The following is a 57,671-nucleotide window of genomic DNA, read 5'->3' on the forward strand; positions in this document are numbered from 1 at the left end:
TCGGTCGCCCGGGGCCTGGTGACCAACCGCACCAACGCCGTGGCCCTGGTGATCCCGGAATCGGAGAGCCGGCTGGGATCGGAACCGTTCTTCGCCGCGCTGATCCGCGGTGTCAGCGGCGCCCTCGCCGAGAGCCGGACCCAGCTGCAGCTCATGCTGGTGCGTGACCAGGCCGAACGGGACCAGCTCACCGAGTCGGTGGCGACGCGGCGGGTGGACGGCGTGCTCCTGGTCTCCGTCCACAGCGACGACCGGCTGCCCGGCATGCTGGACGACATGGGCCTGCCCACCGTGCTCGCCGGCCGCCGTGACGCGGGCGAGCAGCTGAGTTACGTCGACTCGGACAACGCCGGCGGGGCCACCGAGGCGGTCCGGCATCTGCTGGGGAGCGGCCGGACACGGGTCGCGACGATCGCCGGCCCGCAGGACATGGACGTCGGCCGCAGCCGGCTCGCCGGGTGGCGCGTCGCCCACCAGGAGGCGGGCCGGCCGGCGGACGAACTGCTCATCGAGGCGGGCGACTTCAGCGAGGAGAGCGGCATCCGTGCGATGCGTTTGCTTCTTGAACGCGCGCCGGACCTGGACGCCGTCTTCGCCGCGTCCGACCTGATGGCGCTCGGCGCCCTGGCCGAACTGCGCCGCCAGAAGCGGCGGGTGCCCGGTGACGTCGCCGTGGTGGGCTTCGAGGACTCCGTGCTCGCCCGGCACACCAACCCGCCCCTGACGACGGTGCGTCAGCCGGTGGAGGAACTGGGCCGGACCATGGCCCGGATCCTCACCGACATCACCCAGCACGGCGCGCCTCGGCAGCAGTTGACACTGCCGACGGAGCTGGTGGTCCGGGAGTCGTCATGAGCCGGCTCCTCGGCAGCCCGGAACCGCCGTGAGGCGGGGCCTGGTACTGCCGGCGGTGCTGGTGGTCTGTGGCGCGGTCGCCGCCACGGCTCCACTGCTCGACGGATCGTACGGCGCGGGGGCTGCGCTGCTCGCGGCATCCGCGCTCTTCGCATGTGTGAACTCGCCGCTGGTTTTCCCGCGTTCGACCAGCGCGCGGGAGGCACAGCGGCGCAGCGCGCTCGACGGCCGGCCGGTCGTCTACTGGCGGCCGGGCTGCACGTACTGCCTGCGGCTGCGCCTCCGTCTGGGCCACCGTGCCCGGCGACTGCACTGGGTGGACATCTGGCGCGACCCGGAGGGAGCGGCCGTCGTGAGGGCGGCCAACGACGGTGACGAGACGGTGCCGACCGTCGTCGTGGCGGGCCGGGCACAGGTCAACCCCGATGCCACATGGGTGCGCGAACAGCTCTGACACCGCTTTGCTGCGAACGGGGTGGGGAGTGGTCAGCTCCTGCTCCACGGCTTCCGGCAGGACGTCACCCTACGGCGGGATGACTGTTCGCGGCAGCGGGCCTGCCGGGTGCCGCGCCACCCGGTCCGGCCGGCCGGCCACGCCCAACGCTGCCTGCTCCCGGCAATCGGGCGGCCCGCAAGGTTGCCGACCTGCCGACCGGTCACGGCCCGGAGGAACTGCCTATGGTCATCCCTGTGTGCCGGGAATCCTGGCCGGCGTCCGGTGCCGTCCGGAAGCTCCAGGTGAACCTGCGCAGACCGATCGCCCGACGAGTACGCCGTGTCCCCCGCCTGCGCGGCGCACTCGGCCCTGTCCCCTCTCCCCCGGAATGACCGCCATGCCGCGCCAGCACGAGTCCCGTGAACCCCCTTACCGACCGCAGGACCTGATCGACGAAGTCGTCGTCCGCTTCGACGCCTACGCCCGGGCGCGCGCGGCGAGCGAGAGCGTCTTCTCGACGGCGCGGGCGACTCCGCGCCAGGAGCAGCGGGCCTTCGACGACCTGCAGGCCGCCGTCACCCGGCTGCGCAACAGCCTGCGCTGAGCGGCATACGGCACGGGTCCGCGCGACGAGCGCTTCGCGCGGTGTCTCCGGTGGCCCCGCAGTCCGCCGCTCGCGGCCGGTCGCGTGGTCGAATACCGGTAGGGAGCCGGCGGACGGACTGGGAGAGCTTACGTGAACACACCGCGGATCGACTACGGGATGGTGTTCGCCGCGACGCCCAGCCCTTACCTGGTGCTGGCCCCCGATCTGCTGATCGTCGCGGTCAACGACGCGTACCTCCAGGTCACCGACCGGACGGAGGAAGAACTCGTCGGCCGGTACCTCTTCGAGGCCTACCCCGGCAATGCGGCGGATCCGGCCGCCAGCGGCGTGCGCGACCTGGCCGCCTCCCTGGACCGGGTTCTGCGCTCCAAACAGCCGGACACGATGGCGGTGCAGAAGTACGACCTGCCCGTCACCGGGCGTCCCGGGGTGTTCCAGGAGAGGTGGTGGTCACCCGTCAACACCCCTGTTCTCGGGCCCGGCGGAGAGGTCCAGTGGATCATCCACCGGGTGGAGGACATGACGGAGTACATGCTGTCCCGTCAGCCTCGGAACGAGCGGGAGATCATGGGCGCGGAACAGGGTGCCGTCGTGGCCGAGCTGTTCACCCGCGCGCAGGACCTCCAGGTCCTCAACGAGGAACTGCGCGACGCCCACGACTGGGAACGCCGAACCGCCCTCGGCCTGCAGGAGGTCATGCTGCACTCTCCGGACCTGGCCGGGCACCGCGAGATCGCCGTGCGCTACATGCCCGCCACCCGGTCACTCAACGTCTGTGGTGACTGGTACGACGTGGTCGATCTGCCCGACGACAAGTTCACCGTCGCGGTCGGTGACGTGGTCGGTCACGGACTGGAGGCCGCCGCCGTGATGGGTATGCTGCGCAGCGCCCTGTCCGCCGCCGTCCGTGCCATCTCCGAACCCGGCAAGGCCATGGACGTCCTCAGCGGGTACGCCCGTACGTTCGAGAGCGCTCTGGCCACGACCGCGGTCAAGGCGGTCGTCGACCGCCGCAACCGCCGCATCACCTACACCAGCGCCGGTCACCTCCCGCCGGTTCTGTGCCGTCCGGACGGCACGGCCGTCCTGCTCGACCAGGCGACCGACCCGCCCCTCGGTGTGGTGACCGATCAGAGGCCGCGCCCCCAGGCCACGGTGCACTACAGGCCGGGTGACACCCTGGTGCTGTACACCGACGGTCTCGTCGAGCGCCGCGGCGAGGACATCGACGCCGGGCTGTTCCGCCTCTCCGACGCCGTGGGCCGCCACGCCCGGCTGAGTCCCGAGGATCTGGCCGACACGCTGCTCACCCACCTGGGCGTGGCCGACGGTGGCCCCGACGACATCGCGCTGGTCATCGTCCGCCTCTGACCCACCGTCCTGTGCCGCCCGCCCCGTCGCCCCCGGTGCGGCGGGTGACGGGGCGGCCGTGGGCGGTACCGGCTGCGGTGCCCGCGGTGGTGGCGGCGGTGCGGTGGGTGTCCAGTGGGGCATGAACGCCCGCCGGGTTCAGGCGCTGCGGCGATGACATCGACCCGCTCCGTCCCGGCAACCGGGAGTCAGCCGCCTGTGCGGTCCTCACGCTCACCTGCGCCGGGGTGCGATGCGCTGATCCGGTCCAGCACCAGTGCGGTGGCGGCTCGGACGGTGTACGCGTACTCCGCGGCGCGGTCGAACCGTGCGAGATGCGGGGCCGCTTCGGTCACATGGGGAAGACCGGAGTTCTCCAGCATCGTTCGCCGTGCGGCGATGCTGTCCTTGTCCGACGTGCCCAGAGTGGGGCCCGCCTGGACTTCTCGGAGCAGGGTGCCGATCAGCAAGGCGAGGAGGACACGCATCAGCTGCACGGATTCCCCGTTCGGGACCCCTGCTGATCTCAGGACGCTCAGGAGCGCTTCGACCGGTGCGAGTCCTTCGAAGGATGCCATCTGACGCGTGAGGACCAGGGGTGCGGCTTCGGGGTGGAGGAGCGCACGCTCACGGAAGGCACCGGCGATCGCGGGCAGGTCGGTGCGCAGGTCGCCGGTCGCCGCCGGGATGCGCACCCCGCCGAGCACATGCTCGGCGACGGCGTCGAGGAGCCCGTCCTTGCCGTCGACGTGGTTGTAGAGGCTCTTGGCGTCGACTCCCAGGACTCGCGCGACGGAACGCATGCCGACGCCGGAGACCCCCTCGGCGTCGATGACCTCGAGGGTGGCGTGGACGATCACGTCCTTGGAGAGCTGCGCGGTGCCCTTGGGGGGCCTGCCACGGCGAGCCCCGGCGTGGGCGTCCACTGATCGGGTCATGCCGTTCATTGTGCCGCAGCCCATTGTTCGTATCCACGGCGTGGGTATAACCTCCCCCGCAGATATCCACGGCGTGGGTAAATCTGTGTGAGGAGTGGCGATGCACTTCCCCTGGACCAGTACAGCGGTGACCGACCTGCCCACGGTCGGCACAGCGGTCGACACGGTGACCGACCTCTCCCGCTCCGGGGAGCCACCCGGAACGCGGCTGCGGATCGCACAGCGGCAGGCTGCGGCGTTCCGCGACGAGTTGGCGTCGACCGGAACGCCGGACAGCATCGTGACGTGCGACCTGGTGACGTTGCCCTATCCGACGAGGTTCGGGCTGTTCCGGGCCTCGATGGCGCCGGCGCCGTTCCTGTCGATCACGAACCGGATGCAGGTCATCCGCTGGACCGAGTCCGACGGACGCAAGCGGGTGCTGCTGTTCGAGCCGAGCGACCACGAACTGGGGCGGTACACGCCGTACTTCGACACGCTCGCCCAGCGCACACCGCGCATCCTGGAGCGGCAGTTCGTCACCGTGCACGGCACGGTGCCCGGCCACCTGGCCCGGCTGGGGATCGAGCCGGCGGAGGTGGACTACCTGATGTTCGATCACCTCCACACCCAGGACCTGCGGCGCTGGGTGGGGACCACCGCCTTCCAGGACGATCTCGGGCAGACACCGAAAGCGGCGTTCCCCCACGCGAAGGTGATCGTGCAGCGCGACGAACTGGTCGCGATGGCGGACCTTCACCCGTTGCAGAAGCCCTGGTACCAGCCCGGCGCCTACGCGGACGTCCCCGCCGCGGCGTTCCTGCCGGTGAACGGCTCGGTGGTGCTGGGTCCGGGCGTGGCGGTGGTGAAGACGCCCGGACACGTGTTCGGCAACCAGTCCTTGGTCGTCAACACCGACACCGGGATCTGGGTGTCGAGCGAGAACGTGATCGCCACCGAGGCGATGGTCCCGGAGCACTCCCGGCTGCCCGGCCTGGCGAGGTGGGCCCGCGCGTGGCAGCAGGAGGTCGTGCTGAACGCGAACACGATCGAGACGACGGCTGATCAGTACAACTCGGCCGTCATGGAGAAGGCCCTGGCCGACCGCAGCCAGGTCGATCCGCGGTTCCCGCAGTTCTTCCCGTCCAGTGAGCTGACCGGCGCCTGGACCAATCCCGGCACGAGACCGACCTTCACGCACGGTGCCATCCGCCACGGCGCCCAGCCCGTCTGAGACAGGAGACGCAGATGCCCGCCACACCCGACGCCCCAATGCCTCCCGCCCGGTTCACACTGCCCGCCGAAGCCGTCCTGCGTGCCCGGGAGCGGCTCGTGCTCGACCACTTCCGGGACGAGGTCCGCCAGGACTGGGACGCGACGCTCTCCACGTTCCCCCACCCGCACTACGAGCTGATCGCGCAGATGCTGGTGCACGACGGCGACCGTGAGGTCCGCGGCTACTACCAGGACACCCGGGTCGCGTTCCCCGACCAGGCCCACGAGCTGATCGCCTTCAGGCACAGCGCCGACGCGGTGATCGTGGAGTTCTGGCTCATGGGCACCCACAAGGGCTTCCTCGGCAGGATCCCGCCGACCGGTTCGAAGCACCGCACCCGGATGACCGCGTACTTCATCTTCGACGAGAACGAGAACCTGGTCACCGAGCGCGTCTACTTCGACCAGCTCACGGTCCTCAAGCAGCTGACAGCGGGCCTCGACAAGCGCCGTCCCGCCGGACTGCTCAGGCTGCTCCGCGTCCTGCGCGGCGCACTCTCCTCGGCCAGGTCGAACCCCGATCCGCGACTGTCGAACACCACCCCGCCGGACCTCGACAACTGAGACCGCCCTCCACCGCACAAGGACCGTGGCTGCCGACGCCCCCCGAGCCCGCGAGCCGCGCGCTTCGCGCAGGTCCACGCCGTCGGCCCCCGCCGCGCCGACCCGTACGCACGCTACGGCGCTCCCGCAGGTCACCGACGAGAACTGAGACAGCCATGAAGGTCCACCACCTCAACTGCGGCACCATGCGCCCCTGGCGAACCCCGGACGGACTGGTCTGCCACGTCCTGCTCGTCGAGACCGACGACGCTCTGGTACTCGTCGACAGCGGCATCGGGCTCCAGGACGCGGCCGACCCGGCAGGACGCTTCGGACCGGCACGCTTCTGCGTCCGCCCCGCCTTCGACACCAGCGAGTCAGCCATCCGCCAGGTGGCCGCGCTCGGCTACGACCCGCACGAGGTCCGCCACATCGTCCTCACCCATTTCGACGCGGACCACACCGGCGGACTCAGCGACTTCCCCTGGGCCGAGGTCCACCTCACGGCCACCGAGAACCAGGCTTCCCTGCACCCCAGGGGAGTGGTGGAGCGGGGCCGCTACCTCCCGTCCCACCGCGCCCACGATCCGCGGATCGTCCCGCACACCCCCGGTCGCGGCGAGCCGTGGCGGGGGTTCCCCCACGCCACGGAACTCGCAGACGTCGCCGCCGGGATCGTCATGATCAGCTTGCCCGGCCACACCCGGGGTCACGCCGCCGTCGCCGTCGACGCAGGCACCCACTGGGTTCTCCACGTCGGTGACAGCTTCTACCACCGCGGACAGATCGACGGTACCGGCCGCGCCCCGAAGTCCCTCACCGCCATGGAGCGACTGATGGCCTCCGACCGGTCCGGAGTCAGAGGCAACCACCGTCGTCTGAGCCGGCTCTGGGCCGACGACCCTGCCGACCTGCTGCTCGTCAATTCCCACGACCCCGTCCTGCTGCACCGGGCCCACAGCAGAACCACACCGTGAGGACCCGATGCGGCGGCGGTGCGCTCAGGTCGGTGTCGTCCGACCGGGCCGGAGCGAACCGGGGCCCCGCACCGTGACGCGCGCGTCACGGTGCGGGGCCTTCCGGCCGGTCGCGTGGATCACGGTCCCCGGGACCGTCGCTACGGCGCCACGCAGCCGATCGTTCCCGCCGGGAAGTCATTGCCCGACGAGGTGGCCGTGAAGCCGAACGTCACGCTCCCGTCGGGCGGGATCACCCGGTTGTGGTCGACGTTCCCGACTCTCACCGTGCCGTCGGAGCCGGTGGACAGGGAACCGTTCCAGGCACTGCCGATCCTGGTTCCGTCACCGGGCTTCCACTGCACGGCCCAGCCGTTGAGCGGCGACGTTCCGTGGTTCATCACCTCGACCGAGCCCTGGAACCCGCCGCCCCAGGAGTTCACCACGTTGTACACGGCCATGCAGGAGCCGGTGTGCTCGTCCGGGTCCGTGGGAGTCGGGTCCGGGTCCGGGTCCGGGTCGCCGCCCGCGTCCCCGATACCGGTGACCTCGCCGTTGCCGCCGTCGAAGACGACGTCGGAGCAGGAGAAGAAGTTCTCCTGGCTGTCCGAACGCACCCACTGCATGAAGATCAGCGCGTCCCCGGAGCGGCCGGAGGGCAGGTTGAGATTCCAGTGGTAGTGACCGCCGTTGGTGCCCGGTGAACCTTGCTGGGCCGGATCGGTGACGGTCTGGATGAGCTGCAGGTCGTTCCAGCCGAGCTGCGAGGTGGGCGACCAGCCGGGCTTGGTGATGTACACCCGGAAGTCACCGGGGTGGGCGGCCCAGTTGCTGTACTTGACCTTGATCGTGGAACCGGAGGTGAGGTGCGTCCGGGGCCAGTCGGAGCGGGCCGCGTTGTACGCGGAGAAGTCGTACGGGGACCGGTCGCCGGCGCTGCAGAGCGTTCCGTCCGGGACGTAACCGGCGCCACGGCCGCCCGCGTTGGAGTCCAGCACGGCGAACCAGTTGTACAGCGCCGTGGCACCGCTCCGGTTCAGGGCGTCCCGGCACGCCGGGTTGGACGGGTCCAGCGCTCCGGTGCCGGTGACGGCGTCGAGCTGGCAGAGGTAGGTGCGCGAGCCGGGCATCATCGACACGCCGTGCGCCTGCGCGTCGTTCTGCCACAGGAAGCTCAGGCCGAGCCCTCCTAGGAGGGTGGCCAGTACCGCTGCCAGGGAGAGCAATCTGTTGCGTAGGGCCATGGGATCTCCTGTGCCTGTTGTGGGGTGGAAGGAGCAGCCAGCGGGGTCGGATCGGGTGGCGGGAGTGGAACCCTGCCCGTCCGGGGAGGGGCGTCGTCCGGACGGGCGGGGGGCGCGGGGGGCGGATGGCCGGGGCTGGTGCGCGGGAGTCGGGCCCGCGCTGACGGCGAGGGAGGAAGAGCGGGCCCCGGAGCGGGCGGTCACGGCCGACGCGCGCACTGCCCGCCGTAGGGACCGGGGGCCGCATACGTGAACCGGCAGCCGGGCCGGTCACCTGGTCGAGCAGACGGAGCCGTTCAGGCGGAACGCGTCCGGCTGTGCGAAGGAGCCGCTGTAGGTTCCCTGGAAGCCGAAGCTCTGGCTCTCACCGGGCGCGATCCGCGCGTTGCTTCCCGTCGCACTGGCGGTGACCGCTCCGGAGGAGGGGGTGACGGACGCGTTCCAGGCGTTGGTGACGCGCTGCCCGGAGGGCAGGGTGAAGGCGAGCGACCAGCTGTCGAGGGGAGCCGGGCCGGCGTTGTTCACCGTGACGTTCGCGGTGAAGCCGCCCGGCCAGACGTTGGTGGCGTACGACACCGTGCACACCGCCGGGTCACCGGGGTTGCCCGGGTCGCCGCCGCCGGTCTCGATGCTGGAGGAGAAGGAGTTCACCGTGAGCCCCGCCCCGTTCTGCCAGGGCTCGAATCCCGCCTGGATACTCGTCAGGTACCAGTCGTTCTGGGCCATTCCGCGTGCGACGGTCTCCCGGACGAAGTCCATGACGTCGAAGCTCCAGCTGCCGATCGCCGACGGCGCGACGAACGACAGCACGTCGTTGGTCCCGTTGCCGCCCGACCAGACCTGCCAGCTGCGTCCGCCCACGGTGGCCGTGCCGACCTGGGAGCCGATCGGCTGGACCGGGCCCACCTTGGCGAACCAGATCATGATCTCGGTCCGGTTGACGCCGTCGGTCCGCGGCGTCGGGTCCAGCCAGATGTCGTACGAGGCGTTGTACACGGCGTCGCCGACATAGCCGTAGGAAATGCTGCTGGGCGCGCGGGAGATGTCACCGACCCGGGCGGGGAGCTCGGTTCCCGGCGAGCAGTTGGTGTAGTGACAGCCGTTGAAGACCGACGGGTACGACTTCGGGGCACCGTTGGTGGGAACCGAGCCGTCGGCCCGGGTGACGCGGAAGCCGGTGTCCGTGGTGGTGACGCACTGGGGGTCGCTGGTGCCCCAGCGGTTGTTCTGGACGACGTAGCGTCCCTGGATGGTGGTCGATCCGAACTGCTCGCAGACCGTGGTGTCGGCCTGGGCCGGAGCCGTCGCGGTCACCAGCGCCGCGACCACGGCGAAAACGGTGAGAAGCGTCGCGAACAGGCCGCGTGGGGCGCGGGTCAGGTGCCGTAACCGTCGCATGCGGGGGGCCTCTCCAGGAGGGTGCGGGGGCGATCGGCGGGAGCGCTCCCGCCTCCCCATGTGATGGGAGCGCTCCCATTTGTGGTTCGGGACGGGACTGTAGAAGGCTCACATGTCCCTGACAAGGGTGCGGGCAGAGACGCGTCGCACCTTTTTCGAAACCGCAGGTCGGCAGGGTGATCCATCGGGGCGCCGCACGCCGGGAGCGCTCCCGAAACATTCGGTGCGTGCGGTCCCGCGCACGGAGGCGGCGGCAGGACGGGCCAGGGTCAGGGTCAGGCGGAACCTCGGCGTACCAGTTCCGTACGGAGGATGACGTGCCGCCAGGCCACCGCCGAGTCCTCCATCTCCTCCAGGAGCAACCGCACCATGGTGCGGCCGATGTCCTCCAGGGGCTGGCGTACGGTGGTCAGTTTCGGGTCGGTGTGCTGGGCGAGCGGGAAGTCGTCGAAGCCGATCACCGCGACGTCCTCCGGCACCCGGCGGCCGGCCGCGCGCAGGGCACTCAGCGCTCCCGCGGCCATGGTGTCCGAGGCGGCGAACACGGCGTCGATCTCCGGGGCCCGCTCGAGGAGTCCGGCGGTCGCACGGCGTCCGCTGTCCTCCGAGAAGTCGCCCTCGGCGATCCAGGAGGGCCTGCCCTCGATCCCGGCCCGCCGCAACGCCTCGCGGTATCCGCGCAGCCGGCACTGGGCCACGTACATGTCGAGCGGCCCGGTGACGGTGGCGACCGAGCGGCGGCCGGAGTCCAGCAGATGCGTCACCGCGCTGCGGGCGCCGCCGGCGTTGTCCGCGTCGACGTAGGTCACGCCCTCGTCGCCCGAGCGCCGTCCCAGCAGGACCGTGGGCAGTCCCACGTCGGCGAGCATGTCGGGGAGCGCGTCCTCGGCGTGTACGGACATCAGCATGACGCCGTCGACCCGGCCGCCGCGCGCGTACTCCACGAAGCGCCGGCGTTCGGCGTCCGTGCGGACCAGGGTCAGCAGCAACTGCACCTTGGTGTCGGTCAGCGCGTCGCCGACGGACCTGACGATCTCGGAGAAGAACGGCTCACCGAACATCCGCCAGTCCGGCTCCGTCATGACCAGCGCGACGGCGTCGGCACGCCGCCCGGCCAGCGAGCGGGCGGCGAGATTGGGGACGTAGCCCAGTTCGGCGACGGCCCGCTGCACGGCACGGCGCGTCGATTCCTTCACGCCCGCCGCGTTGTTGATGACACGGGAGACGGTGCCCCGTCCCACACCGGCGAGCGCGGCCACCTCCTCGAGCGTCGGTGTGCCGGGACGCTGCCTGACCATGACCACCCCCACGAGATCACCTGATCCTACGGGGCCCGGGGCCCGGTGCGGCCGCTCTCCTCGCACGGCGCCATGCTGTCCGGCGACCGGGGACGGCGCACGGCCGGCCCCCCGGCGGACGTTTCCCTCAGGTCGACGGAGGATCACCCACCGGTCCGGGCGGGCCTCTCCGTACCCGCTTCGAGACGCACCCTCGAGACTTCGTACCGCACATTCCCGCTCGCCCCGGCTCCACAGTCAGCGGTGCGCCCCGCCCGGGCGCCGAGAGGCACCTGGCGACGGCGACGGTGCGCCGGCTGGACCCCGACAGCCGTACCCCGCACGAGGAGGCGGGCGATCCGGAGGCCGACGGTCTCGCCGGCTCCGTCTGGCAGGCGCGGCGCGGTCCGGCGGTCACCGCGACCGCGGCCTGGTCACCGACGCGCCGCGCTCCCCCGGCCACCGTCACGGCGCACTGCCCGGTGCCCCGGGGCTCGGTGAACTCTCCGAGCGGGCCGGGTCCCCTGGCGGAGCGGACCGGGGACGGCGACATCCGCGCGAACTGGCCGAGGCGATCCGCGCCCCGCCGACCGTCTCGGCCGACCCCGGCCCATTGACTCGTCGTTACGCACGGGTAAGTTGACTCCTGAGTAAGTAAGCACGGCAGCAACCAGCACGAGAGCATCAGCCGCGACCAGGAGCCGTCATGGGCGTACGCAAGGATCTGAAACGGGCGAAGGGACGCACCGACCTGGCGGGTCGGGGCGGAGTGGAGACCGTCAGGGACGAACGGGGCATCGTCCGTGAGGCCCGTACGGCGGTCCTCGCCGGGCGGCAGATCACCGGCAGCACCGCCGACATCCCGTTCACCAACGCGGCCGAGGCCCCCGACGCTGTGGTCCTGCGCCGCGAGCGGGCCGGTGCCTGGCACCCGGTCACGGCGGCGGCCTTCGCCCAGGAGGTCACGGCCGTGGCGAAGGGGCTGATCGCCGCCGGGCTGGAACCGGGCGACCGGGTCGCGGTGATGTCGCGCACCCGCTACGAGTGGGCGGTGCTGGACTTCGCGATCTGGTCGGCCGGCGGCCTGACCGTGCCGGTCTACGCGACATCCTCGCCGGAGCAGGTGGAGTGGATCGTCCGTGACTCCGGGGCCCGGCACATCGTCACGGAGACCGCCGGGAACACCGCCACCGTGAAAGCGGGCACCGCCGCCCACAGCACGCCGCCGCGCGTGTGGGAACTGGACGCGGACGCCCTCGCCGACCTCACCGCACTCGGCGGTGGTGTGCCCGACGAAGAGGTCACCGAGCGGCGTACCGCCCTGACGCCCGACACCGTGGCGACCGTCTGCTACACCTCCGGCACCACCGGCCGCCCCAAGGGCTGCGTCCTCACCCACGCCAACCTGTACGCGGAAGCGGCCAACACCGTCGAGCTGCTGCACCCCGTCTTCAAGGAGGTCACGGACCAGGTCGCCTCGACCCTGCTGTTCCTGCCGCTCGCCCACATCCTCGGCCGCACCCTGCAGATCTCCTGCCTGATGGCCCGGATCGAGGTCGGCCACTGCCCGAGCATCAAGCCGGACGAACTGCGGCCCAAGCTCAAGGCGTTCCGGCCGACGTTCCTGGTGGGCGTGCCCTATCTGTTCGAGAAGATCCACGACACCGGCCGCGCCACCGCCGAGAAGCTGGGCCGTGGGGCCTCCTTCGAGCGGGCCCACCGCGTCGCGGTCCGTTTCGGCCAGGCACACCTCGACCGGTTCCTGGGCCGCGGCAAGGGCCCCGGACCCGGTCTGTACGCCGCGCGGGCGCTCTACGACCTGCTGGTCTACCGCAGGGTCCGCAAGGAGCTCGGCGGGCGTGTGCGGTACGCCATCAGCGGCGGCTCCCCGCTGGAGCGCGACCTCAATCTCTTCTTCTACGCGGCCGGGATCATGATCTACGAGGGGTACGGCCTGACCGAGACCACCGCGGCCGCCACCATCGTCCCTCCGCTGGCCCCCCGTCCCGGCACGGTCGGCCTCCCGGTCCCCGGTACCGCGGTCCGGATCGCGGACGACGGTGAGGTGTGCGTCAGGGGCGACATCGTCTTCGGGTCGTACCGCAACAACCCGGCCGCCACGGACGAGGTGCTGAAGGACGGCTGGTTCACCACCGGTGACCTGGGCTCCCTGGACGAGGACGGTTATCTGACCATCACCGGGCGCAAGAAGGACATCATCGTCACCTCCGGCGGCAAGAACGTCTCCCCCGCCGTCCTGGAGGACCGGCTGCGCAGCCGCCCGCCCGTGGGCCAGTGCCTCGTCGTCGGCGACAACCGGCCGTTCGTGGCGGCGCTGATCGCCCTCGACCCGGAGGCGGTCGCCCACTGGCTCTCGGTGCGCGGGCTGCCCGCCGGCACCCCGGTGTCCGAACTCGTCCGCGATCCCCGGATGCGGGCCGAGGTGCAGAAGGCAGTGGACCACGCCAACGAGGCGGTCTCCCGTGCGGAGTCCATCCGTGCCTTCACCCTGATCGAGGGCGAGTTCACCGAGGAGAACGGACTGCTGACCCCGTCGCTCAAGGTCAGGCGGCAGCAGGCGCAGGAGGCGTACGCGGCGGAGATCGCCGCGCTGTACTCCTGAGACCCGGGCCCCGCCCGGGGTCCGTCAGCGCAGGTCGAGCCGCATCAGCACACGGGGATGTCCGGACAGGACCGAGGTGGTGTCGGCGGCATGGGTGAAGCCGGCCCGCTCGAAGTTCTTCCGCAGGCCGGGGTATGCCATCGTCTGGTCGACGCGCGCGTCGCCGTTGTCGAGGGGGTACGCCTCGATCGCGGGGGCGCCCCGGTCGCGGGCGAGCGCGACCGCGCCGGCGATGAGGGCGTGCGAGAGGCCCTTCCGCCGGTGCCCCGGACGCACCCTGATGCACCACAGCGACCAGACCGGCAGGTTGTCGACGTGCGGGATCTTGCGGTTGCGCGCGAAGGACGTGTCCGCGCGGGGTGCGACGGCCGCCCAGCCGACCGGCTCCTCGCCGTCGTAGGCGAGCACGCCGATGGGTACGCCGGTCCGGCACAGTTCGGCGACGTACTCGCCCCTGGCCGGGCCGCGGAGCTCCTTGTCGAGCCTGGAGGGGATGCGGTAGCTCAGGCACCAGCAGACGTTCGCCCCGGGCGACTTGGGGCCGAGCAGGGCCCGTACATCCTCGAGGACGGAGGCGGGGCGGACGTCGATGGCCATACCTCCACGATGTCACGCCACCTCGGGAGGCGCCCCGCCGTCGGCCGTCAGCGCGCGGAGGTAACGGGCTCGGGCGCCGCGCTGGGCGAGGAGCAGGACGGGGAAGAGGAATCACCAGGGACCCGCCGGCGCCGCCCGGGTCAGTGAGCGCAGGGTCAGCAGGACACGGCCGTCCCCGTCCCGGTGCACGATGAAAGCCTCCTCCCCGCTGACCGGATGTCCCCGCCGGGTGCCGTAGGCGAAGCCGCACCGGTCGCCCGTCTCCACCACGGCGACGACCTCGACCGGCTCACGGACGGTGAACCGGCCGGGTCCCGCCGTGATGGTGTACCGCCCGCCCTCCCGCACCCTGAGACCGCCTCCGTCGGCCGGGATGACGGAGAAGCCGCTGCGGCGTTTGACCTCCCAGCGCACGACGGCGTCCCCGGCCGCCGCCCAGGTGTCCGCTCCGTACCCGATCGTCACGGTTCGCTCGTACCGGCGGAACCCGGACGGCGACGCGGGCCGGATCGGGGCGGCCGGGGCGGTCGCCCCGCGGGCGGGACAGGTCAGGCCGGTGTCGTCACTCATGCGCCGGCTGCTCCAGGAAGGCCGCGAGGCCGGCCAGCAGCCGGTCGACGTCCTCGGTGCCGGTGTACGGGGCCAGGCCGATCCGCAGGCCGCCGGTGTCCCCGAGGCCGAGGTGGCGGGACGCCTCCAGGGCGTAGAAGCTGCCGGAGGGCGCGTGGACGCCGCGCTCCGCGAGGAAGCGGTAGGCGTCCTCGGTGCGACGGCCGTCGAGGGTGACCAGCAGGGTCGGGGTGCGCCGGGCGGCACGGGAGCGGACGGTGACCCCGTCGAGGGCCGTCAGACCCTTCTCGAGCCGCTCCCGGAGCACCGCCTCGTGCTCCTCGAGCAGTTCGTAGGTCCTGGCCAGCCGTTCCCGGCGGCCGCCGGCCGGCAGCCCGGAGAGGCCGGCCAGGAAATCGACGGCGGCACGGGTGCCCGCGAGGAACTCGTAAGGCAGCGTACCGAGCTCGAAGCGCTCGGGCACGGCGTCCGTGGAGGGCAGCAGCTTGTCCGGGCGGAGGGTCTCCAGCAGCTCGGGGCGGGCGGCGAGGACCCCGTGGTGCGGGCCGAGGAACTTGTAGGGGGAGCAGACGAAGAAGTCCGCGCCGAGCGCCTCGGTGTCGACCAGCTTGTGCGCGGTGTAGTGCACGCCGTCGACGTACAGCAGGGCGCCCGCCTCGTGCACGGCACGGGCGATCTCGGCGATCGGCGGGATGGTGCCGATGAGGTTCGAGGCGGCGGTGACGGCGACCAGCCGGGTGCGCCCGGAGAGCCGGGCCCGGATGTCGTCGGCGGTCAGTTCACCCGTGTCCGGGTCGAAGTCCGCGTGGCGGACGGTGACGCCGGCCCGTTCGGCCGCCTGGACCCAGGGGCGGATGTTGGCGTCGTGGTCCAGGCGCGTGACGACCACCTCGTCACCGGGTGACCAGCCGGCGGCGAGGGTGCGGGCGAAGTCGTAGGTGAGCTGGGTGGCGCTGCGCCCGAAGACGATGCCGGCCGGGTCGGCGCCTAGGAGGTCGGCCATGGCGCGGCGGGCCTCGTCGACGACGGAGTCGGCGTTGCGTTCGCCGGGCAGCAGGGCGCCGCGGTTGGAGAGGGGCCGGGACAGCGCGGCGCCGATCGCCTCGATGACGGGCAGCGGCGTCTGGGTGCCGCCGGGGCCGTCGAAGTGTGCGGTGCCGGAGGCCAGCGCGGGCACCTGGGCGCGCAGCGCGGTGAGGTCGTACGTCATGGAGGGCTTTTCCTCTCGGTGCGGTGCCGGCGTGCCGGTCAGGTGGGCGAGCCGTCGCCCGGCGCGGGTTCCCGCGGCGGGTCGGTGAGCTGCTCGCGCAGATAGTTCCAGACGACCGCGACCAGCGCGGCGACGGGTACGGCGAGCAGGCTGCCGACGATGCCGGCCAGGCTGCCGCCGAGGGTCACCGCGAGCAGGACGACGGCCGCGTGCAGTCCGAGGCCCCGGCTCTGGATCATGGGCTGGAACACGTTGCCCTCGAGTTGCTGCACCACGACGATGAGGGCGAGCACGAGCAGCGCGTCCGTCAGTCCGTTGGACACCAGGGCGATCAGTACGGCGACCAGTCCGGCGAACAGGGCGCCGATGATGGGCACGAAGGCGGACACGAAGGTCAGCACCGCCAGTGGAAGCACCAGCGGGACGTCGAGGATCCACAGGCCCAGACCGATGAGGACGGCGTCGAACAGGCCGACCAGCGCCTGGGACCGCACGAACGACCCCAGGGTGAGCCAGCAGCGCTTGGCCACGACCGGTACGTCGGTGGCGAGCCGGCCGGGGAGCTGGCGGCGCAGCCAGGGCAGGAACCGCGGACCGTCCTTGAGGAAGAAGAACATCAGGAAGAGCGCCAGTACGGCCGTGACCACACCGCTGACGACGGTGCTCACGCCGGTGACGGCGGTGGTGGCGATGGCCCCGGCGCTGTCCTGGAGGCGGGCGGTCGCGGAGTCGAAGGCGCCCGCGATCTGCGCGTCGTCGATGTTCAGCGGCGGCCCGGCGGCCCATTCGCGCAGCCGCTCGACACCTTCGACGACACCCTCGCCCAGCTCGCCCGACTCCGAGGCCACGGGAACCGCGATCAGCGCGACGGTGCCCGCCGCCACCCCCAGGAACAGCACCGTCACCACGGAGGCGGCCAGCGCGGGGGCCATACCGCGCCTGCGCAGGTAGCGGGCCGGAGGCCAGGTGAGCGTGGTGAGCAGCAGACCGACCACGAGGGGCCAGACCACCGGCCACATGCGGCCCAGTAGCCACAGCACCACCGCGGCCGCCACCAGGACCAGCAGCAGTTCACCGGAGACACGCGCCGAGGTGCGCAGTGCGGAACGGGTTTTCCCCGCATTCAACGTGGCAGACATGGAGGCACCTTACGGGGCCCCCGGACCCCTGCGATCACCCGGGACCGCGGGAAGTACCACCGGTTCCGGGCCTCCGGTGCGGACCCCGCGGCCCGTACGGAGGCGGAGGCGGAGGCGCGCCTGCCGCGCGCCGTCGCCTCCGCCGGTACCCGCCGTACGAGAGCGGTCAGTTGAAGGGGGCCAGCGTCAGGGAGGCCTGGCGCGGGTTGCCGTCGTGGACGAGTGACTCGTGGGCGCCGACGTCGTCGAAGGCGAAGCCGTAGGCCTTCCCGTCCGCCATGTGCGCGTGGATGATCCGGGAGTAGTGGTTGGTGACGGGCTCCCGGTAGAAGCCGGCCGCGCTCGCATCGGGCTGGTGGGGGTTGTCGAGGAGGGTGGTGCGGTTGAAGCCGGCGCACAGGGTGCGCGAAATGGGCCCGCGTACCTGATCGTTGGGGGCGTCGAGATGGCGGTGGCAGCCGAAGACGGACGAGGCGTCGGGCTTCTGGAAGCTGGTGACGACGGCGCCCGAGCTGTTGGTGAAGTTCATGACGCCGCCGGACACCCGTCCGGTGTACCTGATGTCGGGGCGGTCGCCGAAGGGGGTGACCGTCAGTGTCGTGCCGGAGTACTTCTGCCAGACACGGTTGATGTAGTCGTTCATGATCGACGCGGGCAGGGCGCCCGTCTCCACTCCGTACAGCGGGGACAGCGCACGCAACACGGTGCCGTCGGGACGGGTCTGGATCAGGCCGGCCCAGCCCCCGGACTGACCCCTCAGGGCGTTGAAGACCCCGTTGTATCCACCGGGCTTGAGGCTGCCCGCGCTCAGTGAGCTGCCGTCGGCGCGCTGCACGCCCACGGTGTAGGGCGCGGAGAACATGTCGACCTGGGTGCTGTTGATCCACAGGCCGTCGTCGTTGAGCGTGTACTCCGACCAGTTGAACAGGATGTTCCGGTTGGGGTCCGTGGGGTTCTGCACGGCGGGCTGCACCAGGCCGCCGGTGGTCAGCCTGAAGGCCATCTTCTGGCCGTAGGAGAAGTAGACGCGGCCGGAGAACTTCGGCATGCGGATGGTCTTGGTCTGTCCTGCCGCCGGGCCCGGTATCGAGGCGTCGGGGGCCGGCGTGGGCGGGTTGCCGCCCGCGGGCCAGGCGTGGAACGTGCCGTTGGCGTCGGCCCAGCCCTGCCGGCCGGTGGACAGCTGGGTGCCGAGGTTGTAGACGTACACCTGCTCACCGCGGGCCGAGTTGTTGGTGATCGTGAGGGGGATGGTGTCGGGGACCGCGGCGTGGGCGGGGGACGACACCCCGGTGGCGAGCAATGAGCCGCCGAGCGCTGTTGCAAGGCTCAACACCATCGCCGTGAGGCGGCGTTTGAGTGTGGGCAGCATGCTCCTACTCCGTTCGACTGTGGCCGAGAACCGTCCTGAGAGCGCTCTCAGAGCGTCCCGCCCTGGTATGGACCTGTCAACGGTCTGGGAGTCACTGATTCCGGATTCATCCATCCCGGCGCGACGGCCGGTCAGTCCCCGCTCTGCACCACGCCACGGGTCGAGAAGGTGACGGGGGCGCCGGAGGTGAGGTCTCCCGGAGGGATGCCCGGATGGTGCCCCTCGGGCGGCCTCGGCCGTGCGGCGGTCGGGCCGAGCGTGAGCCGGGAGACGATGCGGTAGCGGTCACCCCGGTAGAGGGAGTGGACGTACTCGACCGGGCGGCCGCCGGTGTCGGTGGTGAGCCGTTCGAACAGCAGGGCAGGCGAAAGCTCCGGCACATCCAGCAGATCCGCCTCGGCCCGGGTCACCACGGTGGGCTCGATGGACTGCACGGCCTCACTGACCCGTACTCCGTGCCGGTCCCCGAAGTGCTCGTACAGGTCGCCCTGTTCCAGTTCCTCGCTGGTGAGGCCGGGCACGAGGTCCGCCGGGACATGCAGGTGCTCGATGGCCATCGGCGCGCCGTCGACCAGCCGGAGCCGGGCTATGTAACGGATCCTGGCCGCGGGCGACATGCGCAGTCTGCGGCCCACCCGGGCCCCCGCCGGCAGGGTGCGGGACTCCAGGACCCTGCTGGTCCACACGCCCCCGGCCGGGGGCAGGGCGAAGGAGTCCCGCTCCGGGAGCAGTTCCTGGGTGATCTTCTCGGCGGCGACGAACATGCCCCGCCCGTGCTCGCGCACCAGCAGCCCCGCGACGACGAGTTCGTCCACCGCGGCGCGCAGCGTCGGGCGGGACACACCGAGGCGGGCACACAGGCGGCGCTCCGAGGGGATGGCATCGCCGGGACTCCGCGTCTCGATGAGCTCGAGGATGGCGTCGCGGACCCGTTCCCGCTTGAGCATGGCGCCCGAGGCGGCGGGGTCGATCTCCATACGGGACTTTCGTTCGTCGTCGGTCACGGACGGACCGCCGGGGCCACTGGTACGGCATCGACCTTAACTGGTCCGCTCACCGGATATCCCGCACCCGCAGCGCCGAATACCGGTGGTGCGGGGAGGGTTGACGCACACATTGGTCTATGCCACCTTCTGTCGACATCAACTGGTAAAGCTACGGCGGCAACTGGTCAACCCGGAGGGCCGGGCCGCTCCCGTGCGCCCCCTGCTGTGCGGCAGCCCCACGCGAGCCACAGCCGGTCCACCACGCACCGCGCGCACCGCGTACACGATCCACCGTGCCCCGCACACCGCACAGCCCATCCACCCGTGCGCCACCCCCACCACGAAAGGATCACGGATGAGTACTCGTCCCACCGGCCGCCGCGTCCGCGCGGCACTCGCGCTGACCGCCCTGCTGGGCAGCGCCGCACTGACCGGCCTTCCGGCGACCTCCGCGGCTGCCGCGGACGGCGCCGTCTCGGTGCAGTACCGCACCAGCTCCGGCGGGGCCACCGCGGACCAGAGCGAGCCCTGGTTCAAGGTCCGCAACAGCGGTTCCTCACCCGTGCAGCTGAGCCAGGTGAAGGTCCGGTACTACTTCAAAGCCGATACGCCGGGCGCCACTTACCGCTTCGCCTGTTCCTGGGCGGTCAAGGGCTGCGCCGCCGTCACCGGCACGTTCGGGACACTCGCCCGCCCCACCGCCACGGCCGACCGCTATCTGGAGATCGGGTTCACCCCGTCCGCCGGATCGCTGGCTCCGGGCGCCGACACCGGCGACATGCAGCTGCGCTTCCACCGGTCCGACTGGCAGACCCTGCGGCAGAGCGACGACTACTCCTTCGGCGGCACCCAGGCCTCGTACGCCGACTGGAGCAGGGTCACCGCACAGCTGGCCGGCACCACGGTGTGGGGCACCGCCCCGGAGGGGAACGACCCGACGGATCCCACCGACCCGACCGACCCTCCCGGTGACGGCGGCCAGACCCTGTTCGACGACTTCGACTACACCTCGCACACCGACCCCGCGATCTCCGCGCACGGCTGGAGCGTGCGCTCCAACCCGGGTGGCCCGGGGGTACCCGGCGCGGCCTGGGACCCGTCGAAGGTCACCTTCGCCTCCTCGGGCGGCAACTCGGTGATGAATCTGGAGACCTCCACCGCGGGAACCGGAGCCTCCACGACACACACCGAAGTCCTCACCAGGAGCACGAAGTTCAGATACGGCACCTACGCCGCCCGGGTCAGGTTCTCCGACGCCCCCAAGTACGGCCCCGACGGGGACCGCGTCGTCCAGACCTTCTTCACCATCAACGACCTGAAGGCACCGATGGCCGACGACTACGCCGAGTACGACTTCGAGTACCTGCCCAACGGCGGCTGGGGCGAGCCGGCCAACATCCTCTACACGACCTCCTGGGAAACCTACAACCCCGACCCCTGGCAGGCCGTCAACCAGCACAGCGAGAGCCGGCGGAGCTTCGCGGGCTGGCACGACCTGGTGGTGACCATCGACGACCACGCCATCACCTACTACGTCGACGGTCAGCACTTCGGCACCCACGACGCCGCGTATCTGCCCGAACGCCCGATGTCGATCAACTTCAACCAGTGGCTGATCGACCTCGACGGCCAGACGTCGACCACGCCCCGCGCCTACGACCAGCAGGTCGACTACGTGCTGCACGTCAAGGACCAGGTCCTCACCCCGGCCCAGGCCGCTGCGAAGGTCGGCGAACTCCGCGGCGCCGGCACCTCCTTCGTGGACGAGGTCCCGGCGCCGTGACGGCCTGACCGCCGCACCCCTCGTACCGCTTGCCCGACTCACCGGCCGGGGCCCAGCCGGGGCCCCGGCCGCCGTGCGCGACCCCGCGCGTCCCTTCCCGCAAAGTTCACCCGATCTTTCCCCGGGTCTTCCGCCCGCGAGCCGGAGACGCTGAACTGTAGGCTGCGGCCCGCAGGACGGCCGCAGGACGACAACGTTGTCACTTTGTGGAAAGCAGGGATACCGACGCGATGTGGAACGCCACGGAGTTCTCTCCACCCAAGCCCCCGCCGGGCCGCCGCAGACTCCTCACCGCCGCGCTGATCCTCGGCACGCTGATCGCCGGGATGACGCCCGCGGCCGGCGCGGCCGCCGAGAAGCACCGTGACATCACGGCGTTCGACGCGGTCGACCCGTTCATCGGCACCCGTCTGGACACGTCCCAGAACAAGGGGAACAGCGCGTACGGCAACACCTGGCCGGGTGCCACGGTGCCGTTCGGCATGGTGCAGTCCTCCCCCACCACGTACCGCACCTCCGACGGGGACCAGAAGGGCGGATACGAGTACACGGCCGACGAGATCCGCGGCTTCGGCATGACGCGGCTCTCCGGGACCGGCTGCGAGGGACGCTTCAGCGGCTTCGACTTCCCGGTGCTGCCCTACACCGGCGAGCTCACCGGTGGCGCCCTGCCCTCCAGTCCCGCCGAAAAGATCACCGACTACTACCTCGGCTTCGACCACGCCGACGAGAAGGCCGACCCCGGCTACTACTCCGTCGACCTCGCGAACGGCGTGGAGACGGAGCTGACCGCGACCACGCGCACCGCCGTCAGCCGCTTCGACTTCCCCTCCGGCGGCGGCTCCACTCTGCTGTTCGACGTGGCCGGTTCCAACAACCGGGTCTTCGGCAGCGAGGTGAAGGTCGACGGGAACACCGTCAGCGGCTGGGTGGAGACGGCCTCGGTCTGCGACGAGGGCGGACGCTACCGGGCCTACTTCTCCACCACCTTCGACCGCCCGGTCAGGGCCCACGGCACGTGGCAGGGATCCGACGTGCGGCCCGGATCGGACGCCGCCTCCGGCGGTGACACCAAGCACGGGGCGGGCGCCTACCTCGTCTTCGACCGGGGCGCGAAGGTCACCGCGAAGACCGGCCTCAGCTATGTGAGCGTCGCGGGCGCGACCCGAAACGCCGTCACCGAGACCCGCGGCCGGAACTTCGACCGGGTCCGCGACCAGGCCGCCCGCGTGTGGCGGGACGCGCTCGGCACCGTCGACGCGGAGGGCGGCACCCGCGCCGAGCGGGTGAAGTTCTACACCGCGCTCTACCATTCGCTGCTCCACCCGAACATCTTCGACGACGTCAGCGGTGAGTACCGGGGGTACGACGGAGAGGTCCGCCGGGTCGCCCAGGGCCGCCACCACTACGTCACCTACGCGGGCTGGGACACCTACCGCAGCCAGGCGCAGCTGATCGCCCTGCTGTTCCCGAAGGTCGGCAGTGACATCAACCAGTCGATCACCGACATGGTCCGCCAGACCGGCACCTGGCCCAACTGGCCGCACCTGAACCAGGCGCAGCAGAAGATGAGCGGCGACTCGCTGCAGTCGGTGGTCGCCTCGATCGACGCCTTCGGCTCCACCGACTACGACCGCCGGGCCGCCCTGGAGTCGATGAAGACGACCCAGAGCCTGCCCGCCGACGCCACGCTGCGGCGGCACGCCTACCAGTACGCGACCGTCGGCTTCGTCGAGAACCGCAAGGGCGACTCCGCGACGTCGAAGACGCTCGAGTACGCCGTGGACGACTTCGGCATCGCCCAACTCGCCCGGCGGCTGGGTGACAAGAGGACCTACGACCGGTTCATGGTCCGGGCGCAGAACTGGCGAAACGTGTTCGACGACGCCAGTGACCACATCCGCCCCCGCGAGCGGACGGGCTTCGACCGGGGCTTCAACCTCGGTGAGCGGGGCAACCAGTTCGAACAGGCCACGGGCTACCAGTACGGCTGGATGGTGCCGCACAACGTCGGCACCCTGGTCGAGAAGCGGGGCGGCATCGAGGCCACCACCAAGGCGCTGGACGACCACACGCGGGAGCTGGACGCCGGCGTGTACAACACCTCGGGCGCGTATCTGAGCAACCAGCCCAGCTTCACCATGCCGTTCGTCTACAACTGGCTGCGGCAGCCGCACCGCACGGCGGACGTGCTGCGCCGCGCCGTGGACGAGATGTACGACACGACGCCCTCGGGGCTGCCCGGCAACGACGACCTCGGCTCGCTGAGCAGCTGGTACGTGTGGGCGAACATCGGCCTCTTCCCCGCCGTGCCCGGCACCGCCGATCTGGTGGTGAGCGGCCCGATGTTCGACCGGGTCGTGGTGGACAGCGCCGACAGCCGGCGACGGATCACCCTGGACGCTCCCCGCGCCGACGAGGCGCCGTACGTGACCGCGCTGAAGGTGAACCGCCGTTCCACGACGCGCTCGTGGCTCCCGGCGGAGTTCACCCGCGAGGGTGGCAGGCTCGACTTCCGGATGGCGGCGAAGCCCGGCACCTGGGGCACCCGCGCGGGCGACGTCCCCCCGTCGCACACGGACGGCACGGACGCCCGGAACAACATCGGCAGCACGCCGGACGACCGGGGCGACCTCGGCTCCCTCGACCTCAGCGACAACTCCCTGTCCCGTCAGCGGCTGGCGGCGGCCGGAGCGGCGCCCGGCGCGAAACTCCCGCTGGGTGACACCGGGATCGAGTTCACCTGGCCGGACACCGGCCCCGGGGAGCCCGACAACTGGATACCGCACGGCCAGCGCATCCGCCTGAACGGCCGTGGGGCGACCGGGATCTCCTTCCTCGGCCTCGCCACCAACGGGCCCGCGCAGGGCAGCGCGGTGGTCGAGTACACCGACGGCTCCACCCAGTCCGTGCCGGTGCGCTTCACCGACTGGACTCCCGGGACGAACTACCAGTTCGGCAACGAGCCACTGGTGACCACGAAGGGGCGCAACCGGGCCTCCGGCGGGGCGGACACCGTGGAGAGCAAGGTCTTCGCCACACGTCCTCAGGCGCTGGACCCGGAGAAGCGGGTCGCCGCCGTCGTCCTGCCGCAGGGCACCGACCGCGGCGTCATGCACGTGTTCGACGTCGCGCTCACCGACCGTCCGGATCTCGAGTTTCCCGGCCTGGTGCCCTCACGCATCGTCCTGACCCCGACCGGGAAGCCGGAGTCCTCCCAGGCCGTCACCTGGCGGACGGCGGCCGCGCTGACCTCCGGCGAGGTGCGGGTCCGTGAGGCCGGCACCGAGCGGTGGCGGACCGTGGCCGCCCGGACGGGCGAGGAACTGGAGGCGGGCGGAGAGCAGACACGCACCCACTCGGCGGTTCTCGACCGCCTCTCCCCCGGTACCGAGTACGAGTACCGGGTGGGCACCGGTGACCGGTTCAGTCCGGTGTACCGGTTCACCACCGCCCGGCCGGCGGGCGAGGAGTTCACGTTCCTCTACTTCGGCGACGCGCAGAACGATCTGGCGGCGAAGTGGGCGCCGGTCGTGAAGCAGGCCTACGACCGCTATCCCGACGCCGTCGGCAGCGTCAACGCGGGTGACCTGGTCAACTCCTCCGGCAACGACAGCGAGTGGCGCGACTGGTTCGGGGCGATGGACGGCTACAGCCAGACGACCAATGTCATCGCCGCGCCCGGCAACCACGAGTACTCGGGCGACACCTTCCTCAAGAAGTGGAAGGCGACGTTCGAGTACCCGGCCAACGGTCCGCGCGCCGCACCGGCCGAGAACGACACGCCCGCCGAGCGGCAGCGCGCCGCGTACGAGGCGCACATGGCGAAGGCGCTCACCGAGACCGCGTACTCCACCGACTACCAGGGGGTGCGGTTCATCTCGCTCAACGCCAGCACGGGTGACGCCCGTTCACTGATGACGCCGGACGACCTCCCGGCCTGCAGCGAGAACTGTCCCGACCCGCAGAAGCTCTGGCTCGCCATGCAGGGCCGCTGGCTGGACCACCTCCTCGAGGACAACCCCAACAAGTGGGCGGTGGCGGTGTTCCACCAGCCGGTGTTCTCCGGCGCCGAGGGACGCGACGAGAAGCCGGTGCGTGACGCCTGGCTCCCAGTGTTCCAGCGCGGCGACATCGACCTGGTGCTGATGGGACACGACCACGTGTACGCCCGTGGGTACGCGGACGCCGACGCCACCTCCACACCCGGGGTGACCACCGGCCCGGTGTACACGGTCGCCGTCTCGGGGCCGAAGTACTACGAGCTCGCTCCCGACGACGACAACGTGTGGACCCGCAACGGGGCGACCCAGGTGGTCCGCGCCGGACACACCTCCACCTTCCAGGGGATCAGGGTCACCGAGGACACGATCCGCTACGAGGCGGTCGTCGCCGCCAAGTGGGACGACCGGTCCACCACGGACAAGGAGGTCGGTGAGCTCCTGGACTCGTTCACCATCACCAAGTACGACGACGGCACGAAGTACGTGACCGAGGACGGGGTGCCGGTGCCGCCCGCCCCGGCCGCCGGCGACTGACGGCCGTCCGGGCAGAGCCCCCGCCCCACCGGGGCGGGGGCCTGTCTTGCCTGCGGCGGGCGGTCGGCGCAGGCTGGTGACATGGCTGCGAGTCCGACGCTCATCTCCTCCGTACAGCGTGCCTTCCGGCTGCTGGAGGCGGCGAGCTCGCACCAGAACGGCGCGCCGGCGAAGCAGCTGGCCCGGGAGACCGGGCTGCCGCTGGCCACGGCGTACCACCTGCTGCGCACGCTCGTGCACGACGGATACCTGCGCAAGCTGGACGACGGCGCCTTCGTGCTGGGCGACCGACTCGGGACCCTGCGCTCGACGGGCGGCGGACAGGCGCTGATCGGCCGGGTCCGGCCAGTGCTCGCAGCGCTGCGCGACGAGCTCTCCAGCGCCGCCTACCTCACCTTCTACGAGGACGGTGAGATCCGGGTCGCCGAGATCGTCGACGGTCCGAGCGCTCCGCGGGCGGATCTCTGGGTCGGTTTCGAGGACGCCGGGCACGCCACCGCCCTGGGCAAGTCCGTGCTCCGGGAGCTCGACGACGAGGCACGCCGGGAGTACCTGTCCCGGCACCCCCTCCACGACCTCACCCCCCGGACGATCACCACGGCGTCGGCGCTGATCCGCCAGATCGAGACCGCCGCCATGGCCCCGGCCGTGACGGACGTGGAGGAGTACGCCGTGGGAACGGTCTGTGTCGCGGTGCCGGTCCGCAGCGGCGGCACGCTGGGCTCGCTCGGTGTGTCGATGCCGAGGGACCGGCTCTCCCGGCTCGACGAGGTGCGCGGACTGCTCCTGCCGAGCGCCGACCGGGTGACGCGGAGCCTCTCGCTCACTATCTGAAAAGCACACCCTTGTGACGCCCGAAACAATCACCTTTCCTGAAGAAACAGACATTCCAGGACGCGCGCACGCCGCGCACAGGTGAGGACACCGGACGACACATGAGGCACGCCCCGCAGCAGGAACACGACGGATCGCCGATACGGCGGCAGAGGAGGGGTGGACGTGTTCGCTCGCCCCGGGTGCCCGCGACCGTGCACCGGGCCGCCGGCACGTCGGCCCTGCCCCTGCTGGTCATCTTCCTGGTCGTGTGCGTCGATCTCTTCGGCAGCGCGGGCAAGATCTGGCTGCCGCTGCTGGCCGCCGGACCGGCCCTGGCGGCATCGACCAGCGGTCCGGCCGGGGTTCTGGGAGTGGGCCTCCTCGCCTCCCTGCTCGGGGCCTGGATCGGCGCCCGACACGACATGGCGGCCTCACAGCTGATCGTCGTCCTCTGCGCGCTGGTGACCGTCACCCTGGCCGGAACGCTCGCCAGCGCCCTGCGCGAACGGCGTGAGCGCGTCCTGGCCGCCGTCCGCTCGGTGGCGGAGACCGCGCAGCACGCCCTGCTCAAGCCGGTCCCCGAGACCGTGGGTCCGTTCCGAGTGGCGGTCCGCTACAGCGCCGCCGCGGCGGAGGCCCGGATCGGCGGCGACCTCTACTCCCTCGTTCCCACCCCGTACGGGGTCAGGATGATCGTCGGCGATGTGCGCGGCAAAGGACTGCCGGCCGTGGGGACCGCCTCTCTCGTCCTCGGTGTCTTCCGGGAGGCGGCCCACGACGAGCCGGACATCCGGGACGTCGTGGCCCGGATCGAACGCAGCCTGGCCCGCAACCTCGGCGGCGACGACTTCGTCACCGCCGTGGTCGCCGGATACCCGGAGCCCGGGCGGCTGGAGATGGTCAACTGCGGACACGCGCCACCCCTGCTGATCCGCGGCACCGACGTGATGCCGGTGGATCCGGTCCGCCCGGCACCGCCCCTGGGGCTGCGTGCCCTCATCGACGAGCCTCCCTGCCTCCAGGTGGTGCGGTTCGTCGAGGGGGACCAGTTGCTGCTCTACACCGACGGAGTCACCGAGGCGCGCGACGCCGGCCGTGCGTTCTACCCCCTGGCCGAAGGTCTGGCCCGGCACCTGTGCGACGAGCCGGACCGTACGCTCGCCGCACTGCACCGGGACCTGCTGGACCATGTGGGCGGCCGGCTGCACGACGACGCGGCGCTGCTTCTGCTGCGCAAGCCTCTCACCGCCGGGGCGGTGGACCCCGGCGGTGAGCCCGCCGCACGCGCGCGGGACGGCGCGCCCGCCGTCCGGCCGCTCACCGGCCCGCCGGTCCGGACGCCCGGCGGCACGTTCGGCGACCGCGCGGACGTCGCCTGATCTCCCGCTCCGGCGCGGCGCCGGACGGCGCTCACGCCGGCGGGCCCCGGTGTGCGCACCGCGGGCGGATCCTCCGGGAAGGCTCACACGCCCCCGGCCGCACGGCGGAGGTCACCGTGCCGACCGGGGTCAGGTTCCCGGGTGGCTCCCCGGGCCGTCGCCGGGGCCCGCGAGGGGGGTCGGTGAGAGGACCGCGGGTTCCTCGCCGGCCTCCAGCAGGGTGTCCGCCGCGCCCACGATCAGCGGGTCCGGCTTCCCCAGCGCCCCGTGGTCCTTCGCCGGATAGTCGCAGCGGTCGAGGAGGCTGCGCATGGCCTCGAGCCGGCCCCGGCGCTTGTCGTTGTTCTTCACCACGGTCCACGGCGCGTGGGGCGTGTCCGTGGCCCGGAACATCTCGACCTTGGCCTGGGTGTAGTCGTCCCACAGATCCAGCGAGGCGAGGTCCATCGGCGACAGCTTCCAGCGCCGCAGCGGATCGACCTGGCGGATCGCGAAACGGGTCCGCTGTTCGGCCCGGGACACGGAGAACCAGAACTTCAGCAGCATGATGCCGTCGTCGGTGAGCAGTTTCTCGAACATCGGCGTCTGCTCGAGGAAATGGCGGTACTCCGCCTCCGTGCAGAATCCCATGACCCGCTCCACCCCGGCGCGGTTGTACCACGAGCGGTCGAAGAAGACGATCTCTCCCCGGGCCGGCAGATGGGCCACGTACCGCTGGAAGTACCACTGTCCCGCCTCCCGCTCGGTCGGCTTCTCCAGGGCCACGACACGGGCACCACGGGGGTTCAGGCGCTCCATGAACCGCTGGATGGTGCCGCCCTTCCCGGCCGCGTCCCGCCCCTCGCAGACCACCACGAGCCGCTGGCCGGTGTCCTTCACCCACCGCTGCATCTTCAGCAGTTCGATCTGCAGGACGCGCTTCGTCCGGTCGTACTCCGCTCTGCGCATCCTGCGGTCGTAGGGGTGGTTCTCCCGCCAGGTCTCGATGGGGGCGCCGTCCGCGTCCAGGAGCACAGGGCGTTCCGGACGCCGGTCGTCGACCTCGAGCCCCTGGAGCAGATCGTCACCGGTCGTACCGGAGGACTGCCCCGCGGCTTCCTCACGGTCCTCCGGTGCGTCCGCGTGTTCGGCCGTCACGTCGCCTCCCGCCTCTTCCGGTGCGTTACGGAAAGCGTATGTCCCCCGGTCGCCTGCGGTAATCCGACTTCACGGCCCGGGAGCGGGGGCGGGTCCCGGCGGGTACGTTGCGGGAACAACCGACAGGCGGGCAGCGGACGCCGCCGTATCCGGGGCAAAGGAGACTCACGACGTGCAGATCGATCTGCTGGGCCGTACAGCGCTGGTCACCGGTTCCACCCAGGGCATCGGGGCGGCGATCGCCACCGGTCTCGCACGGTCGGGAGCCCGGGTCGCGGTCAACGGGCGCTCCGAGGGACGTGTGCGGGAGAGCGCCGCCGCGATCGGGCGGGCGGTACCCGGCGCCGACGTGGTGCCGGTCGCCGCGGACGTGACCACCGAGACGGGCGCGCGCCACGTGGCGGAGTCCCTGGGGCGGGTGGACATCCTCGTCAACAACCTCGGCGTCTTCGGTGCCGCGGACCCCCTGGAGATCACCGACGACGAGTGGCGGCGCTACTTCGAGGTGAACGTCCTGGCCGCCGTGCGGCTGACCCGGCTCTTCCTGCCGGGTATGACCGGGCGCGGCTGGGGACGCGTCCAGTACATCGCCAGCGACTCGGCGATCGTCACACCCGCCGAGATGATCCACTACGGGGTCTCCAAGACGGCGCTGCTCGCGGTGGGCCGGGGCTTCGCCAAGCAGGCGGCCGGCACGGGGGTCACGGTGAACTCGGTCATCGCCGGGCCCACCCACACCGGCGGGGTGGAGGACTTCGTCTACGAGCTGGTGGACCGTGAGCTTCCCTGGGAGGAGGCGCAGCGCGCCTTCATGCGCGAGCACCGGCCGCAGTCGCTGCTGCAGCGGCTGATCGAGCCCGAGGAGATCGCGAACATGGTCGTCTACCTCGCCTCCGACCAGGCCTCAGCGACGACCGGCGGGGCGTTGCGCGTCGACGGCGGGTATGTCGACGCGATCCTGCCCTGAGGACCCAGGCCCGCCTGCCTGCCCGTCCGTCCGGCACGGCGTGCCGGACGGACGGGCAGGTACGGGAGGGGCGGGTACGGGAGGGGGATGCTGCCCGGCAGCGGGATCAGCCGGTGGGGAAGCTGTCCGGGGTCCTGATGTGGTCACGGATCCAGACGCCGGCGGGCTTCAGCGACGACGTGCCGGTCCAGGGGCCGTTGTCGGCGCACGTGCCGCTGGTGAAGACGGCACCGGAGCGGTGGTCGTCGGAGAAGTTCCAGTTGACCCAGCTGATCTTCTTGTCCGCCATCAGGTCGAGGTAGCGCTGGGACATCGCGAAGTCGTCCGCGCCCTCGCCCGCGTAGTTCTGGGTGCCGAACTCGGTGACGAACACGGGGATCCGGTCGGCGGCGCGGGAGAGGGCCGCCAGGTACTCCTCCCGGTGCGAGGCGGCGTAGAAGTGGAAGGTGTACATGATGTTGGAGGCGTCGACCGGGTTGTTCACGACCTCGCTCTCGTCGGCGCCCTCGGAGACGCCGAACGAGGACCAGGCGCGGGTGCCGACGAGGACGGGGGCGTCGGCGTCGATCCCGCGGATCACCGGGATGATCTGCTCCGCGTAGCTCTTGATCCGTGACCAGCTCACGCCACTGGGCTCGTTGGCGATCTCGTAGAGGATGTTGTCGCGGCCCTTGTTGCGGCTCGCGATGTCGGTGAAGAACTTCCGGGCGTTGTCGAGGTTGGCCATGGGGTCGCCGGGGTCGAGCATGTGCCAGTCGACGATCACGTACAGCCCGCGGTCGCTCGCCTGCTGGATCAGGGAGTCGGCCAGGCGGGTGAAGTGGGCGGGATCGGTCTCCCAGCCGCCCTCCTGCACATAGGTGGAGACGCGCAGGACGTCGGCCTTCCAGTCGTCGGCCAGGGCGTCGAGCGATCCGCCGGTCAGACACTGGGGGTACCACTGGGTGCCGTGGCTGCTCATGCCGCGCAACTGGACGGGGTTGCCGTGCTCGTTGCAGAGCTTGGTGCCGCAGACCTCGAGCCGGCCGTTGAGGTCCACGGGGGTGCCCGCCCGGGGCGGGTCCGCGGGCGGGTCGGCCGGTGTGGTGCCGCCGCCTGCGCAGGGCATTCCGTTGACGGTGCAGTTGAGGGGCAGACCGGTGCCGGAGGCGTTGAAGCCGAAGCTCTGCCGGCCGCCGGGGGCGATGGTGGCGTTGTAGGAGACGCCGGTGAAACGGTAGTGCTGCCCCTGCTGGGTCCTGGCCGCGGACCAGTGACCGCCGACCGTCGTCCCGGCGGGCAGGTCGAACTCGATCGTCCAGCCGTCGGCCGGGGTGTCGCCGGCGTTGGTGATCGTCACGTCGGCACCGTACCCGGTGTCCCACGCGGTGGTGCGCGTGATCTCCGCGGTGACGCGGGCGGCCGCGGTCCCGGATCGGACGGTGCCGGCCTCCGCGCCGGTGGAGGCCGGTGCGGCGGGTGCCGCGGTGACGGTGGTCAGGGCGAGGAGGAGGGCACTGGCGAGGGCCGCGGCGGCCGCCGCGGGGCGTAGCTGGAAGCGTGCCGGTGTCATGGGGGGCTCCGTCCAGGACTGGATGGTTAGGAAAGTTTCCTAACCAGAAGGAACCAGAGCCGGCCTTCGATTGCAAGGTGCACGACAAGGTCGCTCCGCCGGTCCGGCCGAAGGGCCTGGTCAGCGGAGCAGCAACTGGACGAGGGCGACGGTGCCGATGACGACGATGAGGGCACGCAGTACCGCGGGACGGAATCTGCGGCCCGTCATCGCCCCGAGCTGGCCGCCCAGGGCGGAGCCGGCCGCGATGAGCGCGACGGCCGTCCAGTCGAAGTCGGCGACGAACAGGAAGAAGGTCGCGGCGACGGTGTTCACGATGGCGACGAGCACGTTCTTGACGGCGTTGAGCCGCTGCAGGGGCTCGTCGAGGAGCAGACCCATCAGGGACATGTAGATGATGCCCTGCGCGGCGGCGAAGTAGCCGCCGTAGACGCTGGCCAGCGTCAGGCCGGTGAACAGGGGCCATCCGCCGTCGCGCCGGGCGGGCTTTCCCGTGTGCCGGGCGCGGCCGCGCACCTTGCCGCCGATCAGGGGCTGGAGCGCGACGAGGACCAGGGCGAGCCCGACCAGGGTCGGCACGATGGTCTCGAACGCCTCCGCGGGCAGGGCCAGCAGGAGGGTGGCCCCCGCGATCCCGCCCAGGGCCGAGCCGATGCCGAGCCTGAGGATGCGGCGGCCCTGTCCGGAGAGCTCCCGCCGGTAGCCGATGGCGCCGCTGACGGCGCCGGGAACCAGGCCGAGGGCGTTGGACACCGTGGCGGTGAGGGGTGACAGGCCAGTGGCGAGCAGTACGGGGAAGGTGACCAGGGTCCCCGAGCCCACGACCGCGTTCATGGCTCCCGCGCCGACACCCGCCGCGAAGACGCCGAGCATCTCCACCGGCGTCATGCCGCGGCTCCGGTCACATCAGGGCCGGCCGGTGACGTCCCGCGCCGGCCGGGCCCGGGGGAAGTGTTCATGGCACGACGCTAGCCCGCGGACCCTTCGGCGGTCGCCGAAGGGTCCGCGCGCGGCTCGCCGGTTCCGGCGTGTCAGATCTGTTGGCCGATCGCGTGGCCGGTCACCTGATCGGTCGGGTGGCCCAGCATTTCGGACGCCGTCTCCAGCGGGGAGAGTTCCCGCACGGGCGGTTCGGCCTGGGGATGGGCGTGGCAGGTGAAGCCGAGACGGGCCATGGCCCGGACGACCTCGCCGCTGGTGAAGTCGCGGCGGTCCTGCCGGGTGATGACCTGCCCCACCTGCTTGACGGGGTAGCGGCGGCGGCCGATGGTCACGGACTCACCCGTGACCGTTTCCGGTGTGATGCCCTTCATCGACTCCAGGACTCCGGCCTTGGTCAGGTCGAACGGGTATCGGGCGATGACGCAGCGCATAGTGCCTCTCAGGGAGAGATGGGAGACGGGCCGACCGGGTGGGTGAGTGGCCCACGGGGACTGAAGCGGTTCGGGAGCGGACGACGACATGGCGACGGCCGCGTGCGCGGCCGGACCGCCATGTCGTCATGTCGCTTTCTCGTCATGTCGTCACGGACGAAGTGCCTGGCTAGGCGGCACGGTCCGCGGCCGGCTTCCTCGGCGCCCTGCGGCGCGACGCCTCACCGGCGGACCGTCCCTGGCCGCCCCGGTTCTGGGCGCCCGTGCTCTGGGTGGTCCGGCCGCCCTGTGCCGTGCGGCCCTGCGCGGCTCGCTCACCGGTGGTGCGCTCACCGCCCTGGGCGGCACGCCCCTCGGTGGTGCGGGACTGGCCGTCGCGCCCCTGCCTGGCACGGCCCGGTGCGGTGCGGCTCCGGCGGCCGCGCGACGAGGACGCGGCGCGGCGGGGCCGCTGCTCCACGACGGGGGCCGGAATGACGACCGGTACGCCGGAGGGGGCCTGGGCACCGGTGATGCGGCTCAGCTCCTCGTCGCCCGACCGCACCTGGGTGGTCCGCGGGGTGATGCCCGCCTGGACCATCAGCCGGCTCATGTCGCGCCGCTGGTCGCGGGTCACCAGGGTGATGACGCTGCCGGACTCGCCGGCGCGGGCCGTGCGTCCGCCGCGGTGCAGATAGTCCTTGGGGTCGCTGGGCGGATCCACGTTGACGACCAGATCCAGGTTGTCGACGTGGATGCCCCGCGCCGCGACGTTGGTCGCCACCAGCACGGTCACCCGTCCGTCCTTGAACTGGGTGAGGGTCCGGGTGCGCTGGGGCTGGGACTTGCCGCCGTGCAGGGCTGCCGCGCGCACACCGCTGTTCAGCAGGTGCTTGGTGAGCTTGTCCACCGCGTGCTTGGTGTCCAGGAACATGATCACCCGGCCGTCCCGCGCCGCGATCTCGGTCGTCGTCCGGCGCTTGTCCGTGTCGTCGACGTGCAGCACGTGGTGTTCCATCGTGGTGACCGCGCCCGCGGACGGGTCGACGGAGTGGACCACCGGGTCGCTCAGGTAGCGCCGTACCAGCAGGTCGACGTTGCGGTCGAGGGTGGCGGAGAAGAGCATCCGCTGGCCGTCTGCCCGCACCTGGTCGAGCAGCCTGGTGACCTGCGGCAGGAAGCCCATGTCGGCCATCTGGTCGGCCTCGTCGAGGACCGTGATGGCCACGTCGTCCAGCACGCAGTCGCCGCGGTCGATGAGGTCCTTGAGCCGGCCGGGCGTCGCGATGACGACCTCCGCGCCGGCCCGCAGGGCAGATGCCTGCTTGCCGATCGACAGACCGCCGACCACGGTGGCCAGGCGCAGCCGCACCGAACGGGCGTACGGGGTCAGCGCGTCGGTGACCTGCCCGGCCAGTTCACGGGTGGGCACGAGCACCAGGGCGAGCGGCCGGCGGGGCTCGGCGCGAAGGCCCGTCGTACGGCCCAGCAGCGCCAGTCCGAAGGCGAGGGTCTTCCCGGAGCCGGTACGGCCACGGCCGAGTACGTCACGGCCGGCCAGGGCGTTCGGCAGCGTGGCCGCCTGGATGGGAAACGGGACCGCCATGCCCTCATGGCCGAGGGTGGCCAGCATCTCTGCCGGCAGGGCGAGTTCGGCGAAGGACTCCACCGCGGGGAGCGCGGGGGTGGTCGTCACCGGGAGGGCGAATTCGCCCGTCACCGGGGTCCGTCGGCTGCTCGAGCCCTTGGAACGCCGCTGTGTGCCGATACGGTCGGCGGCGCCTGTACGGCGGCCGCCCCTGGCGAAACTCTGACCGCCGGAGCGAGCGCCGGCCGTTCGATTGTTCGCGCGAGCCTGTGTCAAGTGGAACCTTCCCTGATGTGGCACGTATCAAGGAATGTCCGCCGCAGTGGAACAACGCAGGGAATTGCAAGAACGAGCCGGATTGAAGTGGTCGCATCGGCTGTTCCGCCTGGTTCATCAGACGCGACCCCAAAAAAAGCAGCGAACCGGAGCCCGCACCTTCTGGTGCCGACCCCAGCTGCGACGTAGACGTCAGTATGGCGCAGAGGCGGTCTTTCCTACCTGCGGCTTTTCGTGTACCACGACTACAACTGAGATCGACAGTAGCACGGAGCGTTCCGGCCCGTACAGCAGGCCGTCCCGGCCGGGCCGCCGCCGGGCCGGTGGTCAGGGCGCCTGAGCCGGACGCGGCTCCCCGAGGACTCCATGACGCGGCCGCCCGGGTGCCACCGGACGCGAGGAAGGGCGAGGTCCGGGGTGACGGCCATGCCGTGGAACACCCACCGGTTCGTCTCGGCGATGTCCCTCCGTGCCACTCGCCGCCATGGTGTCGTGCGTCACGGAGGTGGCGGCGTCGCTCCCTTCGGGGACACGGGCGTCGCCGCCTCCCGCGACGGCAGTCGGTGCGTGGCCGAGCGTGACTGGCCCGAACTGACTGCCGTCCTCGGTGCGTCGATGCCCCCGGCCCTGGCCGGCACGGCCCTCTTCACCGCGGGCGCCACCGGCGTCCGGCTGGAACGGCTCATGGCCGGGGTGGTGGAAGCGATCAGGCGTGAGGACGAGGAGTCCTGGCCGGGTACGGGGCTCTCGGTGGCACCGGGCGGTCCGCGGCGCACCAGGCTCCGTACGGGAGGGACATCGGGCCCGGCGGCGACGCGGAGGGACTCCCCCGCCGCCGGGCCCGGGTGCCTCCGGCTGTGGTCCGTCAACGGCGGTTGCGCATCAGCACGTACAGGAAGTAGGGCGTCCCGATCACCGCCGTCATGAGGCCGGCGCCCAGTTGGGCCGGAGCGATGACGGTGCGGCCCAGCAGGTCCGCGGTGCACACCAGTACGGCGCCCAGGAGCAGGGCGACGGGCAGGACCCTGGTGTGCCGTCGCCCGACGAGGGCGCGTGCCGCGTGCGGGGCGACCAGACCGACGAAGCCGATGGTGCCGGCGGCGGACACCGCGGCGGCGGTGAGCAGGACGCTCATGACGAGGAAGCCCAGCCGGCCCCGTGCCAGGTCGAGTCCGAGCAGCCGGGGGGTGTCCTCGTCGAGGGAGACGAGGTCGAGTTCCCTGTGCCGCACACCGGCCGTCACGACGCCGGCGGCGAGCACGGCGGCGAGCGGCAGGACGTCGGGCAGCGTCCGGCCGTAGGTGGAGCCGGACAGCCAGGTGAGGGCCTTGGTGGCGTTGAACGGGTCGGTGAGCACGATCAGCAGGCTGATCAGGGCCGTCGTACCGGCCGCGACACCGATGCCGACGAGGACCAGCCGGTTCTGCTGGAACCCCCCGCGTGCGGCGAGGCCGAACACCACCACCGCGGTGACCGCGGACCCCGCGAAGGCCGCTGCCGCGATGCCCCACGCCCCGGCGACGGGGACGCTGGTCACCAGGATCACGGCACCGAGGGCGCCGCCGCCGGAGACGCCGAGGACGGCGGGTTCCGCGAGCGGGTTGCGGGTGACCGCCTGCACCAGGGTGCCGGCCAGCGCGAGTGCCGCGCCGGCGAGGAGCGCGGCGAACACGCGGGGCGTGCGGGTCTCCAGGACGAAGGAGACGGTGCGGCCCGCTCTGCCCTGCAGCCAGTTGGACACGTCGCCGAGCAGCAGCTTGCTGTCACCCATGAGGACCGCGGCGACGGTGACGCCGGCCAGGGCGAGCGAGAGCACGACGAGGGTGGTGACGAAGACGGCGCGACTGCGGATGCGGAGCCTGTCGGGCGCCGCCGCTCCGGCGGTGTCGCGGAGCCGGGCCGCCATCACCACCAGGAACACCGCGCCGACGAGGCTGGTGACCACGCCCGTGGGGACGGCGACCGCGGTGTCGGAGTCGATGAACGCGCGCAGCAGCACGTCCGCTCCGAGGACCAGCGCGGCGCCGACCAGTCCCGCGACCGGCACTCCGGCCCGCAGCCGCGTGATCCCGCGGAACCAGCGGGCCAGCGGGCGGACGAGGGCCGGGGCGCACAGGCCGACGAAGCCGATCGGTCCGGCGAGGGTGACCGCAGCCGCGGAGAGCAGTGTCGCGAGCACGACGGCCGTGATCCGTGTGGCGCGCACCGGGACGCCGAGTCCGCGGGCCGCGTCGTCACCGAGGGCGAGGGCGTCGACCCGGCGGGCGATGAGCAGCAGGCCGGCGAGTCCGGCGACGGCGACGGGCAGCATCTGCAGGACACCGTCGAAGCCGTTCTGGCCGATGCTGCCCTGGTTCCACTGGTAGAGGCCCTCGGTCTCCTGCGGGAACAGCAGCAGCAGTCCCTGGGTGACGGCGGTCAGTCCGAGGGCGAGCGCGGTACCGGCGAGCACGAGGCGTACGGTGCCCGCGCCGAGGCCCGACAGTCCGAGGACGACGGCCGCCGCCGCGAGTCCGCCGGCGAAGGCGACGCCCGAGGAGGCCAGCAGGGGCAGCGACACTCCGGTGACGGCGGCGACACCGAGGGCGAGGTAGGAGCCGGCGTTGACGGCCAGGGTGTCCGGGGAGGCCAGGACGTTGCGGCTGACGGCCTGCAGGGCGACGCCGGCCATGCCGAGGGCGGCGCCGACGAGGAGGCCGGCGGCCATTCTGGGCAGGCGTGAGGCGACGACGACGGAGGCGTCGGCGGGATCGGCCTGGCCCGTGATGGCCTTGAGGACCTCTGCCGGGCCGACCGCGGCCGTGCCCTGGGTGATGTCGACGACGGCGAGGGCGGCGACCAGGAGCACGAGCGCGGTCGTCACCGCGGCCGCGCCCGTCCGGGACGACACGGTCGCCGGACGGGCGGTGGGAGTGGTGGCGGTGACGGCCATCGCGCTACTTCGTCAGCGAGGCGACGAGGGCGTCGGCGTACGCCTCCATCGAGCCGGTGCCACCGAACATCCAGATGCCGTCGTCCAGCCGGTGCACGTCACCGGACTTCACGAACGGCAGCGACTTCCATACGGCGTTGGAGGCGAGCTCCTTGCCGAAGGGGTCGCTGCTCGCGTCGCCCTCGTTGCCGATGTAGACGAACCGCGCGGTGCCCAGTGCGGTCAGGCCCTCGACGTCGGTGGCGGCCAGACCGTACGCCTCGTCGCCCTTCAGCTTCCAGGCGTTCTTCAGTCCGAGCCGCTCGTTGACCCCGCCGATGAGTGAACCGGCGGTGTAGGGGCGGACGGAGACCTGGTTGGAGCTGACGTAGCCGTCGGCGAAGGCGATCTCCGTGCCGTCCAGGCCGGCGTCGGCGAGGGCCTTGCTCCCCTCCGCGAGCTTGGCGTCGAAGTTCTTCTTCAGGGTCGTGGCGCGTTCGGTGGTGCCGGTGGCCTCGGCGATGAGGTCGAGGTTCTCCAGCATCTGGCCGACCGGGTCGGAGGCGTCGGCGGACGTCACCGTGACGACCGGGGCGACCTTGCGCAACTGCTTCACGGCGTTCGGCTGCAGATCGCTGGTGGCGACGATCAGGTCGGGCTCGAGGGAGGCGATGGTGTCCATGCTGGGCTCGCCGCGGGTGCCGATGTCCTTGGGCTCGTTCTCGAGCGGGACGGCGGAGTCCCACGCCTGGTATCCCTTGACGTCGGCCACGCCGACCGGGTCGACGCCCAGTGAGATCAGGTGCTCGACCACGTTCCACTCGGTGCCGACGACCTTCTTGGCGGGGCCGTCGAGTTCGACCTTCGCGCCGGTGGCGTCGGTGAGGGTGATCGCCTCGGTGGACTCCTTGGCGTCGTCGGCGGCGGGTTCGGTGGTGCCGCAGGCGGCGAGCAGGAGGGCGGCGGCGGCCAGGGGCGCGGTGCGCAGGAGGCGTCTCATGAGGTGGTACGGAGCCTTTCGCTTCGGGTGTGGTGGCGGCCGATGGCGCGGGTGCGCAGCCGGCCGGTGAGGGGGTCGGTGCCGACCTCGATGCGGATGCCGTAGACCTCGGTCAGGCGTTCCGGGGTGAGGACGTCCTCGGGCGGGCCCTCGGCGACGACACGGCCGGACGCGAGGAGCACGATCCGGTCGGCGACGGCCGCCGCCTGGTCGAGGTCGTGCAGGACGACACCGACCGCGATGCCGTGCTCCTCCGCCAGGTCGCGTACGAGGTCGAGGAGTTCGACCTGGTAGCGCAGGTCGAGGTAGGTGGTGGGTTCGTCGAGGAGGAGGACGCCGGTCTCCTGGGCGAGGCAGCCGGCCAGCCATACGCGCTGGAGCTGGCCGCCGGAGAGGTGTTCGGCTCCGCGCTCGGCGAGTTCGGTGACTCCGGTCAGGGCGAGTGCGCGGTCGACGGCGGCGCGGCCGCCGGGGTCCGTGCCGCCCCATCGGCCGCGGTGCGGGTAGCGGCCGAACTCGACGACGTCCCGCACGCTCAGCCCGCTGGGCGTGGGACGTCCCTGCAGCAGCAGGGCGACGCGGCGGGAGAACTCGCGAGGGCTGAGGGCCAGCGCGTCGGTGCCTGCGTCGATGGTGAGCGCGGCGCTGCGTGGCCGCTGCAGCCGGGCGACCGTGCGCAGCAGGGTCGACTTGCCGCTGCCGTTCGGGCCCACCAGGGCGGTCACTTCGCCGGGGCGCAGGGTCAGTGCCGCGTCGTGCACGACGTCCGTGCCGTCGTACGCCACGGTCACGTCGGTGGCCGACAGTTCGTGCCCGCGCGGGCCCAGGGCCGCCTCTTCACCAGGAATCACGAGGCAAGGTTAGCCTACCCTTAACGCACGTGATCAGGGGGTGACCCGCGGCGGATCCGGGAGTCTCCTGCCGGGCCGTCAGAAGGCGTAGCGCACACCCAGCCACGGTGTGTGCCGGTCGAGTAGTTCACGCAGGTCCGCGAGGGCACGGCGCTTGATGCCGGCGCGGTAGCGGAGGTTGAGGGCGCCGTTCTGGGAGCGTTTGGTCTCCTGCTCGGCGGGCCGCCACAGCACGTCCTCGCCGCGCGGATGCCAGCGGAGGTTCACCTCGTGCAGGTCCGCGTTGTGGGTGAGCATGATGACCTCGGCCAGCGCCTGCCGTTTGACACGCTGCGGCAGTACGTCGTCCATGTGCCGCAACAGCTCCGTCCAGGCTTCCTGCCAGCCGGGGCGGATCACGACGGGCGAGAGGTTGAAGTGCACCTCGTAGCCCGCGTCGAGGAAGTCCGCGGCCGCGGCGATCCGGCGGTCGACCGGGCTGGTGCGCAGGTCGAGCAGGCGCGAGTCCTCGGCCGGCATCACCGAGAACCGGACACGGGTGCGGCCGCGCGGGTCGAGGTCCAGCAGGTCGGGATTGACGAACTTGGTCGCGAAGGACGCCTTCGCGGTGGGCCAGTCACGGAAGGCACGGACCAGGTCGGCGGTGTTGTCGCAGACGAGCGCGTCGACGGAGCAGTCGCCGTTCTCCCCGATGTCGTACACCCAGGCCTCGGGGTCGCACTGGTTGGGCTCCGTTTTGGGGCCCTGGGCGGCGACGTGGCGTCCCAGGTGGGCGATGATCCGGTCGATGTTGGTGAAGAGGGTGATCGGGTTGGCGAAGCCCTTGCGGCGGGGCACGTAGCAGTACACGCAGGACAGGGCGCAGCCGTTGGACGGACCGGGGGCGATCCAGTCGGCGGAGCGGCCGTTGGGGCGCGTGGTGAGGGTCTTCTTCACGCCCAGCACGAGCGTCTCGCGCTTGATCCGCATCCAGCGGTCGGCGCTGCCCTCGTTCCCGTGCAGCTCGGGGATGCGCCAGTGGGAGTCCACCTCGATGAGTCGGGCGCCGGGGAACCTGGCCAGGATCTCTCTGCCGCGGGGCGAGACGGCGGCGGCCGGTTCGGCGTGGATCTCACGGATCGCGAGGAGCCGGCGCGCGTGCTCGGAGTCGCGGAACGCGGAGGCGGACGGCGCCGGCCGCGGGGCCGCCGGCTTCAGCGGCAGCTCGTCGAGGCCGAAGAGCGGCTCCTGCGGGCCGTGGGACGGGGAGGAGTGGTGGCGCATGTGGTGACCGGCTGCTCGGACGGGGAGGCGGCACGCAGTCCGCCGGCCGGGTCCGGCGGGACCCGGTCTCTCCACTGTACGGCGCGGAGCCGTCTGCCGCGGTCGGCAGCTTCGCAGGTCACCGTGTGTGACGGGGGTCCGTGGGCCCCGCCCCGCCGGCGGGCGCGAGACCCCGGGCGGCCGTCTCGCCGGCGCCGAGCCGCTCGCTCGGCCTCCCCCGGCACCGGCTCCGCCTCCGGCTCCCCGGGTCGGCCGGTGAGAGGTTGCCCGGTCGGCGTTCACGTCGCCGGGTGGGAGCCGGGTCGGTGCGGTCGGCGGACGGCGGGCGAGATGCAGGGCTGGGCCCCCTGCGGCGGAACGGCCCCTCGTAGGGTCCGGGGCGGGCCGGGCCGCCCTGCCGGCCGGCCGACGCGTGCGGTTCGGGGTTGGCCGCCCCGCCGCCCCGGCCCGCTCCGCCCCTGAGGGCGGTGCCCCGGACCCTTGTCGAGGCCGAACGGCCGCCGGGTCGCCGGCGGCCGTTCGCCCGGGTCAAGGGCGTGCGCGAGGAGGGGCGGTGGATCAGTCCCGGGGAGTGAAGCGTTCCCAGACGCGGTGTGCGGCCAGCAGCTCGCGGACCTGCTCGAGGGCGGTGGAGCCGGAGTCGGCGACGATGACGCCGGGGGCGTCGGCGGGGACGCCGGCGGCCGCGAGGGCCGCCTCGCCACCCGCCCAGGCGGCGATCGCCTTGCCGTGCCGGAATGCCTCCGCCAGCAGCTGGTCCACCCGCGGATCCGTCGCCGGCCGCCGTACCGCCGGCGCTCCCCTGCCGTCGCGCACGCCGGGCGCGTCCCCGCTCACGGCCGGCGGACCCGCCACCAGCACGGCGTCGAACTCGATGGAACGCGCGGTGACGTAACTGCGCTGGGCCGTCAGGGCGCCGGCGCCGGTGCCGAGCGTGCCGCCGGTGGGTGCGACGACCAGCGGCACCATGCCGGCTTCGAGGACCGCGTCGCGTACCGCGTGCACCCCGTCCAGGTCACCGTCCGGGGCCGTGAGGATGCCGATGACGCGGCCGTCCACCGGCCAGGTCTTCCCGAGCTGCGAGAGCGCCGGGCTCGGCGTGACATCGGCGAGCGGCACGGTGGGCTCCGGTGCGGGCAGCCCGAGCCCTTCGGCGACGCCGGCGCACAGCTCGGGGTCGATGTTGGCCAGGACCTGGAGGGTCCGTTCCCTGATGGCCTCTTCGTAGCACTTGCCCAGCTCGAAGGTGTAGGCGCCGATGATGTGCTCGCGCTCCACCGGGCTCATGCTGAGCCAGAACCGGCGGGGCTGGCTGAAGTGGTCCGCGAAGGACTCCGGCGCCTCGCGCACCTTCCGCCCCTCCGGGACGCTCACCGGTGTCTCGATGTACGCGCTCATGTCCGCGCCCGCGGTGAACGGGCAGCCGCCGTCGAGGGAGTTGGGCCGGTAGGGGGCCACGCCCCGGTGCACGGCGGTCTGGTGCATGCCGTCGCGCAGCATGTCGTTGACCGGTGCCTGGGGCCGGTTGATGGGCAGTTGCGGGAAGTTGGGGCCGCCCAGACGCGTGATCTGGGTGTCCAGGTACGAGAAGAGGCGGCCCGCGAGCAGGGGGTCGTCGGTGACGTCGATGCCGGGCACGAGGTGTCCGACGTGGAAGGCGACCTGCTCGGTCTCGGCGAAGAAGTTGGACGGGTTGCGGTCGAGGGTCATCAGCCCGATCGGCTGCACCGGGGCGAGTTCTTCGGGGACGATGTTCGTCGGGTCCAGCAGGTCGATGCCCTCGAAGGTCTGGTCCGGGGTGTCGGGGAAGGTCTGGATGCCCAGCTCCCACTGCGGGTACGCGCCCGACTCGATGGCGTCGGCGAGGTCCCGTCGGTGGAAGTCAGGGTCGTTGCCGTTGATGAGCTGTGCCTCGTCCCACACCAGGGAGTGCACGCCCAGCTTGGGCTTCCAGTGGAACTTCACCAGCGTCGTGCCGCCCTCGGCGTTCACCAGGCGGAAGGTGTGGACGCCGAAGCCCTCCATCATCCGGTAGGAGCGCGGGATACCCCGGTCGCCCATGAAGAAGATCGTGTGGTGCGTCGCCTCGGTGTGCAGGGAGACGAAGTCCCAGAAGGTGTCGTGCGCGCTCTGCGCCTGCGGGATCTCCCGGTCCGGGTGCGGCTTCGCGGCGTGCACCACGTCGGGGAACTTGATCGCGTCCTGGATGAAGAAGACCGGGATGTTGTTGCCGACCAGGTCGAAGACGCCCTCGCTGGTGTAGAACTTGGTCGCGAATCCGCGGGTGTCGCGCACGGTGTCGGCGGACCCGCGCGAGCCGACCACCGTGGAGAACCGCACGAACACCGGCGTCTCGACGTCAGCGGCCAGGAATCCCGCCTTGGTCACGGAGGCCGCCGTGCCGTAGCTCTGGAACACGCCGTGCGCGCCCGCGCCGCGGGCGTGGACCACGCGCTCCGGGATGCGCTCGTGGTCGAAGTGCATGATCTTCTCGCGCAGATGGTGGTCCTGGAGCAGTACGGGACCGCGCGGGCCGGCCTTCAGCGAGTGGTCGGTGTCGTACAGCCGCGTCCCCTGCGCGTTCGTCAGATAGCTCCCGGACTGGGCCATCCTGGCCTGGTCGGCCCCGGTCGGCGAGCCGGTGGGCGAGACGGTGTCCGGGCCGCTCTGGTCGGGCTTCGGGGGCAGTGGATCGCGGGGTTCGGTCGGCTCCGCCACGGTGGGCGGTTCGGAGTTCGGCCGTCCGGGGATTCCGTCGGCGGGCGCCGACCCGGCGCCGTGCAGGCTTTCGGTGATCTTCTTCGCTGCCCGCTTGACGGGATTGGCCTCGCTCATGGGGGGTGACACTCCTCCGCTGGGGACCGGCCACGGACGGGGTGGCCGTGCGTTCAGTTGCCGATTGCGGACGATCCGACGGAACCCGGCACCGGAAAGGGGCGCCGGGCAGTGCAAACGTCTCACGACGGGGCATACCGCGCAGAGGGCGTGGAGCGATGGGGTGAACCGCCGTCCCGCAGTGTCCACGCCCCGCAGCCCCCCGCGCTCCCGCCGGATCCGACCACCCGGCCCGCGTACCCCTGAGGCGGAAGTCAAGGCATGGAGATCGCAGGGACGGCGCGCGACGGCGGTGTCAGAACAACCGACCCTGCTCGGCCGTGCCGGTCCGGCGCGGGGCGCGGGGCGGTCCGGAGCGCCGCGACGGAGTCTCCTCCCCGAACAGCGGCTCGGTACCGCACTCGTCGGGCTCGGCCGGCACCACCACGGGGCCCGTACCCACGTTGAGGCAGAGCGGGGCGTCTCGGTCGAAGTCCCCGGGCGTCATGTCCGCCCAGTCGCGTTCCCGACGCTCACTCACCGACGCTCCGCTCCCCGTTCACCGGGACAGATTAGCGGCCGCGGGACGCCGGGTGGACGGCGCGCCGCACAGTGCCGCCCGGCCAGGAGACGTAGGTCACACCCGTGTTGCGGTCACACCTGGGTGGGCCGGTCCGTCAGTGCGGTGCGACCCGGAAATCCGACCAAGGAGATTCTCATGAACCCGCGACTCGACTTCTTCGGCAACACCCTCGCCGCCAAGGTGATGCGGCACATCAACTCGGCGGGCAGGGCGGTGACGGACTCCGGGCTGCCGCACACCACCCAGGAACTGGTGAAGATCCGTGCCAGCCAGATCAACGGCTGTGGTTTCTGCACCGACATGCACACCAAGGACGCCGCCGCGGCCGGCGAGACACAGGTCCGGCTCAACCTGGTGGCCGCCTGGCGGGAGGCCCCCGTCTTCACCGAGGCCGAGCGTGCCGCGCTGGAACTGACCGAGCAGGGCACCCGGATCGCCGACGCGGCCGGCGGCGTGAACGACGACGTCTGGGCGAACGCGGCCAAGCACTACGACGAGGACCAGCTCGTCGCCCTCGTCTCCCTCATCGCCGTCATCAACGCCTACAACCGCATCAACGTCATCAACCGGCAGCCCGCCGGCGACTACCAGCCCGGCCAGTTCGGCTGACCCGGCAGCCGGGCGGCGGGCCGCGGCCGGCCCGGCACAGGGCGGGAGGGCGCGCCGCCGAGCGTGCGCGCCCTCCGTGTGTCCGTCTCCGGCTGCCCGGGTCAGGCCTCCGTGCGCTTCGGCAGACGCCAGCCCGGCCGTACGAAGTGACAGGTGTAGCCGTCCGGGTAGCGCTGCAGATAGTCCTGGTGCTCCGGTTCGGCCTCCCAGAAGGGACCGGCCGGTACGACCTCGGTCACCACCTTGCCCGGCCAGAGACCGGAGGCGTCGACATCGGCGATCGTGTCCTCGGCGACGCGCTTCTGCTCGTCGTCGAGGTAGAAGATGGCCGAGCGATAGCTCGTCCCGACGTCGTTTCCCTGACGGTTCCTCGTGGTCGGGTCGTGGATCTGGAAGAAGTACTCCAGGATCGTGCGGTAGTCGGTCACGGCGGGGTCGTAGGTGATCTCGATCGACTCGGCGTGGGTGCCGTGGTTGCGGTAGGTCGCGTGCGGCACGTCGCCACCGCTGTACCCCACCCGCGTCGTCAGCACGCCCGGGAACGTGCGGATCAGTTCCTCCACGCCCCAGAAGCAGCCGCCCGCGAGCAGCGCCCTCTCCTCGGTCCTCGTCATATCGTCCGCCCTTCTCCCAGGTGTCCTGCGACGTACCCCAGTGAGAACCCCGCCGCGGACACCATTGTTCCGGCCGCCCCGGCGGCGCCGTACGGCGGGGCGGCCCTGCTGGAGCGCTACGGCTGAAACGCGGGGCGGGCGACGGCGCCGCCCGCCCCGCCTCCGTTCCGTACGGCTCAGGCGAGGAGGGAGATACGGGCGGTGATGCTCTTGCCGGCCGCCTCCTGGCGTACGTCCAGGGCCTGGGCGACGGCCATCACGATCTCCAGTCCGTGCTGTCCCACCCGGCCGGGATCGGCGTTCCTGGCCACGGGCGCCTCGGGGTTGCCGTCGTGGACGATCACCTCGACGGCGTCGCCGGCGAGCCGCAGATCCAGTCCGACAGGGCCCGGCGCGTACTTGCGGGCGTTGGTGACCAGCTCGCTCACCACGAGCTGGGTGACCTCCACCACGCGCGTCGGCACCGGCGAACCGTCCTCCGCCCGTGCCCGGCTCAGGAACGCGGCCGCGAGCTGGCGGGCCTGGGCTATCCAGGCTCCGTCCCCGTCCAGGGCGTAGGAAGCCCGCAGACTGGGTGCCCCTGGCACCGCCCCTTCGTCGAGAGGAACTGGTTCCATCCGGTCCGCCTTTACTCACCGATCACACCGCGCGACTACCCGCATCGCTCCCCCGCACGCCCCTGAAGTGTGACAGGTACCTCCGACATCTCAGTCCGCCAGGTGCCGTTCCATCCAGTCGGCGGCGCTCCGGCGGAACAGGCGGCGGTTGTCGGCGCGGCGGAAATCGTGGCCCTCGTGGCGCAGTAGCAGGAGTTCCGCCTCCAGTCCTCGTTCCCTGGCTGCCCGCACGAACTGCTCGGACTCGCCCGGGGGCACATTGCTGTCGTGCTCGCCGTGCACCGCCAGGACCGGGGCCCGCAGGGCGTCGATGCGGCTCATCGGCGACAGCGTGTGCAGGAGTTGCCGGTCGTGCTCCGGGTGCCCGTACTTGTGGGCGGCGGACTGGGCGATCCAGGGCTCGGTCCCGGCGAAGAAGGTGGCGAAGTCCGACATGCCGCAGACCGCCACACCCGTGCGGAACAGGTCCGGGTGCCACACCAGGGACGCCATCACCAGGTAGCCGCCGTACGAGCGGCCCATCACGGCCATCCGCCGGGGGTCCGCCAGGCCCTCGACGATCACGTGCGCCGCGCAGTCGGCGACGTCGTTGATGGCGTCGAAGCGCCCCGTCCCCAGGTCCGCGTCCACGAACGAGCGGCCGTGCCCGGAGGAGCCTCGGACGTCGGGCGCGAACACGTCCAGTCCCCTGCCGAGCAGTTCGAGGTAGAGCGGTTCCAGCACGGGGCGCTCCTGTTCCTCCGGTCCGCCGTGCAGGTGCAGGACGCACGGGGCCGGTGCGCCGGGCGAGCGGCCCGGGGCGCGGTAGTACCAGCCGCCGAGGGTGAGCCCGTCGCGGGCCACGGGGCTCACCTGCACGGGTCGCACGGCCGTGCGGCCTGCCGGGACGGCGTCCTCGTCGCGCGAGGACCACGGGGTGCGCAGGGGCAGCCCGTGCGGGAGCCACCACACTCCGGGATGGCGACGGGATCCCGAGAGCGCGACGACGGTGACGTCCGGGTCGGCGGTGGGCGCGATGCGGGTCACCACCTCGTGGGGCAGGTCGACGACCCGTCCGGTGTCCGCGGAGGCGGGGCGGGCCGCCGCACCGGTGTCTGTCGCGCCGCCCTCCCCTCCGGCGTAGGACGACAGGCCCGCGTCCGGACCGGCGTCCGGTGACGGGCCCGCCGCCGGCCCATCGGCGGGCGGCGGGTCCCCGGCGCGTCCGCCGGGGAGGGACGGACCGGCGTCCGCTCCACTTCCGGGCGGCGCGCCACCGTCCGGGCCGGCAGGGAGCGACGGGCCGCTCTCCCCTCCGGCACGCGAGGCCGGGCCCGCGTCCGGACCGGCGTCCGGTGACGGGCCTGTCACCAGCTCGCCGTCGGGCGACGGGGAGGCACCCGTCGCACCGGAGGTCCGGGCGGTGCCGGGGGACGGTGCCGTGGTCAGCCCGGTCACCTCCAGTTCGCTCACCCCGCGCACGTTCCACGCCAGCACCGCACGCCGTCCGTCCCGTCCCAGGGCGAGCAGTTCCAGGTCGCAGTCGGGCCGCTGGGCGGCCACCGTGGTACCGAGCAGATGACCCCGGCGGTCGAGCCGCGCGGCGACGAGCGCGGCGTACTCCCGGCCGCCGTCGCTGCGCAGCCACACCGTGCCGGCGTCCGGGGAGAAGCCGCCGATCCACGGGTCGCCGTCGGCGACCGGCAGCGCGCAGGTCACCACCCGGTCGCCGGTACGGACGACGAGCGCCTCGCGGCGCCCTCGGGGGCCCCGGTACACCAGGGCGAGCCGGCCGTCCCGGCTGAGGTCGCACACGCGCTGGTTGGCCGCGCCGCGTTCACTCGCCAGCAGGACGGGGGCGTCCAGCCCCTCGGGGTCGACGAGATACGCGGACAGGGCCCTCGGTTCCGGTTCGTCGGCGGACACCGTGCGGTCGCCTTCGGCGGGGCCGAGTCGTGCGGCGCCCGGTTGCAGCAGCACGGCCCGGCCGTCACGGCCTGCCCGGTTGGCGGAGTGGGAGGCACCCGGCGACGCCGCCTGGCCGGGGCGCGTGGCGAAGGACGGGGCGGAGTCGGTGACGGTCACGGCGACCGCGGAGCCGTCGTGCTGCCAGCAGCCGAGGCGTGCGGAGGTGCCCGGCTCACCGCCCGCCAGCAGGTGCCGTCCGGTGCCGTCGGGACGTACGCACAGGACGCGGGTGAGTTCGCCGCCGTCCGGTGCCGCCGTGTAGGCGATCCAGCGGCCGTCCGGGGACCAGGACACCTCCGTGACCGGATGCGGGTCGGCGTCGAGCCGGCGCACCTCTTCACCGGCCACCGGGGCTGTCCACAGCTGCGGCACCCCGGCCCGGTCGCAGATGAAGGCGACGGACCGGCCGCCGGGGTCCACGGAGGGGTACCAGCAGCCGTGAACGGCCGGGGGCGGTACGTCGTACGGCGTGGCGGTGTCCGTGAGCCGTACCGGCTCCGGTGCGGGGTGCGCCCGCGTGGCGGTGTCGGTGCGTGTCTCCATGCCGGTCAGCGGATCCCGTGCGTCTGCAGCCAGGTCTCCAGCAGCGCCGTCTGCCACAGGGCGTTCGCCCCGCGCCTGGTGCGGTGCGCGTCCGGCGCGGCGAGCAGTCCGGCGACGTACTCCTCGCGGAAGACGCCGCGGGCCCTGGCCTCGGGGGCGGTGAGCGTCTCACGGACCCGCTGGAGGACGGTTCCGGCCATGTGCTTGATCGCCGGGACGGGGAAGTAGCCCTTGGGCCGGTCGACGACCTGACGCGGCAGGACCCGTCGGCCGACGGCCTTGAGGACGCCCTTTCCGCCGTCAGCGAGCTTCAGCTCGGGCGGGCAGGCGGCGGCCAGTTCGACCAGTTCGTGGTCGAGGAACGGCACCCTGGCCTCCAGGCCCCAGTCCATCGTCATGTTGTCGACCCGTTTGACCGGATCGTCGACCATCATCACAAGGGTGTCCAGGCGGAGATCGGCGTCGAGCGCCGTCTCGGCGCCCCCGGCCGCCATGTGCGCGCGGACGAACTCCGCGGAGGTGTCCCGGTCCGGCAGCAGGCCGGGCTGGAGCACCGCCGCCAGGTCGGCGTGCGACCGGTCGAAGTAGGTGTCGATGTACGCCTCGGCGGCATCCCGGCGCGGCACGGCCGCCATCCGCGGGTACCAGTCGTAACCGGCGAACAACTCGTCGGCGCCCTGGCCGCTCTGCACGACCTTGACCTCCTTGGCCACCTGCTCCGAGAGCAGGTGGAAGGCGACCACGTCATGGCTCATCATCGGCTCGCTCATGGCACGGACCGCCCCGTCCAGCGCGCCGGCGACCCGGTCGGAGGGGACCATCAGCTGGTGGTGGCGGGTGTCGAAACGCCGGGCCACCAGATCGGAGTAGGCGAACTCGTCGCCCTCCTCGTCGCCCTCGGACTCGAATCCGACGCTGAAGGTCGCGAGGTCCTCCTGGCCCTCGCCGGCCAGCAGCGCCACGATCAGGCTGGAGTCCAGGCCGCCCGAGAGCAGCACTCCGACCGGCACGTCGGCGACCATGCGGCGGCGTACGGCGGTGCGCAGGGCGTCCAGTACGGCATCGGTCCAGTCGTCGGAGCCGAGACCGGCGTACTCGGGCCGGCGGGTGTGGACGGGATGCCAGTAGCGGTGATCCTGGTGACCGCCGTCGGGCCGGACGACCCGCACGGTGGCCGGGGGCAGTTTGCGGACGCCGTTGAGGAGGGTGTGCGGCGCGGCGACGGTGGCGTGCCAGCTGAGGTACTGGTGCAGGGCGACCGGGTCCAGCGAGGTGTCGACGCCGCGGGCCGCGAGCAGCGCGGGCAGAGAGGAGGCGAACCTCAGGCGTTCGGTCGTGGCGGAGAGGTAGAGCGGTTTGATGCCGAGCCGGTCGCGGGCCAGGACCACGCACCCGGTGTCCTGCTCGACGATCGCGAAGGCGAACATGCCGTGGAAGCGCGTGACGCAGTCGGTACCCCACTGCCGGTACGCCTTGAGGACCACCTCGGTGTCGGACCGCGAGAAGAAGCGGTGGCCGAGGGCGTGCAGTTCGTCGCGGAGCTCGCGGTAGTTGTAGATACAGCCGTTGAACACGCCGGCGAGGCGGGCGCCGGGGTCGGTCATGGGCTGGGCGCCGCTGTCCGACAGGTCGATGATCTTCAGCCGGCGGTGTCCGAGGGCGGCCGGCCCCTGGGCCCACAGGCCGCGGCCGTCGGGGCCGCGCGGCGCGAGCCGATCGGTCATGCGTTCCACCGCCGCCATGTCCGGCCGCCCGCCGTCGAACCGTATCTCCCCGCTGAGTCCGCACATCAGCGCACCCTCCCGTCCCTCGGGGGCAGGCCCGGGCCCTGTGCGCGGTCCTGGTCCTGTTTCCGACCCTGGTCCCGGTCCTGTTTCCGATCCCGGTCCCGGTCCCGGTCCTGTTTCCGGTGCGGAGAAGACTGCGTGCTCCTGGACATGGCGGTGTGACACTCTCCTTGGTCAGGGGTCGCTGAGGACGCGCATGAGCGGGGTCCCGGGGCTCTCGGGCCCGTGCGGATCAGCCGGGCGTGCCCGGGGTCGTGGCCGAGTGCATGCAGGCGGGGGTACGGCCGGCGCCGTGCGGGCCGGCCGGATGCCGGGCGCGGCGGTGCCGGGCGCGGCGGTGCCGGGCGCCCGGCGTCAGGGGGTCCCCGCGGGTCTCGGCGACCAGCATGTCGACGCCGGCGAGCAGGTCCTCGTCCCGGGCCACCCGCCGCAGCCGTTGCGCCGCGCTGCCCGCCGCGAGGGCCTCGTCGAGAAGCGTGCGCACGGTGGCGAAGTCACCGGACGCCTCCAGCGCCGGGCGCAGCCGGCGCAGCATCCCGCGCAGCACCACCGGGGCCGGGGCCCCGCGGCGGGTCTCCGGGTCGACAAGGCGGTCCTCCAGACCCGAGCGCGCCGCGCGCCAGGTGGCGGCGCGCAGCCACTCGTGGTGTCCGTCGCACCCGTGGTCCGCGCCGCGCTCCAGACGGTCGATGGCGTCGCGCACCAGGGCGCGGAACAGCCCCGCGACCAGCGCCACCGTCTCGGTGCGCGGGCAGGCGTCGCAGACCCGCAGCTCCAGAGTGCGCTGATGGTCCGAGGGGCGTACGTCGTGGTAGAGCATCCCGGTGTCGGTGATGACGCCCGAGCCGATCAGTTCTGCCATGGCGGTGTCGTACTCCGCGGCGCTTCCGTAACAGCCGACGGGGCCCGCGGTCGGCCACCGCTGCCACAGCATGGTGCGCCAGCTCGCGTATCCGGTGTCGGATCCCAGCCAGAAGGGCGAACTGGCCGACAGGGCCAGCAGCGGCGGCAGCCAGGGCGTCAGCAGGCACATGGCGCGTACCGCGGTGTCCCGGTCGGGGACGTCGACGTGTATCTGGGCGCTGCAGATCAGCTGCTCGTCGGCGACCTGGCGGTAGTCGTCGGCCATGCGCCGGAAGCGGGGGTCGGCGGTGACGTCCCGGGAGGTGACCCGGGCCAGCGGCACGGTGCCCGCGGCGACGACGGCCAGACCGAAGGAAGAGGCGGCCGCGTCCATCCGGCGCCGGGTGGCGGACAGATCCGCGAACAGTTCGTCGAGTGTGCCGTGAACCCCGCTGTTGCTCTCCACGGCCGACTGCTGCAGTTCACGGCTGAAACCTGATCCGCCGAGCCGGCCGAGCAGCGTGTCGGCCCGTGGCACGAGCCGGCCGCTCTCCACATCCAGGACGTGAAACTCTTCCTCTGCTCCGATGCGCACCGTCACCGCTGGTCCCCTTGCTCTCGTCCTGTGCCGCCTCCGCGCGGGTCCCTGAGGTCACCGGCGGCGAATTCAGCGCATCCCGGGTGCCCAGGATGAGGTGTCCGCAATCGGACCGGGGCGCACGCCACGGATCGGGGACGGCCGCCCGCCGGGGCCCGGACGCGCCACCATGGACGTGGCGGTGTCCACGGCGCCGACGTGTGCGGCCGTGTCCGCCGCCTCCGGTGAGGGACGGCCGCCGTGGCCGGGGCCCTGCCGGCGGTGTCCGGGAGCTCGGCAACCCGCACCACGCGGCGGTGACGGGGCACGAGCAGGGGCATACCGCCGGGGGATGACGCGGCGTTGACTAGACTGAGCACACCGTATCCGGCGATCGATGGACCAGTGAGGTAAGCGCGAACCATGCCGACCGAAACGTTTGAGTTCCAGGTAGAGGCCCGTCAGCTGCTCCAGTTGATGATCCACTCGGTCTACTCGAACAAGGACGTCTTCCTCCGTGAACTCGTCTCCAACGCCTCCGACGCACTCGACAAGCTGCGTCTGGCCGCACTGCGGGACGACACGCTCGACGCCGACGTCTCCGATCTGCACATCGAGCTGGAGATCGACCGGGACGCCCGCACGCTGACCGTGCGGGACAACGGCATCGGGATGTCGTACGACGAGGTGGGACAGCTCATCGGCACCATCGCCAACTCGGGCACCGCCGAGTTCCTGCGCGAACTGAAGGAGGCCCAGGACGCGGCGGGCGCCGAGGGCCTGATCGGCCAGTTCGGTGTCGGCTTCTACTCGGGCTTCATGGTCGCGGACGAGGTCACCCTGCAGACCCGGCGCGCGGGAGAGCGGCAGGGCACTCGCTGGAGCTCGCGCGGCGAGGGCACGTACACGCTGGAGGCGGTCGACGACGCGCCGCAGGGCACCTCCGTCACGCTGCACCTCAAGCCGGCCGACCCGGACAACCAGCTGCACGACTACACCTCGGTATGGAAGATCAGGGAGATCGTCAAGCGCTACTCGGACTTCATCACCTGGCCGGTCAGGCTGGTCGGTGAGACGGACGAGGCGGGCGAGGACGGCGAGGCGTCCGGGCCGCAGACGCTGAACTCCATGAAGGCGCTGTGGGCGCGCTCGCGCGAGGAGGTGTCCGAGGAGGAGTACCACGAGCTGTACAAGCACATCGGGCACGACTGGCGTGAACCGCTGGAGACCATCCAGCTGCAGGCCGAGGGGACGTTCGAGTACCAGGCCCTGCTGTTCGTCCCCTCGCACGCCCCGCACGACCTGTTCAACCAGAACTTCCGGCACGGCCTGCAGCTGTATGTGAAGCGCGTCTTCATCATGGACGACTGCGAGGCGCTGCTGCCGTCGTACCTGCGGTTCGTCAAGGGTGTGGTCGACGCCCAGGACCTCTCGCTGAACGTGTCGCGCGAGATCCTCCAGCAGGACCGGCACATCCGGATGATGCAGCGCCGGCTGACGAAGAAGGTGCTGGCGTCGGTCAAGAGCATGATGACCGGTGACGCCGAGCGGTACGCCACGTTCTGGCGGGAGTTCGGCGCCGTACTGAAGGAGGGGCTGGTCACCGACCCCGACCACCGTGACGCCGTCCTCGCCGTGGCGTCGTTCGCGAGCACGCACGGGGACGACGCCACGGTCACGCTGAAGCAGTACGTGGAGCGGATGCCCGACGGGCAGGACGACATCTACTACCTCACCGGCGAGTCCCGGGAGAGCGTCGACAACTCCCCGCACATGGAGGCGTTCCGGGAGCGGGGCATCGAGGTGCTGCTGCTCACCGACCCGGTCGACGAGGTGTGGACCGACGCCGTCGGCGAGTACGAGGGCAAGCGGCTGCGGTCGGTCGCCAAGGGCGAGATCGACCTCGCCGCGCGGGAGGACGACAGGAGCGAGGGCGAGCGGGAGCAGCAGGCCGAGGCGTACGCGGGTCTGCTCGGCTGGATGCGGGAGCGGCTGGAGGAGGACATCAAGGAGGTGCGTCTGTCGACGCGGCTGACGAAGTCCCCTGCCTGTCTCGTCGCCGACGCGGACGACCTCACCCCGGCGCTGGAGAACATGTACCGGGCCATGGGCCAGGAGGTCCCGCGTACCCGGCGCGTCCTCGAACTCAACCCGGATCATGCCCTGGTGAAGGGTCTGAACGAGGCGTACGGGGAGCGGGAGGACCGCTCGGACCTCACCGAGACGGCCGAACTCCTGTACTCGCTCGCCGTGCTGGCGGAGGGCGGCCGGCCGAAGGACCCGGCGCGGTTCGTGCGGCAGATGGCGGACCGGCTGGAGCGCACGCTGTGAGCGGCCCGTCCGGAGCGCGAACGCCGTGAGACGACGCGAGCCCGTCCGCGCTCAGACGCGGGCGGGCTCGGCGGGCGCCGGTCTCCGGGCGGCTTCCCGGAGGCGCCGGCCGCGGCGGGTGAGACCCCAGGGTTTGAGGAGCGAGACCGCCGTCATGAAGACATAGGCGGTCAGAGAGACGACCGGTCCCGTCAGGACGTCGCCGCCGTCGGGCAGGGAGTCTCCGGCCACGACGGCCTCCACGGCCGCGTTGACGCCGGGTCGCAGGGCGAACACCGTGGCGGTGGTCGTGGCCAGGGTCAGCCAGAACTTCGTCCACACCCAGCGGTGCCTCGCCAGTCCCCAGGGTGTGCCCAGGGAGAGGACGAGCCCGCTGACGAGAGTCGGCAGGGCGAGCGGCAGCAGGAGCAGGTCGGCGAGAAGGTCCATGGCCCGGACGGACGCCTCCAGCATGCCGGCCGACCCGGTGGTGTTCGCGGTGACACCGAGCGCGAGCAGGCCTGCGGTGAGTCCGAGCCAGCCGGCGGAGGCGATGACGTGGACGACGAGAAGGGCCCGGCGTGCGGGGCGGCTGAGTTTCACCCCGCCCACGGTGCCGGGTCCGGACGACGCGGACATCTGACAGCGGGAGTAACCGCGCGTACTGACGTCGGCGTACACCGCGCGGCCGGACCGCGTCCAGGTACCCTCGGCGCCGTGCCGGCATCCGGCCCCCGCGGGGGCCGCTGCGACGGGCGGGACCGCTGCCCGGGGCCGGCCCCGTACCCATCCCGCCGCGGCGACGACCGTCCGCAGCACCGGCGGCAGCGGTAGCGGTAGCGGTGCCGGTGAGTACCGGCCGTGGGCACGGCCGTGGGCCGGGGACCACCAGGAGAGCGGGGACGCCGGGCGCTGCCCGGAAGGGTCGGCCACGGGACGACCCCCGGCGTGCGGTCCGTGAAGTGGTCGCGGCGCTCCGGGCCGTCGCCGTCTCCCCGGCCACGAGCGCTCTCCGGGGCACGCCCGCGGTCAGCGCTCCGCGTCGTCGTCCCGCTCGGCATAGGCCTGTCCGTCCACGGGAGTGCCGTCCCGGGCGAGACGGTCCGCGAGTTCGTCGCGGAGCAGCCGGTCGCGGTCGACCCCGTGGGTGCGGTACGCCGTACGCGCGATGATCTGGCTCGTGATCGGCACGGTGAACAGCTGGAACAGGGCGACGAGCACCAGCACCGGGGCGTGACGCGGGGACATCTGCACAGCCGCTCCCACCAGGATGAGCAGCACCCCCAGGGTCTGGGCCTTGGCGGCCGCGTGCAGACGGCTGATGGTGTCCGGAAAGCGGAGCAGCCCCAGCGCGCCGAGCAGGCAGAAGAGCGCGCCGGCCGAGAGCAGCACGGCTGTGATCACGTCCCGCACGACGCTCATCGCATCCCTTCCCGCTTCTCCAGCAGGTGCGCCGCCGTCACCGATCCGATGAAGGCGAGCAGGGTGAGGACGACGAGCACGGGAACGGCCGTGGTGTCGTCACGCGCGGCCATGCTCGTCGCGATGCCGGCGATGGCCATGGTCACGAGGACATCGAGGGCCAGGATGCGGTCCAGGGCGCTGGGGCCTCGGAGCAGGCGCAGAAGTGTCAACAGGACGGCCACCGCCATCACGGACAGCGTGACGCCGTACAGCACGGTCATCGTTCCCCCTCCCGGGACTGCCTCGGTGTGTCGTCCGGCCCGCCGGGCCGTGGGCCGTGCGCGTCGCCGTGGTGGCGGTGGCCGACCGCACGGGCGACCCGGTGCTCCACGGTCCGTACCTCGTCGCGGCGGTGGGCGATGTCCCGGTCGTCGTGCGCCGGGAGCACGTGGACGTACAGGAGCCCGCGACCCCGGTCGATCTCCGTCACCACGGTCCCCGGGGTGACGGTGGTGACCTCGGCCACGGCTGTGACCAGCAGGTCACTGTCCACCCGCAGCGGTACCTCGATGATCGCCGAGGTCGTTCTTCCCCCGTGGCGGACGACCTGCCACGCGACGGTGAGTCCCGACCTGACGAGGTCGATGAGCAGGTGGGCCGCCAGTCGCCCGATCGACAGGGGCCGTGGCACCGCTCCCGGCAGCACGGCGGGCAGCGGGAAGGGCAGCACCACGGCGGCGACGACGAGCAGGCCGCCGACGAGTGTGAGGGCGCTGGTGGAACCCCACAGCAGGACCCACAGGATCCACAGCCAGACGATCAGCGGCAGACGGCGCAGCACCGTGCGGCCCCGTCGCGGACGGCTCGCAGGACGGGTCACCGCTCCCCCTCCCCCAGCACCGCGGACCGGTACTCCCGCGGGTGCAGCAGATCCTCGGCGGCCCGTTCGCCGAGACGGGCGAGCGGGCCCGCACACGCGGCGATCGTGAGCCCGGCCACCGTCATGCCGGCCGCGGCGGTGAGCATCAGCCGTGTCCCGCGCAGCCGGGCCGGCGGGGGCGCGTCCGGCGTCGACGCGTCCGGGGTCGGCGCGCCCGGCTCCGGAGGTGCCGCCTTCCCGTGGTCCGCCTTCCCGTTGTTCTCCGGCCGCTCGGCGAAGGCCGCTGTCCATACCCGGGTCATGGCGTACAGCGTCAGCAGGCTGGTGAGAAGGGCCGCCGCGGCCAGCGCGTACGCCGCCGGGCCGCCCTGCGCGACTCCGGCTTGCAGCAGGGCCAGCTTGGCGATGAAACCGGAGAACGGCGGGACCCCCGACAGGCTCATGGCCGGAATCGCGAACAGCAGGACCAGGACGCCCGGGGACGGCCGTCGCGTCAGACGGTGCAGCGCCGCGGTCCCCGTACCGCGCACGGCGAGGCCGGCTGCGAGGAACAGCGCCGCCTGGACGACGATGTGGTGGACGACGTAGAGGATGCTGCCGGTCAGGCCCCGGACGTCGAAGAGCGCCAGCCCGAACAGCATGAAACCGATGTGGCTGACGAGGGTGAAGGACAACAGCCGGTTGAGGTCGTCCTGGGCGATGGCGCCGAGGATGCCCACCAGCATGGTGATGATCGCCGCACAGGCCAGCAGGACCCACACATCGGTGCGGGGGAAGAGCAGCGTCTGGGTGCGCAGGAGCGTGTACACGCCGACCTTGGTCAGCAGCGCGGCGAACACGGCGGTGATCGGTGCCGGCGCGGTGGGATAGCTGTCGGGCAGCCAGAAGTGCAGCGGGATGATGGCCGTCTTGATGCCCAGGACCACCAGGAGCAGCAGGGCGAACGCGCCGCGCAGCCCGTCCGGCAGTTCGGCGAGCCGTGGGCCGAGCTGCGCCAGTGTGACCGTGCCGGTGGCCGCGTACACCAAAGCGATCAGGGAGAGGAACAGCAACGACGACGTCAGGCTGACGATCGTGTACGTCATCCCCGCGCGGGTGCGGTTCTCGTCCGCGTCCAGGGTGATCAGAACGTAGGACGCGGCGAGCATCACCTCGAAGGCGACGAAGAGGTTGAACAGGTCACCGGAGAGGAACGCCAGGCTCACACCCGTGACGAGCAGCAGGTAGGCGGGATGGAAGAGAGCCGCCGCGCGGGGGCGCTCCTCCGCGGTGCCCTGGCCCATGGCGAAGACCAGCACGGCCAGGGCGACCAGTGTCGACACGGTGAGCAGCAGGGCCGAGAGCCGGTCGGCCACGAGGGTGATGCCCAGGGGAG

General features: G+C 71.9%; 46 protein-coding genes (2 of these 46 running past the window's edge). 15 read left to right on the forward strand and 31 right to left on the reverse strand.

From position 1 onward, the window contains the following. From HTV45_RS04620 to HTV45_RS04635, 4 genes are all read left to right on the forward strand, one after another. Positions 1-855 carry the 3' portion of a LacI family DNA-binding transcriptional regulator gene (locus tag HTV45_RS04620; protein WP_215204285.1) on the forward strand. 159 nt of this gene lie to the left of the window's left edge, so the window shows 855 of its 1,014 coding nt (coding positions 160-1,014); its start codon lies beyond the left edge, outside the window; its stop codon occupies positions 853-855. Between the two features lie 28 nt (positions 856-883). After that, entirely contained in the window at positions 884-1,309 is a 426-nt protein-coding gene (locus HTV45_RS04625; RefSeq protein WP_215204286.1) for a glutaredoxin domain-containing protein, read from the forward strand. A 370-nt stretch (positions 1,310-1,679) separates the two neighbouring features. Further along, entirely contained in the window at positions 1,680-1,895 is a 216-nt protein-coding gene (locus tag HTV45_RS04630; protein ID WP_215204489.1) for a hypothetical protein, read from the forward strand. Positions 1,896-2,027: 132 nt separating this feature from the next. Then, on the forward strand, positions 2,028-3,269 hold the full coding sequence (locus tag HTV45_RS04635; RefSeq protein WP_308309138.1) for a SpoIIE family protein phosphatase: 1,242 nt from the start codon (positions 2,028-2,030) through the stop codon (positions 3,267-3,269). A 188-nt stretch (positions 3,270-3,457) separates the two neighbouring features. Here HTV45_RS04635 and HTV45_RS04640 read toward each other — a convergent pair whose 3' ends face one another. Next, entirely contained in the window at positions 3,458-4,186 is a 729-nt protein-coding gene (locus HTV45_RS04640) for a TetR/AcrR family transcriptional regulator (protein ID WP_251691245.1), read from the reverse strand. A 100-nt stretch (positions 4,187-4,286) separates the two neighbouring features. On the opposite strand from HTV45_RS04640, the gene HTV45_RS04645 reads away from it, so the two are divergent. From HTV45_RS04645 to HTV45_RS04655, 3 genes are all read left to right on the forward strand, one after another. Beyond that, entirely contained in the window at positions 4,287-5,399 is a 1,113-nt protein-coding gene (locus tag HTV45_RS04645; protein WP_215204288.1) for a hypothetical protein, read from the forward strand. 14 nt (positions 5,400-5,413) lie between these two features. Next, on the forward strand, positions 5,414-6,004 hold the full coding sequence (locus HTV45_RS04650; RefSeq protein ID WP_251691247.1) for an ester cyclase: 591 nt from the start codon (positions 5,414-5,416) through the stop codon (positions 6,002-6,004). 155 nt (positions 6,005-6,159) lie between these two features. Next, positions 6,160-6,960: an MBL fold metallo-hydrolase gene (locus tag HTV45_RS04655; RefSeq protein ID WP_215204289.1), complete on the forward strand. Its 801-nt coding sequence runs from the start codon at positions 6,160-6,162 to the stop codon at positions 6,958-6,960. Between the two features lie 140 nt (positions 6,961-7,100). Here the strand turns inward: HTV45_RS04655 and HTV45_RS04660 are convergent, their stop codons facing one another. From HTV45_RS04660 to HTV45_RS04670, 3 genes are all read right to left on the reverse strand, one after another. After that, positions 7,101-8,183 (reverse strand): lytic polysaccharide monooxygenase, encoded by a 1,083-nt coding sequence (locus HTV45_RS04660; protein WP_215204290.1) that lies wholly within the window; start codon positions 8,181-8,183, stop codon positions 7,101-7,103. A 270-nt stretch (positions 8,184-8,453) separates the two neighbouring features. Further along, positions 8,454-9,581 (reverse strand): cellulose binding domain-containing protein, encoded by a 1,128-nt coding sequence (locus tag HTV45_RS04665; protein WP_215204291.1) that lies wholly within the window; start codon positions 9,579-9,581, stop codon positions 8,454-8,456. Positions 9,582-9,856: 275 nt separating this feature from the next. Then, the gene (locus HTV45_RS04670) at positions 9,857-10,879 is read right to left on the reverse strand and encodes a LacI family DNA-binding transcriptional regulator (RefSeq protein ID WP_215204292.1); all 1,023 of its coding nucleotides are present in this window, start codon (positions 10,877-10,879) and stop codon (positions 9,857-9,859) included. Positions 10,880-11,564: 685 nt separating this feature from the next. Between HTV45_RS04670 and HTV45_RS04675 the strand changes: the two genes are divergently transcribed. Continuing rightward, the gene (locus HTV45_RS04675; protein ID WP_215204293.1) at positions 11,565-13,481 is read left to right on the forward strand and encodes a long-chain fatty acid--CoA ligase; all 1,917 of its coding nucleotides are present in this window, start codon (positions 11,565-11,567) and stop codon (positions 13,479-13,481) included. Positions 13,482-13,505: 24 nt separating this feature from the next. Here HTV45_RS04675 and HTV45_RS04680 read toward each other — a convergent pair whose 3' ends face one another. The 6 genes from HTV45_RS04680 to HTV45_RS04705 all read right to left on the reverse strand — a co-directional run bounded on the left by HTV45_RS04680 (position 13,506) and on the right by HTV45_RS04705 (position 19,346). Continuing rightward, positions 13,506-14,078: a GNAT family N-acetyltransferase gene (locus HTV45_RS04680; protein WP_215204294.1), complete on the reverse strand. Its 573-nt coding sequence runs from the start codon at positions 14,076-14,078 to the stop codon at positions 13,506-13,508. 111 nt (positions 14,079-14,189) lie between these two features. Beyond that, positions 14,190-14,648, reverse strand: coding sequence for a DUF1990 family protein (locus HTV45_RS04685; protein WP_215204295.1), 459 nt, complete (start codon positions 14,646-14,648; stop codon positions 14,190-14,192). Continuing rightward, positions 14,641-15,858, reverse strand: a complete 1,218-nt coding sequence (locus tag HTV45_RS04690) for a cysteine desulfurase-like protein (protein WP_215204296.1) — start codon at positions 15,856-15,858, stop codon at positions 14,641-14,643. The genes HTV45_RS04685 and HTV45_RS04690 overlap by 8 nt, the downstream gene beginning before the upstream one ends. A gap of 38 nt (positions 15,859-15,896) precedes the next feature. Next, positions 15,897-16,997 (reverse strand): AI-2E family transporter, encoded by a 1,101-nt coding sequence (locus tag HTV45_RS04695; protein ID WP_215204297.1) that lies wholly within the window; start codon positions 16,995-16,997, stop codon positions 15,897-15,899. Between the two features lie 166 nt (positions 16,998-17,163). Beyond that, positions 17,164-18,369: a glycoside hydrolase family 64 protein gene (locus tag HTV45_RS04700; protein ID WP_215204298.1), complete on the reverse strand. Its 1,206-nt coding sequence runs from the start codon at positions 18,367-18,369 to the stop codon at positions 17,164-17,166. Between the two features lie 131 nt (positions 18,370-18,500). After that, positions 18,501-19,346 carry a GntR family transcriptional regulator gene (locus tag HTV45_RS04705; RefSeq protein ID WP_215204474.1) on the reverse strand — a complete coding sequence of 282 codons (846 nt, stop codon included), beginning with the start codon at positions 19,344-19,346 and terminating at the stop codon, positions 18,501-18,503. A 364-nt stretch (positions 19,347-19,710) separates the two neighbouring features. Here HTV45_RS04705 and HTV45_RS04710 point away from each other — a divergent pair, with 364 nt between their 5' ends. The 4 genes from HTV45_RS04710 (at position 19,711) to HTV45_RS04725 (ending at position 27,871) form a co-directional block, all read left to right on the forward strand. Then, complete coding sequence (locus tag HTV45_RS04710) at positions 19,711-21,138, forward strand: cellulose binding domain-containing protein (RefSeq protein ID WP_215204299.1); 1,428 nt, start codon at positions 19,711-19,713, stop codon at positions 21,136-21,138. A 230-nt stretch (positions 21,139-21,368) separates the two neighbouring features. Beyond that, positions 21,369-25,676 carry a GH92 family glycosyl hydrolase gene (locus tag HTV45_RS04715; protein ID WP_215204475.1) on the forward strand — a complete coding sequence of 1,436 codons (4,308 nt, stop codon included), beginning with the start codon at positions 21,369-21,371 and terminating at the stop codon, positions 25,674-25,676. An 81-nt stretch (positions 25,677-25,757) separates the two neighbouring features. Continuing rightward, complete coding sequence (locus tag HTV45_RS04720) at positions 25,758-26,510, forward strand: IclR family transcriptional regulator (RefSeq protein WP_215204300.1); 753 nt, start codon at positions 25,758-25,760, stop codon at positions 26,508-26,510. Positions 26,511-26,692: 182 nt separating this feature from the next. Next, complete coding sequence (locus HTV45_RS04725; RefSeq protein WP_308309144.1) at positions 26,693-27,871, forward strand: PP2C family protein-serine/threonine phosphatase; 1,179 nt, start codon at positions 26,693-26,695, stop codon at positions 27,869-27,871. Between the two features lie 129 nt (positions 27,872-28,000). Here the strand turns inward: HTV45_RS04725 and ppk2 are convergent, their stop codons facing one another. Continuing rightward, the gene (gene ppk2 / locus HTV45_RS04730) at positions 28,001-28,930 is read right to left on the reverse strand and encodes a polyphosphate kinase 2 (RefSeq protein ID WP_251691332.1); all 930 of its coding nucleotides are present in this window, start codon (positions 28,928-28,930) and stop codon (positions 28,001-28,003) included. A 250-nt stretch (positions 28,931-29,180) separates the two neighbouring features. Between ppk2 and HTV45_RS04735 the strand changes: the two genes are divergently transcribed. Beyond that, a complete protein-coding gene (locus HTV45_RS04735) occupies positions 29,181-29,975 on the forward strand; it encodes an SDR family NAD(P)-dependent oxidoreductase (RefSeq protein WP_215204303.1) in 795 nt (264 codons plus the stop codon). Between the two features lie 106 nt (positions 29,976-30,081). On the opposite strand, the gene HTV45_RS04740 is transcribed toward HTV45_RS04735, so the two are convergent. From HTV45_RS04740 to HTV45_RS04785, 10 genes are all read right to left on the reverse strand, one after another. Then, on the reverse strand, positions 30,082-31,527 hold the full coding sequence (locus tag HTV45_RS04740) for a cellulase family glycosylhydrolase (RefSeq protein WP_215204304.1): 1,446 nt from the start codon (positions 31,525-31,527) through the stop codon (positions 30,082-30,084). A gap of 120 nt (positions 31,528-31,647) precedes the next feature. Next, entirely contained in the window at positions 31,648-32,415 is a 768-nt protein-coding gene (locus tag HTV45_RS04745) for a sulfite exporter TauE/SafE family protein (protein ID WP_215204305.1), read from the reverse strand. Positions 32,416-32,558: 143 nt separating this feature from the next. Further along, positions 32,559-32,900, reverse strand: coding sequence for an SCO5918 family protein (locus tag HTV45_RS04750; RefSeq protein WP_215204306.1), 342 nt, complete (start codon positions 32,898-32,900; stop codon positions 32,559-32,561). Positions 32,901-33,069: 169 nt separating this feature from the next. Further along, the gene (locus HTV45_RS04755; protein WP_308309174.1) at positions 33,070-34,647 is read right to left on the reverse strand and encodes a DEAD/DEAH box helicase; all 1,578 of its coding nucleotides are present in this window, start codon (positions 34,645-34,647) and stop codon (positions 33,070-33,072) included. Between the two features lie 961 nt (positions 34,648-35,608). Then, a complete protein-coding gene (locus HTV45_RS04760; RefSeq protein WP_215204308.1) occupies positions 35,609-37,675 on the reverse strand; it encodes an iron ABC transporter permease in 2,067 nt (688 codons plus the stop codon). Positions 37,676-37,679: 4 nt separating this feature from the next. Further along, positions 37,680-38,654, reverse strand: a complete 975-nt coding sequence (locus HTV45_RS04765; protein ID WP_215204309.1) for an iron-siderophore ABC transporter substrate-binding protein — start codon at positions 38,652-38,654, stop codon at positions 37,680-37,682. After that, on the reverse strand, positions 38,651-39,505 hold the full coding sequence (locus HTV45_RS04770) for an ABC transporter ATP-binding protein (protein ID WP_215204310.1): 855 nt from the start codon (positions 39,503-39,505) through the stop codon (positions 38,651-38,653). The genes HTV45_RS04765 and HTV45_RS04770 overlap by 4 nt, the downstream gene beginning before the upstream one ends. A gap of 78 nt (positions 39,506-39,583) precedes the next feature. Then, on the reverse strand, positions 39,584-40,768 hold the full coding sequence (locus HTV45_RS04775) for a spore photoproduct lyase family protein (protein WP_215204311.1): 1,185 nt from the start codon (positions 40,766-40,768) through the stop codon (positions 39,584-39,586). Between the two features lie 558 nt (positions 40,769-41,326). Next, positions 41,327-43,603, reverse strand: coding sequence for a catalase (locus tag HTV45_RS04780; RefSeq protein ID WP_215204312.1), 2,277 nt, complete (start codon positions 43,601-43,603; stop codon positions 41,327-41,329). Between the two features lie 295 nt (positions 43,604-43,898). After that, positions 43,899-44,123: a hypothetical protein gene (locus HTV45_RS04785; RefSeq protein WP_215204313.1), complete on the reverse strand. Its 225-nt coding sequence runs from the start codon at positions 44,121-44,123 to the stop codon at positions 43,899-43,901. A gap of 177 nt (positions 44,124-44,300) precedes the next feature. On the opposite strand from HTV45_RS04785, the gene HTV45_RS04790 reads away from it, so the two are divergent. After that, complete coding sequence (locus HTV45_RS04790; RefSeq protein ID WP_215204314.1) at positions 44,301-44,774, forward strand: carboxymuconolactone decarboxylase family protein; 474 nt, start codon at positions 44,301-44,303, stop codon at positions 44,772-44,774. Between the two features lie 101 nt (positions 44,775-44,875). Here HTV45_RS04790 and msrA read toward each other — a convergent pair whose 3' ends face one another. From msrA to HTV45_RS04815, 5 genes are all read right to left on the reverse strand, one after another. Next, positions 44,876-45,388, reverse strand: coding sequence for a peptide-methionine (S)-S-oxide reductase MsrA (gene msrA / locus HTV45_RS04795; RefSeq protein WP_215204315.1), 513 nt, complete (start codon positions 45,386-45,388; stop codon positions 44,876-44,878). 176 nt (positions 45,389-45,564) lie between these two features. Beyond that, a complete protein-coding gene (locus HTV45_RS04800) occupies positions 45,565-46,005 on the reverse strand; it encodes an ATP-binding protein (RefSeq protein ID WP_215204316.1) in 441 nt (146 codons plus the stop codon). Between the two features lie 90 nt (positions 46,006-46,095). Beyond that, positions 46,096-48,495 (reverse strand): prolyl oligopeptidase family serine peptidase, encoded by a 2,400-nt coding sequence (locus HTV45_RS04805; protein ID WP_215204317.1) that lies wholly within the window; start codon positions 48,493-48,495, stop codon positions 46,096-46,098. A 5-nt stretch (positions 48,496-48,500) separates the two neighbouring features. After that, entirely contained in the window at positions 48,501-50,285 is a 1,785-nt protein-coding gene (locus tag HTV45_RS04810; protein ID WP_215204318.1) for an N-acetylglutaminylglutamine amidotransferase, read from the reverse strand. A 229-nt stretch (positions 50,286-50,514) separates the two neighbouring features. Further along, positions 50,515-51,726 (reverse strand): glutamate--cysteine ligase, encoded by a 1,212-nt coding sequence (locus tag HTV45_RS04815; RefSeq protein WP_215204319.1) that lies wholly within the window; start codon positions 51,724-51,726, stop codon positions 50,515-50,517. A 399-nt stretch (positions 51,727-52,125) separates the two neighbouring features. On the opposite strand from HTV45_RS04815, the gene htpG reads away from it, so the two are divergent. Beyond that, entirely contained in the window at positions 52,126-54,033 is a 1,908-nt protein-coding gene (gene htpG / locus HTV45_RS04820; protein ID WP_215204320.1) for a molecular chaperone HtpG, read from the forward strand. A gap of 51 nt (positions 54,034-54,084) precedes the next feature. Here the strand turns inward: htpG and HTV45_RS04825 are convergent, their stop codons facing one another. The 5 genes from HTV45_RS04825 to HTV45_RS04845 all read right to left on the reverse strand — a co-directional run. After that, positions 54,085-54,651: a DUF2269 domain-containing protein gene (locus HTV45_RS04825; protein WP_215204321.1), complete on the reverse strand. Its 567-nt coding sequence runs from the start codon at positions 54,649-54,651 to the stop codon at positions 54,085-54,087. 390 nt (positions 54,652-55,041) lie between these two features. Next, positions 55,042-55,434, reverse strand: coding sequence for a monovalent cation/H(+) antiporter subunit G (gene mnhG, locus HTV45_RS04830; RefSeq protein WP_215204322.1), 393 nt, complete (start codon positions 55,432-55,434; stop codon positions 55,042-55,044). Continuing rightward, positions 55,431-55,697, reverse strand: coding sequence for a monovalent cation/H+ antiporter complex subunit F (locus HTV45_RS04835; RefSeq protein ID WP_215204323.1), 267 nt, complete (start codon positions 55,695-55,697; stop codon positions 55,431-55,433). Before HTV45_RS04835 ends, mnhG begins: the two co-directional genes overlap by 4 nt. Next, positions 55,694-56,296, reverse strand: a complete 603-nt coding sequence (locus HTV45_RS04840) for a Na+/H+ antiporter subunit E (RefSeq protein ID WP_215204324.1) — start codon at positions 56,294-56,296, stop codon at positions 55,694-55,696. The genes HTV45_RS04835 and HTV45_RS04840 overlap by 4 nt, the downstream gene beginning before the upstream one ends. Continuing rightward, on the reverse strand, positions 56,293-57,671 hold the 3' portion of the coding sequence (locus HTV45_RS04845) for a Na+/H+ antiporter subunit D (RefSeq protein ID WP_215204325.1). 196 nt of this gene lie beyond the right edge of the window; 1,379 of the gene's 1,575 nt are visible here — the last part of the coding sequence; the start codon falls outside the window, past its right edge; the stop codon is at positions 56,293-56,295. Before HTV45_RS04845 ends, HTV45_RS04840 begins: the two co-directional genes overlap by 4 nt.

Origin of the sequence: Streptomyces sp. CHD11 (assembly GCF_018638295.1) — a bacterium.
In the GTDB taxonomy this organism is placed as follows: Bacteria; Actinomycetota; Actinomycetes; order Streptomycetales; family Streptomycetaceae; genus Streptomyces.

Coding starts and splice junctions, on each gene's coding strand:
- HTV45_RS04630 (WP_215204489.1), top strand. CDS start 1,680: ATGACCGCCATGCCGCGCCAGCACGAGTCCCGTGAACCCCCTTACCGA.
- HTV45_RS04640 (WP_251691245.1), bottom strand. CDS start 4,186: ATGACCCGATCAGTGGACGCCCACGCCGGGGCTCGCCGTGGCAGGCCC.
- HTV45_RS04645 (WP_215204288.1), top strand. CDS start 4,287: ATGCACTTCCCCTGGACCAGTACAGCGGTGACCGACCTGCCCACGGTC.
- HTV45_RS04650 (WP_251691247.1), top strand. CDS start 5,414: ATGCCCGCCACACCCGACGCCCCAATGCCTCCCGCCCGGTTCACACTG.
- HTV45_RS04655 (WP_215204289.1), top strand. CDS start 6,160: ATGAAGGTCCACCACCTCAACTGCGGCACCATGCGCCCCTGGCGAACC.
- HTV45_RS04660 (WP_215204290.1), bottom strand. CDS start 8,183: ATGGCCCTACGCAACAGATTGCTCTCCCTGGCAGCGGTACTGGCCACC.
- HTV45_RS04665 (WP_215204291.1), bottom strand. CDS start 9,581: ATGCGACGGTTACGGCACCTGACCCGCGCCCCACGCGGCCTGTTCGCG.
- HTV45_RS04670 (WP_215204292.1), bottom strand. CDS start 10,879: ATGGTCAGGCAGCGTCCCGGCACACCGACGCTCGAGGAGGTGGCCGCG.
- HTV45_RS04675 (WP_215204293.1), top strand. CDS start 11,565: ATGGGCGTACGCAAGGATCTGAAACGGGCGAAGGGACGCACCGACCTG.
- HTV45_RS04680 (WP_215204294.1), bottom strand. CDS start 14,078: ATGGCCATCGACGTCCGCCCCGCCTCCGTCCTCGAGGATGTACGGGCC.
- HTV45_RS04685 (WP_215204295.1), bottom strand. CDS start 14,648: ATGAGTGACGACACCGGCCTGACCTGTCCCGCCCGCGGGGCGACCGCC.
- HTV45_RS04690 (WP_215204296.1), bottom strand. CDS start 15,858: ATGACGTACGACCTCACCGCGCTGCGCGCCCAGGTGCCCGCGCTGGCC.
- HTV45_RS04695 (WP_215204297.1), bottom strand. CDS start 16,997: ATGTCTGCCACGTTGAATGCGGGGAAAACCCGTTCCGCACTGCGCACC.
- HTV45_RS04700 (WP_215204298.1), bottom strand. CDS start 18,369: ATGCTGCCCACACTCAAACGCCGCCTCACGGCGATGGTGTTGAGCCTT.
- HTV45_RS04705 (WP_215204474.1), bottom strand. CDS start 19,346: ATGGAGATCGACCCCGCCGCCTCGGGCGCCATGCTCAAGCGGGAACGG.
- HTV45_RS04710 (WP_215204299.1), top strand. CDS start 19,711: ATGAGTACTCGTCCCACCGGCCGCCGCGTCCGCGCGGCACTCGCGCTG.
- HTV45_RS04715 (WP_215204475.1), top strand. CDS start 21,369: ATGTGGAACGCCACGGAGTTCTCTCCACCCAAGCCCCCGCCGGGCCGC.
- HTV45_RS04720 (WP_215204300.1), top strand. CDS start 25,758: ATGGCTGCGAGTCCGACGCTCATCTCCTCCGTACAGCGTGCCTTCCGG.
- HTV45_RS04740 (WP_215204304.1), bottom strand. CDS start 31,527: ATGACACCGGCACGCTTCCAGCTACGCCCCGCGGCGGCCGCCGCGGCC.
- HTV45_RS04745 (WP_215204305.1), bottom strand. CDS start 32,415: ATGACGCCGGTGGAGATGCTCGGCGTCTTCGCGGCGGGTGTCGGCGCG.
- HTV45_RS04750 (WP_215204306.1), bottom strand. CDS start 32,900: ATGCGCTGCGTCATCGCCCGATACCCGTTCGACCTGACCAAGGCCGGA.
- HTV45_RS04760 (WP_215204308.1), bottom strand. CDS start 37,675: ATGGCCGTCACCGCCACCACTCCCACCGCCCGTCCGGCGACCGTGTCG.
- HTV45_RS04765 (WP_215204309.1), bottom strand. CDS start 38,654: ATGAGACGCCTCCTGCGCACCGCGCCCCTGGCCGCCGCCGCCCTCCTG.
- HTV45_RS04775 (WP_215204311.1), bottom strand. CDS start 40,768: ATGCGCCACCACTCCTCCCCGTCCCACGGCCCGCAGGAGCCGCTCTTC.
- HTV45_RS04780 (WP_215204312.1), bottom strand. CDS start 43,603: ATGAGCGAGGCCAATCCCGTCAAGCGGGCAGCGAAGAAGATCACCGAA.
- HTV45_RS04790 (WP_215204314.1), top strand. CDS start 44,301: ATGAACCCGCGACTCGACTTCTTCGGCAACACCCTCGCCGCCAAGGTG.
- msrA (WP_215204315.1), bottom strand. CDS start 45,388: ATGACGAGGACCGAGGAGAGGGCGCTGCTCGCGGGCGGCTGCTTCTGG.
- HTV45_RS04800 (WP_215204316.1), bottom strand. CDS start 46,005: ATGGAACCAGTTCCTCTCGACGAAGGGGCGGTGCCAGGGGCACCCAGT.
- HTV45_RS04805 (WP_215204317.1), bottom strand. CDS start 48,495: ATGGAGACACGCACCGACACCGCCACGCGGGCGCACCCCGCACCGGAG.
- HTV45_RS04810 (WP_215204318.1), bottom strand. CDS start 50,285: ATGTGCGGACTCAGCGGGGAGATACGGTTCGACGGCGGGCGGCCGGAC.
- htpG (WP_215204320.1), top strand. CDS start 52,126: ATGCCGACCGAAACGTTTGAGTTCCAGGTAGAGGCCCGTCAGCTGCTC.
- HTV45_RS04825 (WP_215204321.1), bottom strand. CDS start 54,651: ATGTCCGCGTCGTCCGGACCCGGCACCGTGGGCGGGGTGAAACTCAGC.
- mnhG (WP_215204322.1), bottom strand. CDS start 55,434: ATGAGCGTCGTGCGGGACGTGATCACAGCCGTGCTGCTCTCGGCCGGC.
- HTV45_RS04835 (WP_215204323.1), bottom strand. CDS start 55,697: ATGACCGTGCTGTACGGCGTCACGCTGTCCGTGATGGCGGTGGCCGTC.